A 55,827-nucleotide genomic window follows, 5' to 3' on the forward strand; every position below is an offset into this window, starting at 1 on the left:
TATCAACTTCTGGCGTTGATTTTTGGCACGCTGTTGAGTTCTCAAGGAACGGACGCTTCCTTTGTACTCGCTCTTCCGAGCTTTCCTCCGGGCTTTCGTTCTTCGTTCTTGCGTTTCCGACTCTATCAGAGTCAGTTCCGCTTGCTTTCCAGGTTCTTCGCTTTCGCGTTTTCCCTTTCCGGCGATTCCGACTCTATCAGGGCTTTTCCGTCTCCCTGACCACTCACCCGATTACCGAGAAGGCAATACGAAGAGCAGCACGGATCAAGATCGGTACTGAAGAGGAGGATTCCCGTCCATCGGCTGTTCGCGACAAGTTCACGCGGCACGTCCTGGCGGGAGTCACGACAGTACAGGGCCCGTGGTGCCCAAGCAAATCGATTCAGGCGTATGGTCTAGTCCACTACGTCGTCACGGGTCGCGTGGTGTGCCCTCCGAGGGGGGGCACATCGAGCGAACCGGGACGTGTCATGACATACCCTTCTGAAAGTACGTCGTTGCAGCACTGGTTGTGACGACGACACGTTGAAGCCCCACCCCTGGGAGGCCCCCCATGACCAGCGTGACGTCCCCACTCGCCGGGCGCGCCATCGGACTCGCGGCAGTGCCCGATCCGGTGTTCTCCGGCGCGATGGTGGGTCCGGGCACCGCTATTGACCCCGTGCGCGAGCCGTCGGAGGCGGTGGCCCCCGTCGACGGTGTGGTCGTCTCCCTGCACCCGCACGCGTACGTCGTCGTCGACGGCGAAGGGCACGGCGTCCTCACCCATCTCGGGATCGACACCGTTCAGCTCAACGGCGAGGGCTTCGAGCTCCTCGTCAACAAGGGCGACACCGTGACCCGCGGCCAGGCCGTCATCCGCTGGAACCCGCAGGCCGTCGAGGACGCCGGCAAGTCGCCGATCTGCCCTGTCGTGGCGCTTGAAGCGACCGCGGACTCCCTCTCCGGGGTCGTCGAGTCCGGAGACGTGAAGGCCGACGACGCCCTGTTCAGCTGGCAGTGACTTCGTCCGCCTGCACGGGCGAGTCGGACATCCACCGCGGCGGCTGGGCCCGCCGCTCAATCGGAGACGGGTGAAATGGAGACAACGCTGCGAGGCGTCGGCGTGAGCCACGGTGTGGCGATCGGCGAGGTGCGGCACATGGGCACGGCGGTTCTCGAACCGCCGGCCAAGCAGATCACCGCGGACGAGGCGGAGCGCGAACAGGGGCGCGCCCGCAAGGCCGTGGAGGCTGTGTCCGCCGACCTGATCGCACGCGGCCAGCTGGCAGGCGGCGAGGCCCAGCACGTGCTTGAGGCCCAGGCGATGATCGCCACGGACCCCGAGCTGATGGCGGACGTCGACCGGCGCGTCGCCGTCGGCAGCACGGCCGAGCGCGGTGTGTACGACGCGTTCGCCTCGTACCGCGACCTGCTCGCGGGAGCCGGGGAGTACATGGCCGGCCGGGTGGCCGACCTGGACGACGTACGGAACCGGATCGTGGCGCGGCTGCTGGGCGTACCGATGCCGGGCGTGCCGGACAGCGACGAGCCGTACGTGCTGATCGCGCGGGACCTCGCTCCCGCCGACACCGCGCTGCTCGACCCGGCGCTGGTCCTCGGCTTCGTCACCGAGGAAGGCGGCCCGACCAGCCACAGCGCGATCCTCGCTCGGGCACTGGGCGTGCCGGCCATCGTGGCGCTGCCGGGTGCGGGTGAGATCGCCGAGGGTACGGTCATCGCCGTCGACGGCAGCACCGGCGACCTGTTCGTCGAGCCGACCGCAGAGAAGCGCGCCGAGCTGGAGGCCGCGGCCGCCGAGCGCAAGGCCGCTCTCGCGTCCTCGTCCGGTCCCGGTGCGACCTCCGACGGTCACAAGGTGCCGCTGCTGGCGAACGTGGGCGGTCCGGCCGACGTGCCGGCGGCCGTGGAGGCCGGGGCCGAGGGTGTGGGTCTCTTCCGCACCGAATTCCTGTTCCTGGACGACAGCAAGAAGGCGCCGTCCGAGGAGAAGCAGATCGAGTCGTACCGCAAGGTGCTCGAAGCCTTCCCCGAGGGCCGCGTGGTCGTCCGTGTCCTGGACGCGGGCGCCGACAAGCCGCTGGACTTCCTGACCCCGGCCGACGAGCCGAACCCGGCGCTGGGTGTGCGGGGCTTGCGCTCCCTGCTGGACCACCCGGACGTACTGCGTACGCAGCTGACGGCGCTGGCCAAGGCGGCCGAGGGCCTGCCGGTCTACCTGGAGGTCATGGCCCCCATGGTGGCCGACCGGACGGACGCGAAGGCGTTCGCCGACGCGTGCCGCGAGGCCGGGCTGCGGGCGAAGTTCGGCGCGATGGTGGAGATCCCCTCCGCCGCGCTGCGGGCGCGCTCGATCCTCCAGGAGGTCGAGTTCCTGTCGCTGGGCACGAACGACCTGGCGCAGTACGCGTTCGCCGCGGACCGACAGGTCGGTGCGGTGTCGCGGCTCCAGGATCCGTGGCAGCCCGCGCTGCTCGACCTGATCGCCATGTCGGCCGAGGCCGCCAGGGCGGAGGGCAAGAGCTGCGGTGTCTGTGGCGAGGCCGCTTCGGATCCGCTGCTGGCCTGTGTGCTGACGGGTCTGGGTGTCACCTCTCTCTCCATGGGTGCCGCTTCGATTCCCTACGTGCGCGCGACGCTCGCCAAGTACACGCTGGCCCAGTGTGAGCGTGCCGCGGCCGCGGCACGTGCGGCGGACACCGCCGAGGAGGCCCGTGTGGCCGCCCAGGCGGTGCTGTCCGGCGAGTAGCCGAGCAGGGTGGTGTTCGAGCGAGGGGCCTTCGCCGGTGGCGGGGGCCCCTCGCTCGTGTCCGGTCGTCCGCGGTCCCGTCCTCCTTTACAGGTCGGCGGTGCTCACGGTCAGTGGTGCGGGGTCGGGTCGTCCACCTCGTAGCCGGGGCGGTAGTCGACGCCGGGCTCGGGGGCCACGGGGTCCCCGGTGTCGGCGTCCGTGCAGTAGGCGTTGAACACGGCGGCCGCGGAGAGGGGGACCAGGCGGCCGCGGTCCAGGCGCCAGCCGTGGACCCGGTCGCCCGATCCCTCGGTGGTGCTGCGCAGCACCAGTCCCCCGGGGCCGCCGAGGGCGAGTCCGGCGGCGAGGACGGTCACGAAGTCGAGCCCGTCGCGGCCCTCCATGCGGGGTGGTCCGTCCCGGTCCGCGGTGACCTCGGCGTGCAGGACGGCGACGAGCTGTTCGTCCTGGGTGGGGACGCTGCACACGAGGTGGTGGTGGCCGGGCCCGGCGCCGTCGACGAGGCGGGTGAGCGATTCGGTGGCCCGGGTGAAGGAGGCGCGGCCGATGTCCTCGCCGCAGTCGGCGCAGCTGCCGACGCCGGCGAGCAGGGTGGTGGCGTACTCCCAGGTGGCCTGGCGGACGGCCTCGTCGACGAGGAGCGGGACGAGCTCGTCGATGGGCTGGCCGGTGTACGGCAGTACGGCTCCCGCGCCGGCCAGTTCGGCCGTGAAGCGGGTGCGCGCTTCGGCGGTGTCGGGGTCGACGCCTTGTTCCGTGCAGAACTCGGCGTACTCGTCGGGGTCGAAGAGGGCGACGGTGGTGTGGAGTCCCTGGGCCGCGAGGGACCGGAGCAGGCCGTCGACGTGCCGGAGGTAGTCGCCGTAGTCGTCGCGGTGGTCGAAGGTGAAGCTGCGGTAGCCGCGCATGGCCGCGAAGTCCCCGGCGTCGGCCAGGAGGCCGACGGTGTGGGGGACTTCGCGGCGCAGCAGCCGCCTCCGGGTGCGGGCACCGGCCCGCGTGGCCCGGTCCGGCCGTTCGGCCGGACCGGCCTTACCGGTGGTCTGGCTCGGGTCGTGACGTGTCCGTGGCATGGCTCCCCCTGAGTGGCGCATTCGATTGCTCACTCAGAGTAACCATCACCACTGACAGTGACCTCAGTCGCCGGTGCGGGTGCGGGCCAGCTCCTCGTAGAAGTGCAGGAGGTCGAGGTTGTCGACCGAGCCCGGGTTGACGGCCTTCGCCATGGGCGTGCCCTGGAGGAGGCGCTTGACCGGTACCTCGATGCGCTTGCCCGTCAGGGTGTGCGGGATGCCCGGGACCTCGATGACCTCGTCGGGGACGTGGCGCGGGGAGAGCTCCTCGCGGATCGTCGCCTTGATGCGGCCGCGGAGGTCGTCGTCGAGGGTGGCGCCGGGCGCGAGGTGGACGAACAGGGGCATCCAGTAGCCCCCGTTCGCCTCCTCCAGGCCGATGACCAGGGATTCCTTGATCTCGGGGAGGCGTTCGACGGCTTCGTAGATGTCGGCGGAGCCCATCCGGACGCCCTGCCGGTTGAGGGTGGAGTCGGAGCGGCCGTGGATGACGACGGAGCCGTGGTCGGTGATCGTGATCCAGTCCCCGTGGCGCCAGGCGCCGGGGAACATCTCGAAGTAGCTGTCGCGGTAGCGGCTGCCGTCCGGGTCGTTCCAGAAGCGGATCGGCATGGAGGGCATCGGGTTGGTGACGACGAGCTCGCCCACCTCCCCGACGAGCGGCTTTCCGGACGGGTCCCAGGACTGGAGATCGGTCCCGAGGCCGGCCGCCTGGAGCTCGCCGATGTGGACGGGGAGGGTGGGGACGGCGCCGGCGAAGCAGCTGCACACGTCGGTGCCGCCGCTGACGGAGGCGATCCAGAGGTCTTCGGCCACCTCGTCGTGCAGCCAGCGGAAGCCGTCGGGAGGCAGCGGCGAGCCCGTGGTGGCCACGCACTTCACGGCGGAGAGGTCGAAGTCCCGGCCGGGGTGGACGTCCGCCTTGCGGCAGGCCATGACGTACGCGGCGGAGGTCCCGTACAGGGTGGCCTTGGTCCGCTCGGCGATCCGCCACTGGGCCCCGGTGTCGGGGTAACCCGGGCTGCCGTCGTACAGGACGACCGTCGTCCCGGTGAGCAGGCCGGAGACGAGGAAGTTCCACATCATCCAGCCGGTGGAGGTGTACCAGAAGAACCGGTCCTCGGGGCCGAGGTCGCAGTGCAGGCCGAGCTGCTTCAGGTGCTCCAGGAGGATGCCGCCCTGGGACTGCACGATCGCCTTGGGCAGGCCCGTCGTACCGGAGGAGTAGAGCACCCAGAGCGGGTGGTCGAACGGGACCGGCTCGAAGACCGGCTCGGTGGTGCCGGAGACCAGGTCCGACCAGGCCAGGGCGCCGTCGGGGGCCGCCGTGCCGAGCAGCGGGATGTGGACGACCGCGCGCAGCGAGGGGAGCTCGGCGCGCAGTTCGGCGACGGTGTCGCGGCGGTCGTGCTCCTTGCCGCCGTAGCGGTAGCCGTCGACGGTGAACAGGACCACGGGCTCGACCTGCTGGAAGCGGTCGAGGACGCTGCGGGCGCCGAAGTCGGGGGCGCAGGAGGTCCACACGGCGCCGACGGCTGCGGTGGCGAGGAGCGCGGTGACGGCCTCGGGGATGTTCGGGAGGTAGCCGCTCACCCGGTCGCCGGGGCGTACGCCGAGGGCGCGCAGCTCGGCGGCGAGTGCGCCGACCTGGCGGCGGAGCTCGCCCCAGGCCACGGGGGTGGCCTCGTGGGTCTCGTCCACGTAGAGGAGCGCGGCGTCGTCCGCGCGCGCCGGGTCCTCGGCGGCGCGCAGGGCGTGCTCGGCGTAGTTGAGGGTGGCGCCCGGGAACCAGTGCGCGCCCGGCATGGAGCGGTCCGCGAGGACGGATTCGTACGGGGTGGTGAACCGGACGTCGAACCACTCGGCGACGGCCTGCCAGAAGGTGTCGAGCTCGTCGACGGACCAGCGGTGCAGGGCGGGGTAGCCGCCGTCCGCGGGGGCTCCGAACCGGTCGGCGGCCCAGGCCTGGAAGGCGGTGATGCGGGCCGCGGCGATCCGGTCGGGGCCCGGGGACCAGAGGGGTTCCGGCGGGGTGGCTGAGGTCATGGGTCGGCTCCCGGTCAAGTCTGCGGCTCGCGCGTCGTGTGCGTGATGTGTGCGTGGCGTGCGTTCGGCGCCGTCGCGCGGTGGGTGTGCGCGGTGGCTCACAGGGACCATGCCATGTGATCCACCTCCGCACCAGGGGCCTCTTGGACGAGTGAACGGAAGTTGAACGCCGCCCGCTCGCCGGGCGGCCGGTGGCAGGGTGAGCAGCATGAACGGTCGTGATCTGGTGCGTGCGGTGAAGGAAATCGGTACGGAGCGCGGGCGGCGCGCGTGGCGCTCGGCCTGGCGCCACCGGCGCACGGACGCGCTGGGGCTCCCGCGCCGCGGCGCCGAGCGCGCCCGCGTGCCGGGTCTGCTGACCGGTACGGAGCCGCGGCCCGGCGGCGGGGTGCTCAGGTTCGCCCGCTCGGAGCTGCTCGTCCGGGTCACGGCCGGCGGCGCGGTGTTCTGGAGCTGGGACGGGGCCGGGCCGACGCCCTCGTACGCGCTCGTCGACGGCGGCCCGGAGCCCGATCCGCGGGCCGCCCTGGAGCCGGACACCGGCGGCGGCTGGCGGGTGGTCTCCGAGCGGGTGACGGTGGCGGTGTCCCGGCACGGCGCGATCGAGGTCCGTACGCCGGGCGGGACGGTGCTGCGCCGGGAGCTGCCGCCGCGCTGGTGGGAGCCGGCGGAGCCGGTCGCGGGGGCCGCGGTGGAGGCGCGGTGGCTCCAGCGGTCCGAGGTACCGGCGGACGCGCGCTTCTTCGGGCTGGGCGGGCGGGCCGGAGGCCCGCGGCTGCGCGACGGGGTGTACCGGCTGTGGAACACGGACCCCAAGGGCGGGTTCGGGCCGGGCGACGATCCGCTGTACATCACCATGCCGGTGCAGCTGGTGGTGGCGGACGCGGGAACCCACCTGGTGTTCCACGACAACTCCTGGGACGGCCGGGTGGCTTTGCGCGAGGGCGAGGAGGGCGCCGGTTCGGGGGCGGACCGGCCGGGGGCGAGCGAGCTGCGCATGGAGGGCGGCCCGCTGCGGTGCTGGGTGCTGGTGGGGACGCCGGCGCGGGTGCTGCAGGGCTGGTCGGGGCTGACCGGCGGGGCCGCCGTACCGCCCGAGTGGGCGCTCGGGTACCAGCACGCGCGGTGGGGGTTCGGGAGCGCGCAGGAGGTGCGGCGGGTGGTGTCGGGCTACACCGCGCGCGGGCTCCCCCTGTCGGCCGTCCACCTGGACATCGACCACTACGACGAGCACCGTGTCTTCACGGTGGACGCGGAGCGGTTCCCGGACCTGCCGGGGCTGGCGAGGGAGCTGGCGGGGCAGGGCGTACGGCTGGTGTCGATCGTCGACCCGGCGGTGAAGGCGGGCGACCCCGTCCACGCCGCGGGCCTGGCGGTGGGGGCGGGTGGTGCCTTCGTACGGGACGCGCTGGGGCAGGAGGTGCGGGGCGAGGTCTGGCCCGGGGAGTGCGCGTACCCGGACTTCACGGATCCGGCGGTGCGCACCTGGTGGGGCGGGCTGTACGCGGAGCGGCTGGAGCAGGGTTTCGCCGGGGTGTGGCACGACATGAACGAGCCGGTGTCCTTCGCCCCCTTCGGGGACATGACGCTGCCGCGTTCGGCGCGGCACGCGATGGACGGGGCGGGCGGGGACCACCGGGCGGCGCACAACGTGTACGCGCTCGCGATGGCGCGGGCGGGCTGGGAGGGGCTGGTGCGGCTGCGGCCGGCCGAGCGGCCGTTCCTGTTCTCCCGGTCGGGGTGGGCGGGGATGCAGAGGTACGGGGGCACGTGGTCCGGGGACGTGGAGTCGGGCTGGGAGGGGCTGCGGGCCTCGCTGGCCCTCGTGTTGGGGCTCGGGCTGTGCGGGGTGCCGTACTCGGGGCCGGACGTGGGCGGTTTCGGGGGCTCGCCGTCGCCGGAGCTGTATCTGCGGTGGCTGCAGCTGGGCTCGTACCTGCCGCTGTTCCGGACCCACTCGGCGATCTGGGCCGGGCGGCGCGAGCCCTGGGAGTTCGGCCCGGAGGCGGAGGAGCGGGCGCGGGAGGTGCTGGCGGAGCGGGAGCGGCTGCGGCCGTACTTCCTGACGCTGGCCCAGCTGGCGCGGCGGACGGGTGCTCCGTACGTGCGGCCGCTGTGGTGGGGGGCGCCGGAGGACCGGGCGCTGCGGGACTGCGAGGACGCGTTCCTGCTCGGCGACGCGCTGCTGGTGGCGCCGGTGCTGGAGTGCGGGGCGGACCGGCGGGCGGTCCGGCTGCCGCGGGGGCGCTGGTACGACACGGCGACGGGGACGGCGTACGAGGGACCCGGGCAGATCCTGCTGGACGCCCCGCAGGGGCGGATCCCGGTGCTGGCGCGGGCCGGGGCGGTACTGCCGGTGCGCTCCGCCGGGGGCGGGGTGGCGTTGGAGGCGTGGGCTCCGGCCCGGGGCCGCGCGGGCGGCGGGGTGGTGATCCGGGATCCGGGGCCGGGGTTCGAGGCGGGGGAGGTCGAGCGGTACGCGGTGCGCTGGGTGGGCGACGCGGTGGTGGTGGAGAACGAGGCCGGCGAGCCGGTGGAGGGGGTGGAGGTACGGGGTCTCGGGCCCGTGGCCGGAGCCGTCGAGGGCGTGCCGGGGCTTCTGTAGCGCCGCTCCGGCAGGCCGCGGGGAGGCTTCGGACAGGCCGCGGGGCCCCTACCGGTTTCGGGCCGCCGTCAGGGGGTGTGGCGGCCCGCGAACCAGGCTGCCGCGGCCCGGGTGTGGAGGGGGAAGGCCAGTTCCGTCGGAGTGCGCAGGACGTGCCAGCCCGTGGTCTCGTCCGTCGGGGCCGACGGCGGGAGGGAGGCCGTCGGGCGCGACGGCAGCAGGCCGAAGAGCAGCAGGTGGCCCGCCGGGGAGCTCATGGCATCGGCCAAGGCGACGTCGGAGGCCGGGGCGTGGATGCCCGTCTCCTCGCGCAGTTCGCGGACGACCGCGTCGCGCCAGTCCTCGCCGAAGTCCATGAAACCGCCGGGCAGGGCGATGCCCCCGAGGGCCGGCTCGATGGTGCGGGTGATCACCACCAGTCCCGTACCGGCCTCGTCCTCGACCGGGAGCAGCGTGACGGCCACCGGGAGCGGATTGCGGTACGTGACGGTCCCGCAGGAGGCGCACGTACGGGGCCAGGCGGTCGTGTCGAACAGCGATCCGCAGGTGGAGCAGTGTGAGTCCCTCTGCTGTGCCGGCATGGGGCGATCGTATGCCAACCTCCGGCATTCCGGTCCCTGTTGCCCTCCTGTGGCCGTGAGTACCGTGCCCGCATGACTTTCGCCTCGTACGAAGAGTTCTGGCCCTACTACGTCGCCCAGCACTCCCGCGCCGCCACCCGCTGGATCCACCTCTCCGGCACCCTGACCGGGCTCGCCCTGACCGCCTACGGGGTGGCGCGCGGCCGCAAGCGGTTCCTCGCCGCGCTCCCGCTGATCGGTTACGGCACCGCCTGGCCCGCGCATTTCCTGATCGAGGGGAACAACCCGGCCACCTTCGGCCACCCCGGCTGGTCGCTGCGCGGGGACGCGCGGATGATCCGGATGATGCTGGCCGGGCGGGACGCCGAGCTGGCCGGGATCGCGCAGAAGTGGCTTGCCGAGAACCCGTGCCAGGGCTGCCCGCCCGTGACAGACTCCCAGGGAACCTGACGCTCCGTCAGATGACTGCCCAGGGAGGGTCCCTTGGAAAGCACACGCACCCCCGTCGTCAGCGGGTGGTTCACCGAGGATGCGCCGGACGGCGGCGGCTTCCGGCTGCTCGGCACCCGGTGTTCCGCCTGCGCCGCGGTGTTCTTCCCGCGCGAGGACGCGTACTGCCGCAATCCGCACTGCCCCGGCGACGGCCACCTCGCCGAGGTGCCGCTGTCCCCGCGCGGCCGGGTGTGGTCCTACACCGACGGGCGCTACCGGCCGCCCGCGCCGTACGTGTCCGACCCGGGCGCTCCCTGGGAGCCGTACACCCTGGTCGCGGTGGAGCTGGAGGCGGAGGGGATGGTCGTGCTCGGGCAGACGGTTCCCGGGGTCACGGTCGCCGATCTGGCGGTCGGGATGGAGGTCGAGGTCGTCGGCGGCGTGCTGAACGAGGACGCGGACACCGGGACCGCGTGGACCACCTGGCGGTTCCGGCCCGCGGGAGGCTCCGCGTGAGCGCCGACATCGCCGTCCTCGGGGCCGGTATGCACCCGTGGGGCAAGTGGGGCCGCAGCTTCGTCGAGTACGGGCGGGCCGCGGCCCGCGCCGCGCTCGCCGACGCCGGGCTGGAATGGGCCGACGTCCAGTCGATCGTCGGGGCCGACACCGTGCGCTGCGGATACCCCGGCTACGTGGCCGGGGCGACCTTCGCCCGGGCGCTCGGCTGGCAGGGCGCCCGGGTCACCAGCGTGTACGCGGCCTGCGCCTCCGGTGCCCAGGCCATCGGGGCGGCGCGGGCGCAGATCCTGGCCGGGCTGGCCGACGTCGTCCTGGTGGTCGGCGCGGACGCGGCGCCCAAGGGGTTCTTCGCCCCGGCGGGCGGGGACCGGCCGGACGATCCGGACTGGCTGCGGTTTCGCGTACTGGGCGCCACGAACCCGGCGTACTTCGGCCTCTACGCGCGCCGCCGGATGGCGGTCCACGGGGACACGCTGGAGGATTTCGCACAGGTCAAGGTCAAGAACGCGGCGGCCGGCGCGCTCAATCCGCTCGCCCGCTACCGCAAGCCGGTCACGGCCGAGGAGGTCGCGAACTCGGCGGTCGTCGCCGATCCGCTGCGGCTGCTCGACATCTGCGCCACCTCGGACGGGGGCGCGGCGCTCGTCCTGAGCAGCATGGACTTCGCGCGCTCGCGCGGGGTCTGCGACCCGGTGCGGATCCGGGCGGTGTCGACGGTGACGCCGACGTATCCCCGTACGGTCCTCGACCTCCCGGACATCGCCACGGACTCGGTGACCGCCGCAGTTCCTGCGCCGGGCTCGTTCCGGGCGTCGATCGCGCGGGCCGCGTACGAGGAGGCCGGGCTCGGGCCGGAGGACCTCTCGCTCGCCGAGGTGTACGACCTCTCCACCGCCCTGGAGCTGGAGTGGTACGAGGACATCGGCCTGTGCGCCGAGGGCGAGGGGGCCAAGCTCGTACGGGAGGGCGCGACGGCGCTCGGCGGCCGGGTGCCGGTGAACACCAGCGGCGGGCTCGCCTCCTTCGGGGAGGCGGTGCCGGCGCAGGCCATCGCCCAGGTGTGCGAGCTGACCTGGCAGTTGCGCGGCACGGCCGGGGACCGGCAGGTGCCGGGGGCGCGGGCGGGGATCACCGCGAACCAGGGGCTGTTCGGGCACGGATCGGCCGTCGTCGCGGTGCGGTGAAGCGGGTCCTCGCCTGACGCCCGCGGCTTCGCGGGCGGGACGGAGCGGCCGGGGCGCGGAGCCTGAACAGGGGCTGTTGTCGGAACGCTTGACGGCCCCCGGAGGCGGGTTCACACTCGCTCCACAGCCTCCCGCCGCGTACGACTCCCGGCCGAGGCCCTCCGACCCCCCATGAGAGCCGCGGCCCGTACCCCAGTCGGCGGGGGTACGGGCCGCCTCCTGTGGGCCGGGGGCGCGGCGCCCGCAAGCCTCGGCGCCTCGCGACCAGGCGCCCTCGCGACCAGGCGCCCTCCGGACCCGGCGCCCTCAGGACCCGGCGCCCTCAGGACCCCGCGGTCAGGGTCCGGCGCCGGGCCCGCGCCAGCGACATCGCGTGTTCCACGACTCCCACCAGCACGTCCTTGACGGACTCCCGGTCCCGGGCGTCGCACAGCAGCACCGGCACCTCGGGATCGAGGTCGAGCGCCTCCCGCACGGTCACCACCGGGTGCCGTTCGGCTCCGTCGAAGCAGTTGACGGCGACCGTGAACGGGATCCCCCGCCGCTCGAAGTAGTCGACGGCGGCGAAGCAGTCGGCGAGGCGGCGGGTGTCGGCGAGGACCACGGCGCCGAGCGCACCCTGGGCCAGCTCGTCCCACAGGAACCAGAAGCGGTCCTGTCCGGGCGTGCCGAAGAGGTACAGCACCAGGTCCTCGCGCAGCGTGATGCGACCGAAGTCCATCGCCACGGTGGTGGTGCTCTTGCCCTCCACTCCCCCGGTGTCGTCGATGCCGATGCCCGGCTCCGACAGCAGTTCCTCGGTCCGCAGCGGTCTGATCTCGCTCACCGCACTGACCAGGGTGGTCTTGCCCACCCCGAAGCCGCCCGCGACCAGGATCTTCAGGGTCAGCGGCTCGACCGGCGACACGGCATGCATGGCACCGGTGCGGCTAGAGCGCCCGAAGGCCATCGATCACCTCACGCAGAATGGATTCGTCGGGCAGTTCGGCCGGGGGTACCGGCCGGTTCACATGGACCAGTTGCTCATCGGCCAGGTCGCCGATCAGGACGCGTACGACCCCGACCGCGAGGTCGAGTTCGGCCGCGAGCTCGGCGACCGACTGCGGCCGCTCCCGGCACAGTCCGAGGATGTGGGAGTGCTCCGGGGAAAGGGTCAGGTCCCAGACCGGGTCGTCGGCCGCCGGTTCGGCGACGACGAGCGCGATCAGGTCGAGCCGGTGCTGGCCGGCGTGGCTGGTCCGACCGCGGGTCATGGCGTACGGGCGCACGACGGGACCGGCCTCGTCGTCGAACCAGTGCGGGTGGGCGGGATCGTACCGGCCTGGATCGTTCTCGGCCGGATCGTTCGGGCCTGGATCGCTCATGCCGTCCGCCTCACCCTCCGGCTGGCAGCCCGGAGCGGGGAGCGGTCGCCAGGTGGTCGCCTACCCGCTTGACCATGAGGGTCATCTCGTACGCGACCTGCCCGACGTCGGAGTCGGCGTCGGAGAGCACGGCAAGGCAGCTGCCGTCGCCTGCGGCCATGACGAAGAGGAACGCCTCGTCCAGCTCGACCACGGTCTGGCGGACGCTGCCGGACTCGAAGTGGCGACCGACGCCCTTGGCCAGGCTGTGGAAGCCGGAGGCCACGGCGGCCAGGTGCTCGCTGTCCTCGCGGGTCAGGTCCTTCGAGCTGCCGGTGGGCAGGCCGTCGCCGGAGAGGACCACGGCCTTGCGGATGCTGGCGACCCGGTCCACGAGCTCGTCGAGGAGCCAGTTGAGCGGACCGGAGCCGCGGCCCCGGGTGTCGTTGCCGGTCTGCGGTGCGGTCATCGACCGTCCCCCTCGTTCTCGTATCCGGGACCTGGGGCGGCGGAAGTGCCTGCCCCGGTTCCGGACTGCTGCTGTGCCTGCTGGGTGCGGCCCGCCGTCCAGCCGCGCTGGAGTGCGGACATGCGCGTGCGTACTTCTTCCGCGTCGCGGTGGACCACCTGGTCAGTGGCGGCTTCGGCGGGAGCGGAGGCCTGGGCGTTCTTCAGCTGGGGCGCCAGGTTGGCCTGGCGGACGCGCTTGGGCAGACCGCCGGGGCCCTGGGCGGCCCGATCCGGCTCCGCCCCGGGCTTCGGGACCGCGGTGACCGGGCGGGGCTCCACGCGGCGGCCGTGGTCGGCGACCAGCGTCGGGGTGGGCCTGCGGCGCGGCAGCGGCACGGCGCCCGCGGGGCGGGGCGCGTCGGGGCGGGCGCCGCGGACCGGGTCGGCGCGGTGGCGGTCGAGGCGGACCGGGCCGGTGGGGGCCGTCGCCTCGCGGTCCTGGCCGCCCTTGCGGTCGGTGTGCGATGCCCGGTCCGCCGGGCGCAGCCCCAGCAAGGCGCTGCGCGGGGTGCCGTTCGGCGGGGTCTCGTCGTCGAGGGTGGCCATGGCGGGGCGGCCGCCGATGCCGGTGAGGCCGGCGATCCCGGTGGTGAGCTCGTCGAGGGGGGCCGGCTCGTCCAGCCCGAGGACACCGAGCGGGGCTTCCAGTTCCACCGGGCCGCGCAGTTCGGGGGCGGCGAGCGTGCGGCCGGCCGGGGCGCGCTCCACGGCGGCCGGGGCGGGCCGGGCGGGGCCCCGGCCGTTCTTGGTGCCCAGGCCGGCCCGGCCGCCCTTGCCGTCGCCGAGGCGCAGGCCGGTCCCGTTGGTCTCGGGGGCCTCGGTGAGCAGGGCCGCCGGCAGGAACACCACGGCGGTGGTGCCGCCGTAGGGGCTCGGCTGGAGGACGACCTTGACGGCGTGGCGCTGCGCGAGGCGGCTGACGACGAAGAGGCCGAGGCGGTCGGTGTCGGAGAGCTCGAACTCGGGGGTCTCCGCGAGCCGGAGGTTCGCGTCGAGGAGGGCTTCCGGATTCATGCCGAGGCCGCGGTCGTGGATTTCGAGGGTGAAGCCGTTGGCGACGCGTTCGCCGTGCACCTGGACGGCGGTGTGCGGCGGGGAGAACACGGTGGCGTTCTCCAGGAGTTCGGCGACGAGGTGGGTGACGTCGGCGACGGCGGGGCCGGCTATGCCGAGCCGGGGCAGCCTGCGCACCTCGATGCGCTCGTAGTCCTCGACCTCGGCGACGGCGGCCCGCACGACGTCCATGAGCTGGACGGGCTTGCGCCACTGGCGGGAGGGGGCCGCGCCGGAGAGGATCACCAGGCCCTCGGCGTGGCGGCGCATGCGGGTGGTCATGTGGTCGAGGCGGAAGAGGTCGGCGAGTTCCTCGGCGTCCTCGGTGCGCCGCTCCATGGTGTCGAGCAGGGTCAGCTGGCGGTGCAGCAGGACCTGGTTGCGGCGGGCCAGGTTGACGAACACCTCGGAAACGCCGCGACGGAGCTCCGCCTGCTTGACGGCGGCTTCGACGGCGGCGCGCTGGAGGGTGTTGAGGGCCTGGCCGACCTGGCCGACCTCGTCCTTCTCGTACTCCAGGCGCGGGGCCTCGGTCTCGACGTCGACGTGATCGCCGGCGGCGAGACGGCGCATGACGGCGGGCAGCCGGACGCCGGAGACCTCGTGGGCCTCCTTGCGGAGCCGGGACAGGTCGCGGACCAGGTCGCGGCCGATGCGCACCGAGAGGACGACGGAGAAGACGAGGGCGATGAAGCCGAGGACGCCGGCGATGGCCGCCTGGACGAGGACGTCCATGGCGACGGGTTCGACGCGCTTTTGGTAGCGGTCGCCCGCCGCGGTGCCCATGGTGGCGAGGTCGTCGAGGACCTTGCCCGCGGCCTCGTCCCACTGGGCGGCGGTGATGCGCGGGTTCTTGCCGGGTCCTGCGGCGACGAACCGTTCCTCCAGGTCGCGCAGCGGCTTGGAGTCGGGGCCGCCCCAGTACTGCTCGAACTGCTCGCGGTCGTCGGCCGGGAGGATCGCGAGGTTGAACTCGTAGAGCAGGGAGCGGTTCGCGGCGAAATCGGAGACGTGCCGGACGTCCGCTGCCGTGACGTTGCGGGCCGCGAGGGCGGCGGCGATGACGGCGTCCTCGCGCGAGAGCGTCTCGCGGGCGCGGGTGACGCCGACGAGGGCGCGGCCCTGCTTGTCCATCTCCACGTTCTCAAGGGCGTGGAGGTTCAGGAGGAAGTCGTAACAGGGGTCGACGAGACGGCTGTAGAGCTCCAGTGCCTGGTTCGGGTCGAGGGTGTTCTGGTCGACGGAGCGGCGCAGGGCGCCGATGCCGTGGAAGGCGTCCAGGATGGAGTCGAGGCGCTGGGCGGCCTCCGGGGCCAGCTCGTCCGAGACCTCGGGGTCCTTGGCGTTCTTGCTGATGCGGTCCACGAGCTCGTCGGTGGCGGCGCGGCGCTTGGCGAGTTCGGCGGTCGCGGTGGAGGCGCGGGGGTCGCCGAGGACGACGAGGCTCTGGCGGCGCTCCTTCTGGATGACGCGGACGACGTCCTCCACGGGGTAGCCGACCTTGTCGATGACGTAGGCGACGTCGAGGAGTTCGACGGCCTGGCGGCCCGTGAGCACGGTCGCGAAGCCCCACAGGGCGGTGAGGGAGACGAGCGGCACAAGGAGCAACGCCACGATCTTCCGGCGGATGGACTTCCCGCGAAAGCGCATGGCCTCCCCAGCCTCCCCCAGCTCAACCCCGTTGTCGGGGGTCGGTGTTCCGTCATTTAAACGGCGTGAGCCTACTACTGCCGGGGAGCGGCTTCGAAGACGTGTCCGGACGTTTTCGGCCGGGTGCCGGGGCGTAGATCACCAGTTGTCCGACACATCCGGTCAAGAGCGGTCCGTTATGTGGCAGATGACACTTGGTGGGGTGTCAGTTCCCGCAACCGAATGGATGGCTGGAATTCTTCGTTCCGCGATGGGCAGGTGCGGGGCAGAAGTCCCAGTGGATACGGGAATCTCTGAGCGGTTTCGAACGTCTAGCTGGTTGAGGGGACGGGGCAGGGGGAGCGTGGCATGGGGATGTACGAGGACGACGGTGCGACGGCGGGCGCGCGAGGCCGGTCGCTGTGGCAGGAGGAGGCGGCGCTGCGCCGCCGGATGCCGGATCCCGTGCGGGACTCGGCGGTGCGGGCGGTGCTGATCGTGGCCGTGACGCTGACCCAGGCGACGGTCACGTTCTTCCTGACGCTGACCGGCTCCTGGCTGGCCCTGCCGATGGCGCTCGGTGCGATAGCCGGGACGGTGGTGGCCACCTGGGGCGTGCTGGACGTGATGATCACCCGGCAGATGTGGAACCAGCGGTACGGGGTGGTGTCGGAGCCGAGCAGTACGGCGCGCGGCCGCCGGCGCGAGCGGCGCCGGGCCCGCGACGAGGCCCGTACGGCGGCCCGCCGGCAGCCGGGCGGAGCGGGAGCGGGCCGAATACCGAGGAGCGGCGGCGAAGCGGCCCCGGGCTCCCGGCCGGCCGTGTGGCCGCCGCCGGGTGCGGACCGGCGCTACCGGGCGAGCTCGGGCCGGGGCTGACGCCCGTACGGGCCGCCCACGGCGGGCCCGGCGGGAGTAGGGCCCCCGGGGACTGCCGGGACGGACGTGCCCGGGTCGCCGGGGACCGGGCCCGGGCCTGACCGCGGTGCTGTGCCGTGCGGAGCGGTCCGGTGCCGTGCCGTGCCGTGCCGTGCCGTGCCGTCAGGAAACGGTCGCGGAGCGGCGGAACATGCGGGTGGCCGTGATCTCGCCGTGAATGGTCTCCTCCTCCGGGGACTGCTGGGGCAGGCCCGGCCGCAGATGCTCCTCGACGCTGATGTACTTCAGGCCGGCCCGCAGGTCCGCGTCGTTGCGCAGCCTGATGACGAGCGGGAACTCGGCGAGGGCAGTGGTGTCGAACAGGCCGGTCGTGTAGAGCAACTGGACGCCGAGCGCGTCCGAGACGGCCCGCTGGAGTTCCAGCAGGTACGTGGCGTTCGCGCGCCCGATCGGGTTGTCGAGGAACAGCGTGCCCGCGTGGCGGTGCTTGTCGCGGCCGCGGTCGTTGCTGCGCAGCGCCGCCATCGTGCAGTACAGGGCGATCGCGGCGGTCAGCAGCTGGCCGCCGGAGAACACGTCGCCCATCTGACCGACCGGCACGCGCTCGGCGCGCAGAACCGCGTCCGGCTTGAGGATCTCGACCGAGATGCCCTTGGGCTCCAGGGCCGCCTGGACCCCGCGCAGCAGCAGGGACATGCCGTCGCGACGGCCCTCGCCGAACGAGGCGTTGCTGTTCTTCTTCACGGCCGCGCGGGTCGCCTCGTCGATGACCTCTCCCAACCGTTCCGTGAGCGTGGCCTGGTCCGGCTCCTCGAAACGGATGCGCAGGAACTCCTGGCCCGACCACTCCCCCAGGCCCTCGGGGAGCTGGGAGAGCCGCTGGGCGGAGCGCAGGGTGGCCAGGGCGGACTCCACGAGTCCGCGCAGCCGGTCGACGATGCTGTCGCGGTTGCGCTCCAGCTGGGCCAGTTCGTCGGTGAGGACGCGCAGCCGGGGGGCGAAGGCGGCTGCCCAGGCCGCGGCGTGCTCGGGCAGGGCGGAGGCGGGCAGTTCGCGGATCTGCTGGCGCGCGGGGGTGCGTACCTGCTCGTAGCGGTTGCCGTTGGCGTGGCGGACCAGGACGTCGCTCGCCTCGCGCACCGCCGCCTCGGCGGCCGAGAGGTCGGCGGCGCAGCCGCGCAGGGAGCGGCGGGCCTCGGCGGCGGACTGCCGGGCCTCCTCCAGGGTGCCCTGGTGGGCGGCCGGCTCCTGCTCGTCTTCCTGGTGGGTGTGGTCGCGCAGCAGGTCCCGCAGCATGGCCGCGGTCTCGTCGAAGCCTCCGGCGCCGTCCTCGGCGGTGCGGTGGGCGTGCAGCAGGTCGGCGTGGGCGGCCCGCGCGGTCTCCACGGCCGCGGTGTGCGCGGCGAGCTGGGCGGTGGCGGTGCGCAGCAGGGCCTGGGCCTGTTCCACGTCGCCCGGGATCAGCTCCTCGGGCAGGTCGGTGTGGGCCTCTCCCTCGGTGGGGGCGTGCCGTTCGGCCTCGCCGCGGAGCCGTCCGAGCTGCTCGCTGGCGACCTGCGTGCGGGTCTCCAGCATCTGTACGAGCGACTCGGCGCGGGCGGCGGCCGCCTGCCGGGAGGGCCCGTCGGCGCCGTCGGTGCCTTCGAGGAGCTGCGCGGCGCGGGTGCGGACCTTGTTGGTGAGCCGGTCGAGTTCGGCGAGGGCCGCGCTCTCGTCGCTCTCGGCGCGGGCCTGTTCGGCGCGCAGGTCGGCGCCGACGCCGACCTTCTCGTACAGCCGGGAGGCGGCCCGGTAGGCCTCGCGGAGGTCGGGCAGGGGCGCCTTGGCGGCGCCGTCTTCCTCGGGCAGGGCCTCGGGGGCGCCGGCGATCTCGGCGCGCTCGGCGCGCAGCGCGCGGGCGGTGCGGCGGGCGTCGTCGGCGGCGCGCTGGGCGGCACGGCGGTCCTCGTCGGCGGCGCGGGCCCGGTCCAGGCAGACCTCGGCGCGGGCCTCGGACTCGGCGGCGTCGTCGGCCAGTTCGCGGACCTTGGCCTGCCAGCCGGCGCGCTCGCGCAGCCGGAAGGCGAGCCCGGCGAGGGCGTCGGCGGCGCGGCGGGCCCGCTGGGCCGCGTCCTGGCGCTCGTCGCGGACGCGGGCGGCGTCGGCGGCGGCCTCGTCGGCCTCGGCTCGCACGGTACGGGCCTCCGCGAGCTCGGCGTCGGCCTCCTCGGCGAAGCAACGGGCGGCCTCGGCCTGCCGCGCCAGCTCGACCAGGCGGCCGGGCGGGCAGCCGGTACGCCAGGAGGCGAGGCGGGCGGCGAGTTCGCGGTCCCCGGCGAGGCGGGCGGCCAGGTCCCGGATCTCGGTGTCGCGGGCGGTGGCGCGGGTGCGCAGCGCCCGGCGCTCCTCGTCGGCGGCGTGCTCGTCGTGCATGGCCGGGTTCGGCGGGACGAGGAAGACCCCGCTGTCCGTGTCCTCGCCGTGGCCGGCGACCGCAGGCACCGGCGCCAGCAGGGCGGCGGCCGTGCCGACGGCGACGGTGGAGCGGGGCAGCAGGGCGGCCGCGGAGAGGACCTCACGGGCCCGCGCGTGGGTGTCGGGGTCGGTGATGACGACGCCGTCGACGAGCTCGGGGCGGGCGGCGAGGACGGCCGCGTGGTCGGCCGGGTCCACGGACTGGGCCAGGTAGCGCCAGCCGGGCAGGGCCGGAATGCCGTGTTCGCCGAGGTACTCGACGGTGGCGAGGACGTCGGGTCCGGGCGGCAGCAGTCCGCCGTCGCCGAGGGCGCCGAGGATGCGGGCGTCGTCGGCGGCGGCGGTGCGCAGCTCGAACAGCTGCCGCTCGGCCGCCCCGACTCCGCGGGTGAGCATCTCGCGCAGTTCGTCGGCGTTGCGGTCGAGGTCCCCTACGGTCAGTCCGCCGTCCGCGAAGGGCCCGGCGCCGCCGGGGGCGCCGCCCGGGTTCGCGGCGGCGGCTGAGCCGGTCGTGGCTCCGGGCCGGGCGGTCGGCGTACCGGCCCCCTCCGCGCTGCCCGTACGCGGGTGCGGGAGGAAGGTTTCGGGCGTCGCGGGGAGGCCGAGGAGCTCTGCCAGGCGGGGGGAGGCGGCCAGGGAGGCGGCGGCCCGGTGCTCGGCGCCGTGGGCGGCCTCGGCCGCGTCGGCGGCGTCCGCCGCGCGGGCGGCGGTGAGTTCGGCGCGGGACTCCGTGCCGGCGGCCCCGCGGGCGGCTTCGGCGGTGGTCCGGGCGGCCTCGCGGGACTCGTCCCAGGCGGCCACGGCGGTCTTCTCGGCATCACTGGCGGCCAGGGCGGCCCGGGCCGGGTCCGCATCGGGGGCCGAGTCGTCGAGCCAGCCGGCCCGTACCGCCTCGGCGGTCTCCTGCTGGACCTCGGCGAGCCGGGCCCGCAGGTGTTCGGCCTCGCTCCGGGCCCGCTGGGCCCCCGTGGCGGCGGCGGTGGCGTCGCGGTGCGCGGCCTCGCCCGCCTCCTGGAGCGCGGCGGACCGCTCCTCCTCCTCGTTGGCGACCCGCTCCCCGTCCTCGGCGGCCGTGTGCAGGGCCCGTACGAGCGCGGCGGCGGCCGTCGCCCGTGCGGCGAGCGCCGGGGCCGCGTCCCGCTCGGCCTCCAGGATCGCGGCGGCGACCCGGGCGGAGCGGTCGGAGGCGGCGCGGTGGCGCAGCACGATCTCGGCGGCCTGCCACGCGGAGTGCAGGGTGCGGGCTTCGAGGAGTTCGCGGCGCTGGGCGGCGGCGGCCTTGTCGGCGACGGTCAGCGCGAGCGAGGCGTGCCGGTAGGCGAGTTCGGCGGAGACGGCGGCGCTGCGGGTCCGCGCGGACTCGGCGGAGGTGACCCCGTGGGCGGCGCCGGTGACCCGCTGCGCGAGGTCGGAGGCGCGGCCGCGCTCCTCGGCGGCGCGGGCGGACAGCCGCCGGGCGAGGGTGCGGGTGCGGCGCTCGGCACCCGCGTGGACGTCGCGGAGCCGGGAGCGGGTCTCGGCGGCCTCGACGATCTTGGTGAGGAGGTCCACCGAGCCGGCGGTGAAGTCCCGTTCGGCCATCAGCTCGGCGCGGCGGCCCAGCTTGTTGCCGAAGCCGTGGACCAGGTCGGCGAGGCCGTCGGTGTCCCGGGTGTCGGTGACCGCGCGCAGGAGCAGGTCGGTGAAGTCGGAGTCCTTCTTGACCGCGAAGAGGCCGGCGGCCTCGCCCTCGTCGGCGTTCATCTCACGCTGGTAGCGGAAGAGTTCGGGATCGAGGCCGAGTTCGGTGAGGTGCTCGTTCCACCGGTCGTGGATCTCCTCGAAGTACACCTCCAGATGCGGGTACGCCTTGCCGGCCTCGGTGAGGGCGTCGCGGAAGCCCTTCATCGTGCGGCGCCGGCCCTGGGCGCCGGAGGCGCCTTCGACGGACGGGCGCACGGCGGTGGCCTCGGCGACGGGGAGGTTGTCCAGGCTCAGGCCGGGGCCGGGGCGGAAGGAGTACCAGGCCTCGGCGAACTTGCGCGGGTCGTTGGAGACCTGGCGGCCGCGCCATTCGCTGACCTTGCCGACGACCACGCACTCGCCGGTCTGGGTGTGCTGCCACTCCAGGGCCACGTGGCCGCAGTCGTCGGCAAGCAGGAACTTGCGCAGGACGCCGGAGCTGGCGCCGCCGAGGGTGTTGCGGTGGCCGGGGAGCATCACCGAGAAGATCAGCTTGAGCAGGACGGACTTGCCGCCGCCGTTCTCCAGGAAGAGGACGCCCGCGGGCGCCGGGCGGCGCGGCGGGCCGGTGGGCTCGTCCTCGAAGAACTCCGCCTGGGCGGGCGCCGGGTGGGGCACCGGCTCACCGACTCCGCGCAGGTCGAGCACGGTGTCGGCGTAGCGCGCACCGGCGGGCCCGATGGAGTAGAGGCGGATCCGGGACAGCTCGTACATGGCGGCGGACTCTCGTGAATTCTCGGTGCGGAGGGTACGGAGGGCAGGTCGGGCGGCGGGGCTCAGGCGTGGAACGGGAGGCCGGCGTCGGCGGCGAGCTCCAGGTCGTCGCCCTCGGGCGGCGGCAGGAGGCTGGCGGAGCCGTCGCTGACGGGGACCACGCCGAGTTCCAGGAGCTCGGCCATGGCCGCGCTGCCCGCCATGTCGCGGACCTGGAGCTGGTAGCGGGGGGTGGTGCGGTACGTCCCGCCGGCGTCGTCGCCGGTGCGCTGGAGGAACCCGGAGTCGGTGAGGAAGGCGGCGGCCTTGCCGACGATGCCGGTGGTGGAACCGGCCAGGCGGCGGGCGTCCTTGGTGGCGCCGGTCGCGCTGCGGCGGGCGTAGACGCGCCAGGCGGCTTCGAGGCCGGGGGCGTCGGTGGCCGGGTCGGTGTTCTCGCCGAGCTCCTCGGCGCGCTCCTCCAGGCGGCGGCAGGTCTGCCGGACGAAGGCGTCCACCCCGTTGACGGTGACGCGGCCGATGTAGCCGTCGTCGGCGAGGTCCTCGGGGCGGGGGAAGGCGAGGGCGGCGACGGCGAGGTGGGCGAGACCGTGCAGGAACCGGTCGGCCGAGTCGGCGGTGGCGCGGCGGGCGTAGTCGCCCATCCGGACGGCGAAGACGGAGTCCTCTCCGGCGGCGACGGCCATGCCGGCGCGCGGGGACACCTCCAGGACCACGAGACCGAGTCCGGTGGCGACGGCGTCGGCGAGTCGGCCGAAGGCCGGCTCCTCGCGGTAGCGGCGCAGCAGTTCGGCGTACTCGGCGTCACGGGCGGGGAGCAGTTTGGGCTGGAGCCCGAACGCGACGAGCCGGGCCGCGTCCGCGGCGTCGGCGGGGGTGACCGCCCCGCCGGCGGCGGGTGCGACGGGGGCCGGCGGCGCGTCGGCCTCGCTCCACGCGGGGTGTTCGGCGTGGTGGTCGCTCACGGGTACTGCCTCTCGTGGTGTGCGGTGGTCGCGACGGCGGTGGTCGCGGCGGCGGGCGGGTTCTCTCCCGCGCGCCGCCCCCTGCCGCTGTGCTGGTTCATGTCGTTCGGCCGAGCGGCCCGGCGGGGGTCATGCCGCCTCCGTGCGGTCCGCGGTCATCGCGGCCGCGTCCAGGAGCGCCGTGCCGACGATCAGGTCCGCGCCGCCGAACTCGGGGTCTTCGAGCTGCGTGCCGTCGTCCACGGCGAAGAGCAGCCGCTCCTCGCCCTGGCGGTAGGCCGTGCCGACGGCCGGGCTCGCCGCGTGGACGGCCAGCAGGGCCACCAGGTACGGCAGGTCCGGGTCGCTGCGCCGGGCCTCGGCGAGCAGGCCCGACAGCCGGCGCGGGGCGTCGTGCGGCAGCTCCAGGAGCTCCATCGCGGCGGCGAGCTGCTCCTCGCTGAACCGGCTGTCGTCCGGGGTCGCGATGAGGTCCGGCTCCGGCATCTCCGCGCCCAGGTGCTCGCGTTCCACCGGCGGCGTCAGCAGTATCTCGACCAGGTCGCAGACGCGCACCGAGACCGGGGTCCGCAGCCCGACGGCCGACGCGAAGAAGGCGTCGGTGACCCGGGAGGCCTGCGCGAGCGGCAGCGGCAGCACGGGCGCGACGAGCTGCCCGTACAGGTCGATCCCGGAGCGCGGCGCGGGGGCCGCGAAGGCCTGCCGGTCCTGCTCGGCGCGGAACAGCGGGCCCGCGTCCAGCAGCCTCGACTGGAGCTGGGTGTGGCGGCGGATGCAGTCCTTGACGATGTCGACGAGCTCGGCGGCGCGCCGCTTGTTGTCGGGCTCCTCCGCCTCGTCGCGCGCCCGGCGGATGTTGGTCAGGATCGCGTTCTCGTGCCGGTAGCGGTCGGCGACGTGGTCGAGGGCCTCCTCGATCATGTCGGGCACCGATTCGAGCCAGTCCACCGCCCGGACGTTGCGCCGGGTCGCGTCCAGCGTGCGGCGCAGGGTCTCCGCGTACTGGACGGTGCGGTAGCGGGCCTGCTCGGCGGCGAGCTGGGCGTCGGCCAGCCGGCCCCGGCTGATCAGGACCTCCAGCTTCACCTCGGCCGCGATCTGCGCACTGGTGACGTCCGTGTCGAGGGCGCCGACCAGCACGTTGACGGCCTCGTCGGTCGTGCGGAGGTAGACGGCCCCGCCGTAGCCGGGGACCTCTTCGATCAGCTTGAAGTCGTAGTCCCGGCGCACGTACACCCCGTCGGGGCCGAACGTGCCGTAGATCGCCCGGAATCCGCGGTCCACGCTGCCGACGTTGATCAGGTTCTCCAGGACCCAGCGGGCCACCCGCTCGTGCTCGGCCGCAGGGCGGTGCGGTGCCTGCGCGGCGGCGCGCGGCAGCAGCCTGGCCACTATCTGCTCGTGGTCGGCGCCGGTGTCGAAGTCCATGTTGAGCGTGACCAGGTCGATCGCGGCGAGCGCGACCTCCGCCATCGCGTAGATCCCGTACTCGCCGGCGAGATTGGCCTTGCGTACGTCGAGGTCGTGCAGCGGGGCGGTGCAGGCGAGCGCGCGCAGCCGCCGGGCCAGGCCCTCGTCGGCGGCCGGGCCCGGCGCCGGGGACGGAAGGGGCTTCGCCGGGGCGGGGAGAGTCACGGACAAAGACTAGGCGCTGACACGGACAACATCCCAAACGGCATGGTTCGGCCGGATCGGTCCCGGGGGCCGCCGGCCGTTCCCGCCGCACGCGCCGTGTTCCGCGTGTCCACGTTCTACGCTCACCGCATGGCTTCCATGATCACACCTCTGATCGACCTCAACGCCGATCTCGGCGAGGGCTTCGGGCGCTGGACGCTGACCGACGACGAGGCCCTGCTGTCCGTCGTCACGAGCGCGAACGTGGCGTGCGGCTTCCACGCCGGGGACCCGTCCATCATGCGCCGGGTCTGCGCGCTGGCCGCGGAGCGGGGCGTGCGGATCGGCGCGCAGGTCTCGTACCGCGATCTGGCGGGCTTCGGCCGGCGCTCGATGGACGTGCCGGCGGGCGAGCTGGCCGACGAGGTGGCCTACCAGATCGGGGCGCTGGAGGTCTTCGCCAAGGCGGCCGGCTCCCGGGTGTCGTACGTGAAGCCGCACGGCGCGCTGTACAACCGCACGGTCCACGACCCGGGCCAGGCCCGCGCGGTCGTCGCCGGGGTGCGGATGGCGGCCGGTACGGCCGGCCTGCCCGTCCTGGGCCTGCCGGGCTCGCTGCTGCTGTCCGCCGCCGAGGCGGCGGGGCTGCCGGCCGTACCGGAGGCCTTCGCCGACCGGGCGTACACACCGGCCGGGACGCTGGTGCCGCGCGGGGAGCCCGGGGCCGTGCTGCACGATCCGGACGCCGTGGTGGCCCGCGCGGTCGGGATGGCGACCGAGGGCGCGGTGACGGCCGCCGACGGCTCCCGGGTGGCGCTGCGGGCGCGCTCGCTGTGCCTGCACGGGGACACCCCGGGGGCGGCCGGGCTCGCCCTGCGGGTCCGCGAGGCGCTGGGCGCCGCGGGGGTCCGCCTGGGGGCCTTCGCGTGAGGCCGCTGGTGGTGGGCGGCGAGGCCCTGCTGATCGAGCTGGACTCGGCGCAGGAGGTGGCGGCGCTCCACGCCGAGCTGCTCCGGCGGCGGGACGCGGGCGAGCTGGGGGCCGTGCGGGACGTGGTCCCGGCGGCGCGGACGGTGCTGCTGGACGGCGTGCGCGAGCCGCGCGCGCTGGCGGAGCGCATCGCGCGCTGGGTGGTACCGCCGCTGACGGAGACCGAGGGACCGCTGGTCACGGTCCCCGTCCGGTACGACGGGCCGGACCTGGCGGAGGTGGCCCGGCTGTGGGGGGTCGCGGAGCGGGAGGTGGCCGGGGTCGTGGGGGACACCGTGTTCCGGGTGGCCTTCTGCGGGTTCGCGCCGGGCTTCGGTTACCTGACGGGGCTGCCGGAGCGCTTCCACCTGCCCCGGCGGGTCACGCCCCGTACGGCCGTGCCGGCGGGCTCGCTGGCCCTCGCGGGCGAGTACGCGGGGGTGTACCCGCGCTCCTCCCCCGGCGGCTGGCAGCTGGTCGGGACGACGGACGTGGCGCTGTGGGATGCGCGGCGGGAGCCGGCGGCGCTGTTCGCGCCGGGGGTACGGGTGCGCTTCGAGGAGGTGGCGGGGTGAGCGGCGCCGCGCTGCGGGTGCTCCGGGCCGGGGCTCTGACGACCGTCCAGGACCTGGGGCGGCCCGGATACGCGCACCTGGGCGTGCCGAGGTCGGGAGCCCTGGACGCGGGGGCTCTCGGCCTGGCCAACCGGCTGCTCGGCAACCCGCCGGGGGCCGCGGCCCTGGAGACCACCCTGGACGGGGTCGGCCTGCGGGCGCTGGCCCCGGTGACCGTGGCGGTCACGGGCGCGCCGTGCGCCGTACGGGTGTCGGGCCGCGCGGTGGCGTGGGGGGCGCCGGTGTGGCTCCGGGCCGGGGCGGAGCTGGAGGTGGGCCGGGCCGAGTCGGGGGTGCGCGGCTACGTCGCGGTGCGGGGAGGGTTCGCCGTACCGCCGGTCCTGGGCAGCCGCTCGACGGACCTGCTGTCGGGGCTGGGGCCGCCCGTGCTGTCGGCCGGGACGGTGCTGCCGGTGGGTCCGGCCGGACCGGATCCGGTCCGCGGGGCGGACGTGCCGGCCGCGCCGGGGATGCCGGCGGAGCTGGTGCTGCCGCTGCGGCCGGGGCCGCGCGCGGACTGGTTCGAGCCGGCTTCCGTCGCGGCCCTGTGGCGTGCGGGGTTCCGGGTCTCGCCGGCGTCGAACCGCATCGGCCTGCGCACCGAGGGCGGGACCCCACTGATCCGCGCCCGCGGCGGTGAGCTCCCGAGCGAGGGCATGGTCCTGGGCGCGGTCCAGGTCCCCCCGGACGGCCTCCCGGTGGTCTTCCTCGCCGACCACCCGGTGACGGGCGGCTACCCGGTGGTGGGCGTGGTCCCCCCGGGCCCGGCGCTCGACGCGGCGGCGCAGGCCCGGCCGGGGGTGCCGGTGAGGTTCGTGCGGGCCCGGTGAGACGTCCGCGGGGGCCGCGGCCGGGTACCGGGTGAGGGGGTTCCTCCTTTGTCCCCGGCGCGGGGGAACCGGCTGCACGCCCCCGCCCTGCACGCCCCCGCCCGCACCGAGACACGTCTCGGCCCGGCCCCCTCTCGTCGGGGGCCGGGCCGAAGGTGCGTCTTCCGGGGGCCTACACGGCCGACTCCGGGGCGATCCTGCTGCGTACCGCCGACTGGACGTCCTCTTCCTCGGCGGGGTCCGCCGCCAGGCGGCGCAGGCGCGGCGCCACCCGGGCGTCCGCCGTCTCCGCGTGGTGGGCGGCCACCTCGCGGGTGGTCTCCTCGCAGTCCCAGAGGCATTCGACGGCGAAGCCGGCGGCGAAGGAGGGGTCCGTGCTGGCCAGGGCGCGCGCCGCGCGCCCGCGCAGGTGGGACGAGGCCGTCTCGCGGTAGATGTGGCGCAGCACCGGAGCCGCGCAGCCGATGGACAGCCGGCCGGCGCCGTCGACCAGGGCGAACAGCCGCTGGGCGTCCGGGCCGGAGCCGCGCACCGTCGAGCGCAGGGCGCCCAGTACGAGTGCGGTGTCCTCGGCGCCGCCCCGGGCGGCCAGGAGGGCGCCCGCGGCCGCGCCCAGCGCGTCGGGGCGGTGGATCCACTGCCGGGCGCGGTCGACGGCCGCGGGGCCGCACATGCGCTCGTAGGCGGCGACGGCCGGCTCGTCGGCGGCGGCTTCGATGAGGTCCAGTACGGCCGGGTTCTCCGGCTCGGCGAGGACCAGGTGGTGCAGGGCGGTGGCCCGGGCGGCCTCGCCGCCCGCTCCGGCGGCGGCCGCGAGGATCGCGGAGCGGTCCTCGGGCGCGGCGACGGCGGCGAGGCAGCGTGCGGCGGGCACGTGCAGCGGGGTGCCGCGGCGCAAGCCGTCGGCGGCCCAGTCGAAGACGGCCTGGACCCCCCAGCCGGGCCGGGGCCCGTTCGGGGTGAGCTGGCGCTGCCAGCGGTCGAAGGAGCCCTGCTGGCGGGCCGCGCGCAGGCGGTCGCCGTACTCGGGTGACCCTTCCCACAGACACCAGGGCCGGGGCTCGTAGGCGTCGCGGACGGCGGCGGCCAGCCGCGCCTCGCCCTCGGCACCGGCCGGGAATCTGGCGAGCACGGGCGCGGCGAGGCCGCGCAGCCCCTCGTCGTCGTCGCGCAGGGCGAGCTCGTCGAGGGCCCAGGCCCAGTTGGCGCCGGAGGCGGCGTAGCGGCGCAGCAGCATGAGCGCGTCGCCGCGGCCGTACGAGGCCAGGTGGCCCAGGACGGACAGGGCGAGGCCCGTCCGGTGGTCCGAGTCGTCGACGAGGTCGTCCGCACTGAAGAGGTGGCTCTCGATGGCGCCGAGGGGGCCGTCGAGATCCACGTACAGGCGTGCGTAGTACAGCGAGCGGTTCTCGACCTGCCAGTCCTGGCGCGGGTCGCTGACCACGCACTGGTTGAGGGCCGCCAGGGCCTCCGCCCGGGGCGCCGCCAGGGCGTGCAGCGTGCCGTCGCCGCGGCCCCGCTGGAGGAGCCCGAGCAGGGTGCCGCTTGGCGCTATGACTGGTTCGAACATGGGAATGGCCTCAAATCAAGCTGGGGACGCAACCGGGAATCGGGATTCACAGGGCCGCGTAACAGCATGTGAGGACGTCCGCCGTCATGTTCCGCTCGATGTAGACCATTGCCTTCTCACTCTCGTCGGTGCTCCGCGACCACGTCGGCCGGGTTCGTGCAGGGGATGGGCCCGGACACCCTGCGTGTCCTGCCCGCTCCTGCCCGTCCGCCATGTCCGCGAATCGAATCCGTCGCCATGATGACCCAGCCGGTTTGTGCGCCGCGACCACATTTACGGCCGCCGTGACCATTCCGTGAGGTGGCGGACCGGTCAGACCCTGCCAGGTCACGGGCAAAAACGGACTACTCGGCTCCGAAGAGTTCCAGCAGGTCGGCCTTGGCGAACATGCGGGCGGTGTCCACGGCGGAGGGGGTTCCGGCGGTCGGGTCGGCCCCTCCGGCGAGCAGCGCGCGGATGACGGTCTCCTCGCCCTTGAAGACGGCGCCGGCCAGCGGGGTCTGGCCGCGGTCGTTGGCGCGGTCGGCTTCTGCGCCGCGGGCCAGCAGGGCCGTGACGGCGGCGGCGTGCCCGTGGTAGGCGGCCAGCATGACGAGGGTGTCGCCCCGGTCGTTGGTGAGGTTGGCCGGTACTCCGGCGTCCAGGTACGCGGTGAGCGTCTCGGTCTCGCCCTGCCGGGCGAGGTCGAAGATCTTGGTGGCCAGCTCGATGACGTCCTCGTCCGGAGCGCCCGGGGAGCCGCCCTGGGTGGGCTCGTGCTCGCTCATCTGTCGTACCGCCTTCCACTCGCTGTTGACGTGAGATTCCCCGGGCCGCGCGGGCAGGGGGGCGTACGGCACTGCGACCGTACGGGTGAATCGCCAGAGTAGCGCCCGGACCTGCACATACGGGGGCCCGGCCGAGGCAAGGATCCCCTTCGTGGCGGACGCGCCAGCCGGGCTGCGCCGGTCAAGTGAAAAAAGCCTGGATTCACCCGTATGCACCTTTTATCGCATTGATACTTCCTGTGAGCCTGGAACAACTGATGGTGACCGTCCCCACCCACCAGGAGAACTTCTCATGATCCTGTCCATCTCAGGCGTCGTCCTGCTCGGCATCATCGCCTTCCTCTTCTTCAAAAAGGACGGGATGAAGCTGTCCCACGCGTTCGTCTGCGCACTGTTCGGCTTCTTCCTCGCCGGCTCCGCCATCGCACCGAGCATCACGGCGAGCACGGCGAGCCTCGCGAGCCTCCTCGGCGGGATCAAGCTCTGACCCCGGCCCCACCGTTCAGCACCCCCGACTCCAGGAGACGACCGTGGCCCGGCGCCCACTCCCCCGCATCCTCGGCAACGGCACCACGTCGCTGGCACGGGGCCGCGACCTCGCTCGCACGGCCGCCGACAACGCCACGGACGTCCTCCATCCGCTCCTCGTCATCGGGCGCGGCCTGCGCGTCCTGGCCTCGGCCGGGCGGCGCAAATGGGGGCAGACGCCCAGGGACAAGCGTGGTCCCGCGCTGTTCCTGGGGGCCGCCTGCGTCCTCGTGGTCGCGCTCGTCCCCTACGGGCCCCTGCTCGCCCTCGTCAGCCTGATGGCGGCGGCGGCCTGGCACGGCCGCGACCGGACCCCGGTCAAGACCGGGCCGAGCGAGGCCGAGGGCGAACGGCTCGGCGCCCTCTACGAGGCGCTGGTGCCGTACTTCTCCATCCCCGAGGACCCGAACCCGCTCTTCGCCCACGGCGGGGAGTGGGACAAGGCCTTCAGCGGCCACGCCTTCGACGAGGCCGGCCGCGTCACCCGGCTCCGGATCCGCTATCCCGCCTACTTCACCGACGGCGAGGCCGCCTCGCGGGCCCGGATCGAGACCCTGCTCCACGCCAAGTCCGGGCGCGGCCGGGAGTACCTCTTCGAATGGGACGAGGAGGGCAACCAGCTCGACCTGACGGTGCTCGCGCCGCTGCCCACGGGAATCGCGGCGCAGCAGTTCGTCACCTCCCCCGGTGAGACGGTGCTCGGCTTCACCGATGCAACCGCGGTGCAGCGCACCCTGCCCGTCCTGGACGACGGGGGGCCGCGCGACGTGCCGCCGGTGATCTGGCGCACCGGCCCCCGTTCCACCGAACCGCACCTGCTGGCCGTCGGCCGGCCCGGCAGCGGAGCCTCCTCCCTGCTGCGCTCGATCGCCCTGCAAGCGCTGCACCACGGGGGTGAGGTACTGATCGTCGAGGGCGGCGGCAGCGGGGAGTTCGCCTGCCTGTCCGGTCGTACGGGCGTCCTGGCCGTGGAGTGCGGTCCGGCGGGGGCGCTGGCCACCCTGGAGTGGGCCGCGCGCGAGACGGAGCGGCGGCTGATCGCCGCGCACCGGGCCCGCGAGGCCGGACGGCCTGCGCCGGAGGACACCCGGCGGCCGCTGTGGATCCTGCTGGACCGGCCCAGCGTGCTCGCCCACCTCGCGACCGCCGAGGGGAGTCCGGACCCGCTGGCCCAGCTCCAGGTGCCGCTGCGGCACGGGCGCGCCGCGCACGTCACGGTGGTGGTGGCGGAGCAGTTCGATCACCTGGAGCTGCTGAACGACGCCGTCTGGCAGCACACCCGGGCCCGGATCGTGCTCGGCCCGGCCGCCGCGCAGCAGATCACCGACGTGCTGGGGCTGCCGCCGCACACCACGCCGACCGCTCAGGTGCCGCCGGGGCGCGGGTACGCGCGGCTCGGCTCGGGCCCCGTGCACCGGGTGCAGGTGCCCGCCACGCCGGACCCGTACGACGACGCCGCGCACCCGGGACACCGCCAGGCGGTGGTGGAGCTGCTGCCGGGGCGGCAGCTGCCGTCCCCGGGCGGGCCCGGCCGGGTGGCGCTCGCGAAGCCGCTGCACATCGTCCAGCCGCCGGCTCGGGCGCAGGGACCGTCGCTCGACGCCGACCTCGCCGAGCTGGAGGCGTTCGACGACGCCGAGGAGGTGCCGGCCGAGACCCCGCCGGCCCGCGGCCCCTGGCCGGTGGGCCCCTGAACCCCTGACCCCTGAACCGCCGAGTCCCCGAGCCCCCGCGCCGTTACGCCACGAACGTGCGCGGGGGCTCCGCCGTGCTGCCGGCAGCACCCGTGCCGACCAGGCGGGCGGCCGCCGCGAGGCGGACCGCCGCCTCCTCGGCCACCGGGCCGCCGACGGTGAACGGCAGCCGGACGTAGCCCTCGAAGGCCCCGTCCACGCCGAACCGCGGCCCCGACGGGACCCGTACGCCGACCCGCTCCCCCACTTCGGCCAGCCGGGAGCCCGACAGCCCGCCCGCCCGCGCCCACAGGGTCAGCCCGCCCCTCGGCACCTCGAACTCCCAGTCCGGCAGCTCCCGGCGCACCGCGGCCACCAGCGCGTCCCGGTTCTCCCGGGCCTGGTCGCGGCGGATCTGCACGGCCTCCGTCCAGCCGCCGGTCCGCATCAGCCAGTTCACCGCGAGCTGCTCCAGCACCGGCGTGCCGAGGTCGGCGTAGGCGCGGGCCGCGACCAGGCTCCGGATCACGTCGGGGGCCGCGCGGACCCAGCCGATCCGCATGCCGGCCCAGAAGGCCTTGCTGGCGGAGCCGACGGTGATCACGGACGACCCGGCCGGGTCGAAGGAGCAGACCGGGCGCGGCATCTCCAGCGCCGGGTCCAGCCGGAGCTCGGCCATGGTCTCGTCGACGACCAGGACCGTGCCGGCCGAACGGGCCGCCTCCACCATGGCGCGGCGCTGCTCGTCCGAGGCCAGCGCCCCGGTCGGGTTGTGGAAGTCGGCGACGACGTACGCAAGGCGCGGCGCGGCGTCGCGCAGCACCTGCCGCCACACCGTCATGTCCCAGCCGGCCAGCCCGTCGGCCATCGCGACGGGTACGAGCCGCACCCCGGCGGCGCGCATGAGCTGGAGGATGTTGGCGTAGGAAGGGGATTCGACGGCGATCCGCTCCCCGCGCCCGGCGAAGAGGCTGCAGATGGCGTCGATGGCGCCCATCGCACCCGTCGTGACCATGATCTGCTCGGGCATGGTGGGGATGCCGCGCTCGGTGTAGCGGTCGGCGAGCATCCGCCGCAGCGCGGGGAGCCCGGCGGGGTAGTCCCCGTGGGTGTGCGCGTAGGGCGGGAGTTCCTCCAGCGCGCCCTGTACGGCCTTGGTGAGCCAGGGCTCGGGCGCGGGGAGCGCGGCGCAGCCGAGGTCGATCATCGACCCGAGGGACTCGGGCGGCAGCGGTTCCAGGCCCCGGGCGGGCAGCGGGTTCCCGGCCGGTACGGAGGTCCAGCTGCCGGCGCCGCGGCGGGACTCCAGGAAGCCCTCCCCGCGCAGGGCCTCGTAGGCGGCGGCGACGGTGGTGCGGGAGAGGGAGAGCGAGGCGGCCAGCTCGCGCTCGGCGGGCAGCCGGGCGGCCACGGGGACGCGGCCTTCGAGGACGAGCAGCCGGATGCCGTCGGCGAGGGTGCGGTACGCCGGGAGCTTGCGCGCCCCGGGCAGACTCGGCCGCTCCTGCTGCGAGGTGATGAGACGGGCGAGCTGTGCGGCACCCACCGCCGAGGTCCACTCTGCCATGTTGTCCGGTCCACCTTTGTCGAATTGGCCCTGCCCGACCCCGGACGGGGCCGGTATTGGCTCGCTTCCGCACCCTCAGACTGTCATGCCGGGATCCACCCGGGCCAGGGGTGCCGCCGCGTTCACCGTGTGGCCACCGTGCGGTCCTCAGGCCGCCGCCTTCCCGCGGGGCACACGGTGCATACTGCGACGGGTGACGCACGTACGCCTTCGCCATCCGTATCTGGACCACCCGGCTCCGATCCCCTTCGCACACCGGGGAGGGGCCGCGGACGGCCTTGAGAACACCGCCGCCGCCTTCCGGCGGGCCGCCGACGCGGGCTACCGGTACTTCGAGACCGATGTGCACGCGACCGCGGACGGGAAGCTGGTCGCCTTCCACGACTCCACCCTCGACCGGGTCACCGACGGGCGGGGCCGGATCGCGGAGCTGACCTGGAGCCGGGTCCGCGAGGCGCGGGTGGCGGGCACCGAGCCGCTGCCGCTGTTCGAGGAGCTCCTGGAGGAGTTCCCCGAGGCCCGCTGGAACATCGACGTCAAGTCCGAGTCGGCCCTGCATCCGCTGGTCAACCTGATCGCGCGGGCGGGCGTCTGGGACCGGGTGTGCGTGGGCTCGTTCTCGGAGAGCCGGGTGGCCCGGGCCCAGAAGATCGCCGGGCCGCGGCTGGCGACCTCGTACGGGGTCCGCGGGGTGGTCGGCCTGCGGTTGCGCTCGTACGCGATCCCGGCGGCGCTGCGGGTCGGGGCGGTGGCGGCGCAGGTTCCGGAGACCCAGGCGGGGATCCGCGTGGTCGACGGCCGGTTCGTACGCACCGCGCACGAGCGCGGACTCCAGGTACACGTGTGGACCGTGAACGAACCGCAACGCATGGAGGCGCTGCTCGACCTGGGAGTCGATGGCATCATGACCGACCGGATCGACATCTTGCGCACGGTGCTGGACCGGCGCGGGGCCTGGGCCTGAGCGGCCGTAGGGCCGCCGCGCCCGGTGGGGCGGCCGCGGCGGTACGGGGACCAGCGAGGGGGCACTCATGAGTGCGCAGACCACGGACGAGGCGGAACCGGGCGCGGAGGACGGCAGAGCCGTCGCCGCCGCGGCCCGCAAGCGCGAGCAGCACGGCTGGTACTTCTACGACTTCGCCTGCTCGGTCTACTCGTCGACCGTCCTGACGGTGTTCATCGGCCCGTACCTCACGGCGATGGCCGAGGCCGCCCAGGACGCGCAGGGGTACGTCCACCCGCTGGGGATCCCGGTCCGGTCCGGCTCGTTCTTCGCGTACGCCGTCTCGATGTCGGTGATCGTCGCGGTGCTGGCGATGCCGCTGGTGGGAGCCGCCGCGGACCGTACGGGCCGCAAGAAGCCGCTGCTCGCGGCGGCGGCCTACACCGGCGCCGCGGCGACCACCGCGATGTTCTTCCTGGGCGGCGAGCGCTACCTGCTGGGCGGCGTCCTGCTGATCGTGGCGAACGCCTCGATGTCCGTGTCGATGGTGCTCTACAACTCCTACCTGCCGCAGATCGCGGAGCCGCAGGAGCGGGACGCCGTCTCCTCGCGCGGCTGGGCGTTCGGCTACACGGCGGGTGCGTTCGTCCTGATCCTGAACCTGGTCCTGTTCCAGTCGCACGAGTCCTTCGGGATCTCCAAGGACGCGGCGGTGCGCATCTGCCTGGCCTCGGCGGGCCTGTGGTGGGGCGCGTTCACGATCATCCCGCTGCGCAGGCTGCGGGACCGGGCGGTGCTCCGGTCGGGCGTCGGCCACGCGGCCGCCGGGTCGGGGTGGAAGCAGCTCGTCGCGACGCTGAAGGACATGCGGCGCCACCCGCTGACGCTGTCGTTCCTGTTGGCGTACCTGGTCTACAACGACGGGATCCAGACCGTGATCTCGCAGGCCTCCGTGTACGGCAAGCAGGAGCTGGAGCTGGAGGACTCGACGCTGATCACGGCGGTACTGCTGGTGCAGATCCTCGCGGTCGCGGGCGCGATGGGGATGGGCCGGCTGGCCGTGTCGTACGGCGCGAAGAAGACCATCCTCGGATCACTGGTGGCCTGGACCGTGACGCTGGCCGCCGGGTACTTCCTGCCGGCCGGCGCGCCCGTGTGGTTCTTCACCCTCGCGTCGATGATCGGGCTGGTGCTGGGCGGCAGCCAGGCACTGTCGCGGTCGCTCTTCTCGCACCTGGTACCGGTGGGCAAGGAGGCCGAGTACTTTTCGGCGTACGAGATGAGCGACCGCGGGGTGAGCTGGGTCGGACCGCTGGTGTTCGGCCTGACGTACCAGGTCACGGGCAGCTACCGGGACGCGATCATCTCGTTGGTGGTCTTCTTCGCACTGGGTTTCGTGCTGCTGGCGCGAGTGCCGGTGCGGCGCGCGGTGGAGGCGGCGGGGAATCCTGTTCCCGAGCGGATCTGAGTGGATCCGAGTGGATCCGGTGGGCTCACCGGCCGAGGTCCGGAGGCGGACACGACCCGGATCTTCATACGAATTCCGAACGGATTTCGACGTTGAAGCGAAGGGCCGGTAGTGTACGCCTTTGGCCTGCCAGCCGGACCGTTACTGCGCGCTAAAGAACTGAAGACGTTGGGTGACATCTGCTGCCAGATGTGACAAAACGGGCACTGGTGGGTACAACAAGGGGCGGCACGACGGGCGACGCATCACCCGGAGCGGGAATCTATACCGCCGACCGGACGTTGACCGGATGACGACGACAGCGACACCTGTCCTGTGGGCGACAAGCCCGGGAGGCACGATTCATGAGTGAGCGAGCTCTCCGCGGTACGCGGCTCGTGGTTACCAGCTACGAGACGGACCGCGGCATCGATCTGGCCCCGCGCCAGGCGGTGGAGTACGCATGCCAGAACGGACATCGATTTGAGATGCCGTTCTCGGTTGAGGCAGAGATTCCGCCGGAGTGGGAGTGCAAGGCGTGCGGCGCCATGGCACTCCTGGTTGACGGGGACGGGCCCGAAGAGAAGAAGGGCAAGCCTGCGCGAACGCACTGGGACATGCTCATGGAGCGGCGCACCCGCGAGGAACTGGAGGAAGTGCTGGCCGAGAGGCTGGCGGTCCTGCGTTCCGGCGCCATGAACATTGCCGTGCATCCGCGGGACAGCCGCAAGTCCGCCTGACAGCCGGACGAGCAGAACAAGAAGCCGAGGGCCCCCGCCACGAACTGTGGCGGGGGCCCTCGGTCTGTTTCCGTCCGCAGGCGGGACTCAGGACTCAGGACTCGGGAATCAGGGCGCCAGCGGCGGCCGGTACCCGGTGTCGGAACCCGGCTCCTGCGGCCGCCGCCGCTGCGGCCCGTCCTCACGGATGACCTCGCCCTGGACGACCTTGCCGTCGGGCTGGTGGATGCGGGCCTGCTGGAAGGCGTCACCGAGGGTGCCCGCCGGGGCCGCGGCCATCTGGCGCTCCAGGGTGCCGCTCAGGCGGCGGCCGGTCCACGCCCGGACGGGCGGGACCAGCAGGAGCAGGCCGGCCACGTCGGAGAGCAGGCCCGGCAGGATCAGGAGCAGGCCGGCCAGCATCGTGAGGCCGTTGCCGCTGCCCGGCTGCGCTTTCGCCGCCTGGGGCGGGGGCTGCTGCCCTTGCTGGGCTTGCTGGGCCTGCTGGAAGGTGTTCGTCAGGTTCTTGAAGGCCCGCCGCCCGGCCCGCTTGATGACCACGACGCCGAGCACGATCCCGCCCGCGAGGAGCGCCGCGACGGTCAGACCGCCGGCCGCGCCGGCGACCAGGCTGAGCAGCCAGATCTCCAGGATCAGCCAGGCGGCGACCGCCAGCGGAAGGAAGGTGCGGGCGCGCGAGCGCCGCCGGGGGGCCGTCGAAAGGGGAACGCCGGTCGTCATACCACCCAGTGTGCCTGGGGTGGCGTAAAAGCGGCCTCAGCCGGAGGTACCGGACATCCCCTAGGGGGTTTCGCGGGTCTTGGCCGGGCCGCCGTCCGCGTTCTTGGGCTTGTCCTGGCCGGTCAGCTTCGCCGCGTGGGCCTTGAGCCCCCACTGGGTGACCCGCCAGAGGGCTTCCACGACGATGTCCTTGCTCATCTTGCTGTCGCCGAACTCACGCTCGACGAAGGTGATGGGCACCTCGACGACGCGGAACCCCTGGCGCACCGCCCGGCGGGCCAGGTCGACCTGGAAGCAGTAGCCCGCGGAGGCGACCTCCTCCAGGCCCAGCCCCTCCAGGGTCTCGCGCCGGAAGGCCCGGTAGCCGCCCGTCACGTCACGGATCGGGACGTCCAGCATCAGCCGGGAGTACACCGAGCCGCCCCGCGAGAGGAACTCGCGGCTCTTGGGCCAGTTGACCACCCGGCCGCCCGGCACCCAGCGCGAACCCAGGACGAGGTCGGCGCCGGCCAGCGCGGTCAGCAGCCTCGGCAGTTCCTCCGGCTGGTGGGAGCCGTCGGCGTCCATCTCGACGAGCACGCCGTAGTCGCGCTCCAGGCCCCAGGCGAAGCCCGCGAGGTAGGCGGCGCCGAGCCCCTCCTTGCCCTTGCGGTGCAGGACGTGCACGTGGTCGTCGGCGGCCGCCAGCTCGTCGGCCAGCTTGCCGGTGCCGTCGGGGCTGTTGTCGTCGGCGACGAGGACGTGCGCCCCGGGCACCGCCGCGCGCACTCGGCCGACGATCGGGCCGATGTTCTCCGCCTCGTTGAAGGTCGGAATGATCACCAAGGCCGTGCCGAGCGGTCCCTGCCCTCGCTGTCCGCCGTCGCTCACTGGGTCCGCCTTCGTGTTCTTGTACGTCCTGTCTCAGAGGATGACTTTAGAACAGTGGCCGGGGCCCGCGGTCCTTCGGGCCGGTCCGGCTCCCGCTGGCTGCGGGTCGCCGTGACCGTTGTCTACTGGACCGCGGGCCCCGGCCGGGGCCACCCTCCCCCGAGTTCCTGCGGAGCAGGGGGGACCACCGTCCCGGCGAAACCTTCCCTCGCCCCCGAGGCGCGGGCGCGCTGAGCAGACGGATCCGCCCGGTTCGGACGTCCGGTGGTGGACCCGGCCGAACCTATCCGGGTCGAAGCGCCGGTACCGAACCGAGGCCGACCGGATCACCCCTGTGGCCGTACGAATACCTCCCGCCCGCCGACGACGGTCGCGAGGCACACGGGCAGATCGCGGCCGGGGGTCAGGTCGGGCAGCCCGGGGGTCCCCGAACGGGGGTCCGTGGACCAGCGGGCGACCCGGTCGTCGGGGGCCTGGACCACCAGTTCGGCGGTCTCCCACAGCGCGTAGTCGGCCGGGGCGCCGGGCACGAGCACGCCCGCGCCGTCGCGGCCCAGTGCCCGCCAGCCGCCCCGGGTGTGGGCCGTGAAGGCGGCCCGTACGGAGATCCGGTGCTCGGGGGTGCGGTGGAAGGCGGCCGCCCGGACGGTGCCCCAGGGGTCGAAGGGGGTCACGGGGGCGTCGGAGCCGAAGGCGAGCGGCACCCCGGCCCTGAGCAGGGCGGCGAATGGGTTGAGCGTACGGGCGCGCTCCGCGCCCAGCCGGTCGGCGTACATGCCCTCCTCGCCGCCCCAGGCCGCGTCGAAGGCGGGCTGGACGGAGGCGGTGAGGCCGAGGTCCGCGAAGGCGGCGATGGTGGCCGGGGTCATCATCTCGGCGTGCTCGACGCGGTGCCGGGCGGCGCGCACGCGGGCGAGGCCGACCTTCTCCGCGGCGGCGCGCACGCCCTCGACGACGGCGGTGAGGGCGGCGTCGCCGATGGCGTGGAATCCGGCCTGGAGGCCCGCCTCGGTGCAGGCGGCCACGTGCTCGGCCACCTCGGCCGCGCCGAGGTAGCCGGTGCCGGTGTGGCCGGCGTCGGCGTACGGGGCGTGCAGGCAGGCGGTGTGGGAGCCGAGGGCGCCGTCCACGAAGAGGTCGCCGGCGGCGCCGATGGCGCCGAGCGCCTTGGCCTGTTCCAGGTCCGTGTCCGCCCAGTAGCCGAAGACGCGGGGGCCCGGCCGCTCGCGGGCGAGGTTCAGGAGGTCCGCGAAGTCCTCGGCGCAGGAGATGTCGGGGCCGCCGCACTCGTGGACGGAGCCGATGCCGAGGGAGGCGGCCCGGTCGAGGGCGGCGCGCTGGGCCTCGGCGCGCTGGGCGGGGGTGACCGCGGCGAGGGCGGCCCTGCGGACGGCGTGGTGGTCCTCGCGGGTCAGCGGCTCGTCGCCGCGGACGGTGACGGCCGGGACGAGGTCCAGCAGGGCGGTGGTGACGACGGCGGAGTGCACGTCGATGCGGCTGAGGTAGAGCGGGCGGCCCGCGGCGGCCTCGTCGAGCTCCTCGCGCCGGGGTGCGCGGCGCTCGGGCCAGCGGGAGGCGTCCCAGCCGTGGCCGAGGAGCACCCGGTCGGCGGGGCGGCGGGCGGCGTACGCGCGCACGAGCCCGAGGGCCTCGGCGAGGGAGGCGGCGCCGGTGAGGTCGAGCCCGGTGAGGGCGAGGCCGGCGGAGGTGGTGTGGACGTGCGCGTCGGTGAAGGCGGGGGTGACGAGCGCGCCGCCGAGGTCGACGACCTCGTCGACGCCCTGCGCGAAGGCGTCGGCGGCGCCTTCGGAGCCGACCCAGGCGACGTGTCCCCGCTCGACGACCATCGCGGTGGCGAAGGGGTCGGCGGGGCTGTGTACCTCGCCCCCGCGCAGGAGGACGGTCCGTTCGGATGCGGGGGCTCCGGCGGCATCGGCGGAGCTGGCGGTGCGGTCTGTCATGCCCTCAGTTTCGCGGGTCCGCCGCCCCGCCTCGACCGCACCCCCGGGGGCGCGGCGGAAAACGCCTCACACGCGGGGCGGGCGGGCCTCGTACGGGGTGGAGAGGACCACCGTGGTGCGGGTCGACACGTGGGCCAGGGCGCGCAGGCGGCCCAGGAGGTCCTCCAGCTCCAGCGGGGTCGCGACGCGCACCTTCAGGATGTAGTTCTCGTCGCCGGCGACGCTGTGGCAGGCCTCGATCTCCGGCACGCCGGCCAGCCGGTCGGCGATGTCGTCCGGCGCGCTCGGGTCGAAGGGCTTCACCGAGATGAAGGCCGTCAGGGGCAGCCCGACGGCTTCGGGGTCGACGACGGCCGCGTACCCGCGGATCACTCCGCGCTGTTCCAGACGGCGTACTCGCTGGTGGACCGCCGACGTGGACAGTCCCGTGGCCTTGCCCAGATCCGTGTAGCTCATCCGCCCGTCCCGCACGAGCAGATCCACGATCTGGCGGTCCAGCTCCTCCATTGCGCTCATAGCCGCTCAACCTAAGGCCCAAGCGTGCTCCAGGCACAGTGCTGTCCGCCCACAAGTGGCACCTGCGGCGGGCATGTGACCAAGGCCACAGGGGTATGTAGGCGTACGCCGGGATGTTGTGGTTACTCGTGCCGCGCGGCGGGAAGTGCTTGCTGTGGCCGAGGCCGTGGAAACTGCCCGCCCGGCCCACTCAAGGGGGAGTACATCCATGCTGAACAGCAAGCGCGCCGGTCGCACCGAACCGGAGCCCCTGGATTTCGTCGATGCCGAGGACGGTGAGTACCTCGAAGACGCCGACGGGTTCGACGGCTTCGAGATCCACCACGCGATCTGCCCGGACTGCGGCCAGTCGATCGCCCTCGTCGCCGACGAGGAGTACCTGCCGGAGCACGCGTTCTGCCTGACCCCGTGGAACCCCTTCGGACTCACGGTGTGCGCGGGTACGGGCCGCCCGTCCTGCGACGCGCTGCCGACGGTGGGCACGGGCCAGGCCGAGCCCCAGGAGCTGGAGGTCGTGCTGCTGGACCTGCCGCAGGGCCTGGACTGGCGGACGCAGCCCTTCTCGCACGTCGGCGGTCCCGGTTCGCGTCCCGTGCGGATGCCGGCGCCGACCCTGCTGCCGCAGATGCGGCAGCACGCGCAGGCCGCCTGACCGACGGCCTTCCGGCCGCCGTCCGCGCCGGATGCCCACCGGGCGGGATCGCTGTCGGGCCGGATCGCTGCCGGGCCGGATCGCTGCCGGGCCGGATCCCCGCCCGTACGGATCCCTACCAGTACGTTCCCTGCACCATCGCCCGGAGGCTGGCGTGGTGCAGGATCAGGCCGTCCGGGTCCGCGGGGATCTCGACCTCCCCGAAGTAGGCCTGCCGGTAGGCGATGCGCAGCATCACGATCCCGTGCCGCAGGGCGGCGTACAGGGTGTGGAACTCCATGTCCCGCGGGATGTGCCCGGTGAGTTCGGCGTACCGGCGCTCCAAGTCGGCGCGGCGCAGGAAGTCGGGCAGGCCGCTCTGGCCGAAACCGACGGTCAGGTCCTGGAAGAAGCGGTGGAGGTAGACGGTCCAGCCGAGGTCGACCTCGCGCGGGGCGTACCCGGCCATCTCCCAGTCCAGGACGGCCACGGGCTCGAATCCGCCGGCCCGGTAGACGACGTTGCCGATGCGGGCGTCGCCCCAGTTGAGGACGGCGGGGCCCTCGTCCTCGGGCCACAGCTCCTCCAGTCGCTCGAAGGCCCGCTCCAGCAGCGGGGAGGGCGCGAGTCCCTCGACCACCCAGGCGTAGTAGGCGCGTTGGGCGTCGACGTGGCGGCGCAGCGGGCTGCCGGAGCCCGCGGGGAGCAGGAACTCGGCCTCCTCGGCGGGGAACTGGTCGTGCAGCCGGGCCAGCAGGGAGATGCTCGCCTCCTGGAGCTCGGCGCGTTCGGAGTCGCTCGCGGAGTGCAGCCAGTTGCCCTCGTACGTGTAGGGCATGACGTCGGGCGGGACCCGGCCTTCGGCGCGGGCCATGACGAAGAAGGGAGCGCCGAGCGGCCCGGGGTCCTGTTCCAGCCAGAGCACGCGCGGGACGGGCAGGTCGGTGTGGGCGCCGACCAGGCTCATCACGCGGTGCTGGCGGGGCATGTCGTACGTGGGGAACACCGTGTAGGCGGCCGGGTCCGCGGCGAGCCGCAGGGCGCAGGCGCGGACGGGGGTGTCGGGATGCTCGATGTCGAAGAGCAGGGTCTCGCTGGACATGCCGTTGGACGCGGGGACGGAGATGCCCGTGACCTTGGCGCCGGGGAGCTCGGTGTCGAGCCAGGCGGCGAGGCGCCGGCCGAGTTCCTCGGGTTCGCGGGTGGAGGTGCGCGGGCGTGGTGCCGGTGCTGCCATGACTTCCCCTTCCTTCTCTTGGCTCGTGCTGTCGCGGGGCGCCGCGGGGGCCGTTACGGGGGCCGTTACGGCGCGACCGAGCCGTAGTCGGTGAAGCCGCTGGGGTCGTGGCGGCCGAAGCTGCCGTGCTCGAAGATGCCGAAGCCGGTGCGCCCGTCGAGGGTGAAGCGGGCGGAGTGGTCGGTGACGCCGAAGGCGGCCATGGGGTGGGCGGCGGGGTCGGAGAGGTCGTAGACGCGGCGGTCGGTCCAGCCGCGGCCCTGCCAGCTGCCGTGCTGCCAGTCGGAGGCGGGCGGGTAGCCGGCGCCGACGGCGAGCGGGGAGGAGTTCAGGATCTCGACACCGAGTTCGAGGGGTTTGCGGGCGGGGTCGGCGAGGTGGACGACGGCGCTCTCGGGGTGGCGGGTGCCGGGGCGGTAGCGGATCTCCGTCTGGGGCCAGCCGAGCTGCACGTCGTGGCGGCCGCTGTCCTCGGGGAAGACCTGGACGGCCTCGCTGAGGGTGCGGTGGCCGTCCGCGTCCTCCTGCGCGATGACCATGAGGAAGCGGTCCTCGAAGCGGACGGGTATCCAGAGCCAGTGGAAGCCCTCGGGCCGGTGTTCCTCGGCGGCGCGGCCGCCGTCCTCTCCGGGGATGGGGCGCACGCCCCAGCTGCGGTCGCGGGTGCCGGTCCACTCCCCGGGAGTGAGGGCGTACTCCTCCCCCTTGGCGCGGATGGTGCCGGTGACGTGGCCGGCCTGGACGAAGCGGCGGCCTTCGAGCATGAGCCGGTCGCCGCGCCGCTGGACGTGGTGCGGCTCCCAGACGGCGGGGAACTCGGCGGTCCAGGAGATGTCGTACGAGAGTCCGTCGGGGTCGTCGGGGTCGGGATCGCACCGCAGGGTGATCCGCTTCAGGGGTTCGTCGACGGTGATCCGCAGCGGGCCGACGGAGAGGTTCATGCGGTCGTCGGCGAGGGCGTCGGAGGCGCGGACGGCGAGGAGTTCGTCGCCGGTGCGCAGGGTGGCGTAGGCGTCGATGACCCCTGCGTTGGGGTAGACGCCGAGGCCGAGGATGAGGACGGCGCGGCCTGCGTGGTCGAAGACGTGGAAGATGCAGCGGTCGTAGGCGTTGCGGTCGCCTGTGACCAGGTGCTTCATCGACAAAGGGGCCTGGTGGACGGGGTATTCGTCGAGGGGCACGGGTCGGTCCGCGGGCATGGCAAACCTCCTGGGGCAGCGAGCTCGGGCTGATATGACGGTACGTCAGATACCGTGTTCGGGGCCAGGGTTCTGGCACTCCCTGACATCTCGGCACGTCTGGCCACCTGGACGCCGGCGCCTTCCCGCGGCAGCGGCCCGCCGGCCGACCGACGCGACGACCCCCTCCCGTGCGCCCCGGGCGCGCGGTGGCGGGGACGTCTCGAACGGATACCCGGAGGGCGGCGGCGGTTACCCGCGCGTCGGGTGGCGCGTTGGCCCGGTATGACCACGCTCGAAACCCCTGGGACAAGAACGGGAAGGCGGCGGCGTCCCGCGCCCCCCGGCTACGAAGAATCGGTTCCGCGCCCGGAAGAATCGGTTCCGCACCGGCAGCCGGACCCACCGATCTACCATGCGCTGCTGACCCGTTGGGCCGCCGACGGACGCACCCTGCCGGGCCGCCGCGATCCGGAGTGGTCCCGGGTCGCCACCTCCCCGATCTGGCCCACGGGGCCGCTCTACGGCGGTGGCCAGTAGGAGCCGGTCCGGAGGGCGGGGCGAGGGGGAAGTGGCTCGTGGGGACCGGCCGGACATGAACCGGCGCACTCCCTGTGCGCTCCCCGTGATGCCTCGCCGGGGCCCGCGCCGGGCTGCACCCTGGGCGCATGACGGACCCGAAGCGGCTCCTGGCCCAATTCCGGCGCGACGGCTTTGCCGTCGTACCCCCGATGACCCCGCCCGAGATCTGGGGACCCCTGACCGAGGAACTGCCCGCCGTACTCGCCGAGGAGGGACCGCAGCGGTTCTTCGAGGAGGACGGCACGACCGTGCGCGCCGTCTACGGCCTTCACCGCAGAGGCGGTCCCTGGCAGGCGCTGGCCGAGGCGTCACCGCTGACCGCGCTGGCCCGTCTGTTCCTGGGTGAGGACATGTACGTGTACCAGTGGAAGGTCAATCCGAAGGCGGCCCGGCGCGGCGACCGCTGGCAGTGGCACCGGGACTTCGACTTCTGGCGGGCCGCCGACGGGATGCGGCGCCCGGCGGCGCTCACCGCCGCCGTGTTCCTCGACGAGGTCACCGAGGAGAACGGGCCGCTGCGCCTGATCCCGGGCACGCACACCGACCGGCCGGCCGCGGCGGCGTCCGCGGGGAACGACGGGAGCGACGGGAGCGACGGGAACACCGGCGGCGGGGCGGGCGGGGGCGGCTGGGCCTGGATCACGTCGAGCCGGAACGCCTACGCGCTCCCGGACCCCTCGACCGAGGAGCTCGCCCGCACCCGGGGGGTCCACGAGGCCACCGGCCCGGCCGGCACCGTCGTGTTCTTCCACGGCAACCTGGTGCACAGCTCGGGCCCGAACCACTCCCCGCACACCCGCACCCTCGCCCTGATCAGCTACAACGCGGTGTCCAACGCCCCGCCGGCCGACCACCCGGCCGCCCGCCAGGACCTCTTCCTCAACCACGACGCGAAGCCGCTGCCCGTCGGGGACGCGTAGGGCGGGAGCCCGCACCGGGCCCGGCCGGACGGGCCCGTGCCGGTGCGGCCCTGTGCGGCCCTGTGCGGCCCTGTGCTGTCGTCAGTGCGACTCGGGACCCGCCAGGTGACGGGCGATGACCATGCGCTGGATCTGGTTGGTGCCCTCGACGATCTGGAGCACCTTCGCCTCGCGCATCAGGCGCTCCACCGGGAAGTCCGCGGTGTAGCCGTAGCCGCCGAGGACCTGGACGGCGTCGGTGGTGACGGCCATCGCCGCGTCCGTGCAGAACAGCTTCGCCATCGCCGCCTGGCGGGAGAACGGCTTGCCCGCGTCGCGCAGCCGCGCCGCCGCAAGGTACAGGGCCCGGCCCGCCTCGATCTTGGTCGCCATGTCGGCGAGCATGAAGCGCAGGCCCTGGAAGTCGGCGATGGGGTGCCCGAACTGCTTGCGGTCCAGGGCGTACGTGAGGGCCTCGTCCAGCGCGGCCTGCGCGACGCCGATGGCGCACGCGGCGATGCCCAGGCGGCCCGCGTCCAGGGCGGCCAGCGCGATCGTGAAGCCCTGGCCCTCCTCGCCGATGCGGCGGGTGTCCGGCACGCGGACGCCGTCGAAGTGCAGCTGGGCGGTGGGCGAGCCCTTCATGCCCATCTTCTTCTCGGGGACGGCGGCCGTCAGGCCCTCCGCGTCCCCGGGCACCAGGAAGGCGGTGATGCCCTTGGGGCCCTCGCCGCCGGTGCGGGCGAGGACGGTGTAGAAGTCCGCGACCCCGCCGTGCGTGATCCAGGCCTTGGTGCCGGTGATGACCCAGTGGTCGCCGTCGCGCACGGCCTTGGTGGTCAGCGAGGCGGCGTCGGAGCCGGAGGCGGGCTCGGAGAGGCAGTAGGCGCCGAGCAGGCCGCCGCCGAGCATGGCGGGCAGATGGGCCTTCTGCTGCTCCTCGGTGCCGTATCCGGCCAGGCCGTGACAGGCGAGGGAGTGCACGCTGACGCCGAGCCCCACCGTCAGGCGGGCCGCGGCGAGCTCCTCCAGGACCTGGAGGTAGACCTCGTACGGCTGCTCGCCGCCGCCGTGCTCACCGGCGTACGGAAGACCGAGCAGGCCGGCTTCGGACAGCAGGGTGAAGATCGCGCGCGGGAACTTCCCGGCGTCCTCCTCGTCGGCGGCCATGGGGCGGATCTCCCGCTGGGCGATCTCTCGTACGAGTGCGAGCAGATCCCGGGACTCCTCGGTGGGCAGCTGACGGTCCACCGGCTGCGGGGCGCGGTCGTTCATGGCGGCGCTCTCCTCCCTCATCGGGCACGGCGGCGGCACGTGAGGTGTGGGACGGGCCGCCGGGTCTCGGTGCTTCACACAGCCGATACTGCCCTCCCGGATCACGGAAGCGGCAGATCAGTGGCTGCGGGCGGCTTGAGTATGCCCGATCAGGGTCGTCCCGTCACCGGGGCAAGATCACCTGTTGTCTCGAACGCCTCTTCGGGAAGGGGCGGCGGCGGACACTCCGGGACGAACTCCCCGATCACCGTCAGGGTCGCGCGCAGCTGGCGGACGAGAAGGGCCCCGAGCCGGCCCCGGTCGGGCTGGCGCGCGCCGCATTCCGCATCACCCTCCGTCCCCGGGTCCACCTGGGCATCCGCGGCCAGGGCGCCGATCCACTCCAGCGTGATCCCCTCGACCCCGGACAGCCAGCCCACCAGCGCGAGCCGGGCGAGCGGCGGGACGACCCGGCTCCCGTACGCACCCTCGGCGATGGTGGCCACCAGCTCCGCGCGCACCGCGTCACGGATCGCGAGGACCTCGGCGTCTGAGCCCACTCCCCCGGTGGCGATCGTGCGGTAGGCGGCCCGGTGGTGCTCGGCGTAGTGGAGGTAGCCGTCGATGGTGCGGCGCACCCGCTCGACCTTGGGCAGGTCCGGCTCCCCGGCGGCGCGGGCGACGAGCTCGGCCACCGAGTCCTCGACGATGGCGAGGTAGTAGCCGCGCTTGCTCTTGAAGTAGTAGTAGATCAGCCCCTTGGCGACGCCGGCCTGTTTGGCGATGTCGTCCATGGAGAGCGCGTCGTACGAGGTATCGGCGAACAACTTGCGCCCGATCGCTATGAGTTCGGCCCTGCGGACCTGCGAACGCTCGCTCGCACCCCGCTGTTGACTAATATTCAAATTCGGCCCTAGCCTCGAACTGCCACAGGATGCCCGCAGTATGGCAGACCTGTCTCATGCACTTCCCCTGCGCACGGACGACGTACGGGAGGCACTTCCATGAGCAAGATCAGAGGCACGGACAGGGGTGGCGGAACGCCCCCGGATCCGGCTCGCGGGCGCGAAGGCCGGGTGCGCCTGCGGAAGTCGGCCGCCGTCGCGGTCCCCGCGTTCCTCGCCGTCGGGGCGATGGCCGTGGTCATGGCGCAGGGCGCGCTCGCCGCGTCGTTCGCCGTCTCCGGGACCTCTTTCCAGGTCTCCTCCTCGAAGCTGAGCAGCAAGGGCCTGGCCTCGTACGTGCAGACGGACCGCTCCGTCGACGGCAAGGGGCATCCGGTCGCGCTGCTCGGCATCGGCGAGGCCACGCTCACCGACATCTGCCAGGCCGCCGAGGTTCAGACCCCGCTGGGCACGGTGGTCTTCAAGCTGACGGCGGGCGGTCCGGCCGGGGAGGTCACGGCCACCAACCTGGTCATCGACGGCGAGGACCTCGACGGGGACGCGACCTTCGGCACGGCGCAGATCGGCCGGGACGCCTCGACCCTGGACCGGGTGGACGGGGTCAAGGGGGAGCCGGGGAAGTTCGGGCTCCAGGCCGGGGACATCGAGGTCGTCGGGGTCAGGTCGCACGCCTGGTCCGCGACCGGCGGGAACTTCCGCCTCAAGGGCATGCGGGTGAGCGTGGACCTGGACGGCGAGAAGTGCTTCTGAGCCGCCCCCGGCCGCCGTCGCCCTTCTCGCACCGGCGGCAGCGGCTGCGCGCCTGGCGCCGGACCCGGCCGTTCTGGGGCGGGCTGCTGGTGGTCCTGGGCGGGGCCGAGCTGCTCCTGGTCCCGCTCTCCCCGCTGACCGTACTGGTGAGCCTGGGGCTCGGCGGGATCGCGGCGATGGGGATCGGCGCCGCCCTGGTCGTGGCGGGCCTGTTCCTGTGGTTCCTGCCGCAGGCTCGGGCGTACGTCTCCGTCCACGCCCTGCTGCTGTCGGTGCTGTCGTTCCCGGCCACCAACCTGGGCGGGCTCCTGGTCGGCATGCTGCTCGGGATCACCGGGAGCGCACTGGCCTTCGGGTGGACGCCGCTCCCGGACGCGGCCACCGGCGAGGAGGGCCCGTACGGGCACCGGGCGGGCGGGACCGGCCCGCGGACGCTCGCCGCCGCACTGCCGGTGCTGCTGGCGGCCGTACTGGCGACGGGGGCCCCGCCGGCCCGGGCTGCGGCCGCGCCGCAGGGGCCGCCGGCGGCACCCCGGACTCCCCCGACGATCACCACCTCGCTCTTCGCGCCGCAGGGCTTCGCCTTCGCGGGGGTCGCCGCGGTCGCGACGGCCGACGGGCCGCTGAGGGTGCTGGTGCTGAAGATGCGGGCGGCCTCGCTGACCGACTACCGGCTGCGCACCCGCGACGGCCGCGAGGAGTACGGGCTCGCCGCCGGCTCCCTGGAGCTGCGGGGCAACGTGACCTTGTACCTGACGAAGTTCAGCGGCTGCATCGAAGGGCTGCTGTGCGTCACCTTCAGCCCGGACGGCCTGCCCGCTCCCCCGGTGATCCCGCCGTTCGTGTTCATGACCCGGGTCAGCGCGGAGCAGGCGCTGGTCACCTCGGACGTGATCGTCACGGACGGCCTGCGGCTGGAGGCCTCGTAGCCACCAACCGCCCACGGGCCCGGCAGGCACTGCAGGCACCGCATGCGCGCGGGTCCGCGGGTCCGCGGGTCAGAGCCAGCCGACCTGCGTGACGAACATGGCGACGACGACCACCAGCGTCCAGCCGAGCACGTGCTCAAGCCACTTGGAGTGGTCCTTGGGGCCGCCGGTCCGGACGAGGTTCCGGGCGCGGGCGGTGAGGGAGGCGCTGTATGCGGTCATGTCGTCCAATGTGACAGCGTTCGCGGCTTTCGCGGTAGAGACGATCGTCACTCGTGGCACGCGTCACGGACCCCCGGCATGCCACCGGGCCCCGGCCGGCTCGCGGTCGGGGCCCGGGGCGTCCGGGGCGGGGCCTACGGGGGTCAGGTCGTTCGGTTGCGGCCCGCCATGCCGGCCATGGCGAGTGCGAGCAGCAGCGCGACGCCGCCGGTGATGACGTTGCTGACCACGCTGCGGGTCGTGCTGACGTCACCGGCGATGACCCACGGAGCCACGATCGTCCAGGCTCCGATGGCGACCGCCGTCCAGGCCATCGCGTGGGTGCGCTCGTAAGCGGAGCCGAGTCCGCTCATGCACAGGCAGTACGCCACACCGGCGATCAGGTTGTTGACCGCCAGTGAGCCGAGTCCGCTGAATCCGGCGATCCAGGGCGAGGCCGCCAGGTACAGGCCCGTGATGAGGGCCAGTGCCTCCACGGCCTGCGCGGCGGGGGTGCTGGTGACCCGCTCGAACCGGGAGCGCATCTCGGCGAGGTCGGGGTGGTGTTCGATGCTGTGGGTGGTCATGGCGGGCCGCCTCCTGTAGAAGCCTTTATGTGCCCTTTACGACTTTATGTTCCGCTTATCTGCGCCTGCGGTCAACGGGAATTTCCGGCGGTCCGTTTCCGGGGCTCCGGTCACAGCACCCCCACGGTGCGCAGGGCCGCGAGCTGGACCGCGCTCGGGCGGGCCGGGGCGTACAGATAGCAGACGCCTCCGGAGCCGGACGTCACCTTTCCGGCCGAATTGTTGCGCTTCGTCCGCAACCAGGCATTTTCCCACTCCCGGCGCTTGTACACGCGGCGGACGGCCGTGTTGTCGGGCGAGTTCGGGTCGTTGGCGACCACCTCCCCGGCAGCGGTGAAGCCGATGACGGTCATCAGGTGGCCGGCGGTGCCGTAGCCGGCTCCGGTGAGCTCCTCGGTGCGGAAGGACAGCGAGGTGATCACCGGAATGCCGGAGCGGACCAGGACCTCCAGGTCCGCGAGGGAGCGGAGCCGGGTCACGACCCCGCCGAGATCGGTGTACGTGGCGGCGTACGCGGCGTTGAAGGGCCAGTTGCCGCAGCCCTTGTACGCGCTGTCGTAGGTGGACCGGGCGGCGTGGCAGACCTGCGGATCGGGGTAGCGGGAATCCACCCAGGCCAGGTCCCCGGAGGCCGGCTTGCGGCCCCAGTACTCGATGGTCATCTGGGAGGAGGTGGGGCTGCACCAGGCCTCGCCGCCGTTGTCGTACTGGGGGTAACGGCCCTTGTGGACCTCCTGCGAGTAGCGGGGGACCTTCAGTTCGTGGGCCTTGCCCGAGGGGGCGGATGCGGGGACGGTGAACCGGTCCGGGACGTCGGAGACCATGGCCCCGGCCAGCCACACCGTCGGGCTCTGGGCGGCGCCGGGCTTGCGGTGGAGGGTCAGGCGCAGCTGCCACCCGGCGATCCGCACACCGTTCGCCTTCGCGGGGGCGTCGACGGCGAGCGTGTCGGTCCACACGGTGGTGCTGCCGTCGGTCTGGCCGTCCACGGAGGTGCGGCGGATGTCCCCGTCGCCGGAGGCCCAGCGGCCCATCACGTACCAGGGGCCGACGGCCCCGCCGGCGTACGTGGCGCGCAGTTCGATCTGGATCCAGGTGCCCGCCGGGGTGTGGGCGTTCCAGGAGGCGATGGCCTCGGTGGCGGGCACGCCGCAGCGGTGCACCGGGGAGGTCCAGACCGCGTACTCCCAGGACCCCTTCTTCGCCGTGTGCGGGTCGGTGTACTCGGTGCGGCCGGCCGGGGTGTCGATCACCAGGCCGGGGCGGGGACCGGCGAGGGCGGTGGTGCCGTGGTGCGCACCGGCCCGCCAGTGCGCGTACGAGTACCAGAACCGGTTGTCGACCGTCCTGGCGGCGGCTTCGCCCGGCGCGCCCCCGGCGGGTTCCGCTTCACCCCGCGGGCCGCCTTCCCCGCGGGCACCGGCCGCCGAGGCCCGGCCACCGGGGACGGCGGCGGTGGCCGCGGCGAGGGCGAGGGCCAGCAGGGCCCGGCGTGGCGTGGGTGCGGTCATCGGCGTGGCCCCCAAGGGTCGGTGCGGCGGGTCGGTCCCCCACCCTTCCAGTTCCCGTCCGCCGGGCGGCGAAGCCACGGCCCCGCGTCGGGGTGACGCGGAACCGTCGCAGGCCAGGGCCCTACTCTGGCCGGGTGGAGCCTCTGCAATCACCGCCGTCACCTCAGTCGCTCGGGTCGCTCGCGCGCGAGCTCTCGGCCCTGCCGCCCTCGCTGGGTACGGTCCGGCTGATCGCCGTCGACGGGCACGCCGGGTCGGGCAAGAGCACGTTCGCCGGGCTGCTCGCCGAGGCGCTGGGCGGGGCTCCGGTGCTGCACCTGGACGACGTCGCCACCCACGAGGAGCTCTTCGAGTGGCCGCAACGGCTGCGCGCGCAGGTGCTGGAGCCGCTCGCCGCCGGCCGCTCGGCCCACTGGGCCCCGTACGACTGGGTGGAGCGCCGCTTCGGACCCGAGCGGGTGCTGGAGCCGGTTCCGCTTCTGCTGATCGAAGGAGTGGGGGCCGGGCGGCGGGCGCTGCGCCCGCATCTGGCGCGACTGCTGTGGATGGAGACCCCGCGCGCGCAGTCCTGGGGGCGCGGGCGAAATCGGGACGGGCGTGAACTTTCCGACTTCTGGGACGGATGGGAGCGCGCGGAGCTCGCGCACTTCGCGGATGATCCTTCACGCCCCTTCGCCGACACTTTGGTACGCCAGTGCGGTACGGGATACGAGTGGACTTCCGGGACGGATGCGACCGCCGGAAGAGCCTCGTCGCTTACGGAAGGTGACGGATTCCCCCAGGCCTGAGCCGCTCGGGAAATCCGCTCGCGCGGGCCTGCACCGACGTGCTTGACCTGGGCCCCGCACCGGCCTTACGTTCTGAATGCGCGGTCTTTCCAGGCCGCAGCGGACGCGAAGCCCCCGATTGTTCCCCCGTGATCGGGGGCTTCGTTCTGCCCCGGGCCGGTTTCCCACCGGCGCCGCGCGGGCCGGGTCTCCCCGAAATCTTCACCCTGAGTCACCTTGTGCGTCCCTGGTGCCCCTGCGACCGGTGCCCGCCGCACCCTACGTATGGTGCTTGGCCGCAGGTACGATGCACCCCTGATTTCATCGGCGCAGTGGACAACTCGCGGGCGCGACGCGGGGGTTGCTGTGCACCTCGGGGGCAGGCTTGTGGGGGATGTGATGGATTTCGGCACGCCGGGCACGCACGCCCCGGCCGAACTCGCCTGGCTGCGCGGGGTGGACGCCTGCACCATGGGCGCCTATCCGCAGGCCGAGGAGGAGTTCCGGGCGGCCGTACGACTGGATCCCTCGATGGCCGACGCATGGCTGGGCCTGCACGCGCTCCGGGTGGACACCACGAACGCGTTATTGCGCATGTACGCCCATCGCGACCGCTTCGGCGAGCAGCGGGCCCGCCACCGGCGGACGCTGAACTCCTGGTACTGGCTCGGCTGGTGGGTACAGCCGGTGCTGGAGAGCCGCCGGGACCTGCTGCTGGCCCACGCCTCGCACTGGCTGGACGGCCGGCACGTCCCCGAGCTGGACCAGGCGCTGGCCGCCCTGCCTCCGGTGGACGCCGATGCGCAGGTGCGGTTCCTGCACGCCTGCCGGGCCTACCTGGTCAAGGACTGGGAGCAGCTGGTGCGGCACACCGAGCCGCTGGTGGAGGATCCGGTGCTCGGGATCGAGGCGGGCCTGTTCGGCGGGATGGCCAGGGTCCGCCTGGAGATGTACGGGCAGGCCGAGCCGATGCTCTCGGCGGCGCTGATGCGCTGCCGCAGCGAGCAGCCGCAGCGGAAGGAGCTGCGGTACTGGCTGGCGCGTGCGCACGAGGGCACCGGGCGCAGCGCGGCGGCCCTGCCGCTGTACCGGGCGGTGCACCGGGTGGACCCGGCGTTCATGGACACGGCCGCCCGGCTGACGGCGATCGAGGACGGCGACTACGTCGACGGGGCCGAGGGATACGCCGGATACGCCGCGTCCGGCTACGAGGGCTACGCGGGCCACGATCTTTCCCCCGTCGGCGGGGACTTCGCGGCGGTGGCCCTCGGCGGCGGCCCCGTCCAGGACATCGCGGCGGACGGGCAGGCGGAGCCGGACCCGCTGATGGCACCGGATCCGGATCCGCGGTTCGGGGCCCCGGGCACGGGCCGGGTGGAGGGCGTACGCCGCAAGGTGGCGGTCCCGCCGCAGACGGCCCCCGGCGGACTGCCGGCCGGGCCGGCCGATCCGGCGCTGCTCGCCGAGGCGCTCGCGGAGCTGGAGCGGATGGTGGGCCTGGAGCCGGTGAAACGGCAGGTGAAGGCGCTCTCCGCGCAACTGCACATGGCCCGGCTCCGGGCCGGGCAGGGGCTGCCGGTACAGCCTCCGAAGCGACATTTCGTCTTCTCCGGGCCGTCGGGCACGGGCAAGACCACGGTGGCGCGGATCCTGGGCCGGGTCTTCTACGCGCTCGGGCTGCTGGGCGGGGACCACCTGGTGGAGGCCCAGCGGGCGGATCTGGTGGGGGAGTTCCTCGGGCAGACGGCCGTGAAGGCGAACGAGCTGATCGATTCCGCGATCGGCGGGGTCCTCTTCGTGGACGAGGCGTACAGCCTCTCCAACACCGGCTACAGCAAGGGCGACGCGTACGGGGACGAGGCCCTCCAGGTGCTGCTGAAGCGCGCGGAGGACAACCGGGACCACCTGGTGGTCATCCTGGCCGGCTATCCGGCCGGGATGGACCGGCTGCTGGCCGCCAATCCGGGGCTGTCCTCGCGGTTCACGACCCGGGTCGACTTCCCCAGCTACCGGCCGCTGGAACTGACCGCCATCGGCGGGGTGCTGGCGGACTCGAACGGGGACTGCTGGGACGAGGAGTCCCTGGACGAGCTGCGCAGCATCAGCGGGCACGTGGTGGAACAGGGCTGGATCGACGAGCTGGGCAACGGCCGCTTCCTGCGCACCCTGTACGAGAAGAGCTGCGCCTACCGGGACCTGCGGCTGGCGGGCTTCCCGGGCGAACCCTCCCGCGACGACCTGGCGACGCTGCGGCTGCCGGACCTGATGCAGGCCTACGGGGAGGTCCTGTCGGGCCGGGGCCCGCAGGACCGCGACCGGCCGGAGCCGCCCCCGATGTAGCGGAGCCGCCCCCTGTGGAGCAGAGCCGCCCCCGCCGACGCGGCGCCGCCGCCCCGCGGGTTCCGCGGGGCGGCGGCGGCTCACACTCCGGCGCGGCTGGTCTGCCGGGGCCCCGGGCGGCGGGCCGGGACGCGGTGCGCGGGATCGCGCACCTCGCCGACCAGCATCTCCAGGACGTCCTCCAGGGCGACCAGGCCCAGCACCCGCCCGGCCGGGTCGGCGACCTGGGCCAGGTGGGTGGCGTCCCGGCGCATGACGCTGAGCGCGTCGTCCAGCGGGAGGGTGGCGGACAGGGTGGTCATCCGCCGCCAGACCCGCTGGGGCACGGCCCGCTCCCGGTCCTCCAGGTCCAGTACGTCCTTCACGTGCACGTAGCCCATGAAGGCGCCGTTCTCGGAGCGGACCGGGAAGCGGGAGTAGCCGGTGCGGACCGTCAGCTGCTCGATCTGGCGCGGGGTCGCCGAGGGGCCGACCGTGACGAGCCGGTCCCGGGCGAGCAGGACGTCGGTGACCGGGCGGCTGCCCAGCTCCAGGGCGTCCTCCAGGCGCTCCTGCTCTCCCGGCTCCAGGAGCCCGGCCTGCCGGGAGTCCTCGACGAGCCGGCCGAGCTGGGCGCTGGTGTAGACGGCCTCGACCTCGTCCTTGGGCTCCACCTTGAACAGGCGGAGCACCAGGTGCGCGCAGGAGCCCAGCGCGCTGGTGACCGGCCCGCACAGCCGGGCGAAGGCCACGAGGCCCGGGCTGAACCAGAGGGCGGTCCTCTCGGGCGCGGCCATGGCCAGGTTCTTCGGCACCATCTCGCCGATGACCAGGTGCAGGAAGACGACGGCGGCGAGCGCCACCGCGTAGCCCAGCGGGTGGATCATGCCCTGCGGGACGTGCGCCGCGTGGAAGAGCGGCTCCAGCAGGCGGGCCACCGTCGGCTCGGCGACCGCGCCGAGGGTCAGGGAGCAGATGGTGATGCCGAACTGGGCCGCCGCCATCATCCGCGGCAGGTTCTCCAGCCCGTACAGCACCTGGCGGGCCCGCTTGGACTCCTTGGCGAGCGGCTCGATCTGGCTGCGCCGTACGGAGACGAGCGCGAACTCGGCGCCGACGAAGAAACCATTGGCCAGGACCAGGAGCAGGGCGAAGAGCAGTTGGAGGGCGTTCATCGGCCGGCGCCTTCCAGCTGGGCCGACGGGGCCGGCTGCGGCGCCCTCGCGTCCGCGGAGGCCTGCCGTCCGGGCCCGGCCGCGCAGCTGCCCGCGTCGATCCGGACGGTCGCGCGGGTGGCCTCGGGGCCGGTCCCGTGAGCGGCGGCGGGGACGGTGCCCAGCCGGACCAGCCGGACGCGTTCGGCACGGTTGCGGCCGACCTGGCGGACGGACAGCTTCCAGCCGGGCAGTTCGGCCCGGTCCCCGGGTGCGGGGATCCGGCCGAGCAGGTCCGCGACGAGGCCGGCGACGGTCTCGTACGGGCCTTCGGGCACCTCCAGGCCTATCCGGCGCAGGGTGTGCACCCGGCAGCTGCCGTCGGCCTCCCAGGAGGGGCGGCCGTCCTCGGCGGGCACGGCGGCCAGTTCGGGGCTCTCGTCCTCGGCGAGGTCGTGCTCGTCGCGGACCTCGCCGACGAGCTCCTCCACGATGTCCTCCAGGGTGACGACCCCGGCGGTGCCGCCGTACTCGTCGACGACGACGGCCATCGGCTGCTCGCTGCGCAGCCGCTCCAGCAGCGGCTGCACCGGCAGGGAGCCGGGCACCAGCAGCGGGGCGACGCAGATGCGGCTCACGGTGGTGCGGGCCCGCTCGGACTCGGGCACGGCGAGGGCGTCCTTGAGGTGGACGACCCCGGTGACCTCGTCGATGCGCTCCCGGTAGACCGGGAAGCGGGACAGCCCGGTGGCGCGGGTCAGGTTCAGCACGTCGGCCGCGGTGGCCGTGTGCTGGAGGGCGCTGACCTTCACCCGGGGGGTCATGACGTGCTGGGCCGTGAGCTCGCCCAGCGAGAGGGTCCGTACGAAGAGGTCGGCGGTGTCCTGTTCGAGGGCGCCGGCCTGGGCCGAATGGCGGACCAGGGAAACCAGTTCGCCGGGGGTGCGGGCGGAGGCCATCTCCTCGGCCGGCTCCACTCCGAGCATCCGTACGAGCCGGTTGGCGACGGCGTTGAGGGCCGCGATGACCGGCCGGAAGGCTCGGGAGAAGACCTGCTGCGGGCCGGCCACGAACCGGGCCACCTGCAGCGGCCGGGAGACGGCCCAGTTCTTCGGGACGAGCTCGCCGACGAC

The 55,827-nt window shown here is 73.9% G+C and carries 48 protein-coding genes (1 of these 48 only partly in view); 22 read left to right on the top strand and 26 right to left on the bottom strand.

Annotated features, from left to right (window positions below):
- The 3 genes from AB0M92_RS27905 to ptsP form a co-directional block, all read left to right on the top strand.
- The coding region (locus AB0M92_RS27905; protein WP_366105066.1) for a hypothetical protein at positions 1-219 on the top strand (219 nt) is incomplete at its 5' end.
- A 334-nt stretch (positions 220-553) separates the two neighbouring features.
- Positions 554-1,003, top strand: a complete 450-nt coding sequence (locus AB0M92_RS27910; protein WP_134074564.1) for a PTS glucose transporter subunit IIA — start codon at positions 554-556, stop codon at positions 1,001-1,003.
- A gap of 75 nt (positions 1,004-1,078) precedes the next feature.
- Positions 1,079-2,749, top strand: a complete 1,671-nt coding sequence (gene ptsP, locus AB0M92_RS27915) for a phosphoenolpyruvate--protein phosphotransferase (RefSeq protein ID WP_366105067.1) — start codon at positions 1,079-1,081, stop codon at positions 2,747-2,749.
- Between the two features lie 110 nt (positions 2,750-2,859).
- Here the strand turns inward: ptsP and AB0M92_RS27920 are convergent, their stop codons facing one another.
- A complete protein-coding gene (locus tag AB0M92_RS27920) occupies positions 2,860-3,825 on the bottom strand; it encodes a hypothetical protein (RefSeq protein WP_366105068.1) in 966 nt (321 codons plus the stop codon).
- 63 nt (positions 3,826-3,888) lie between these two features.
- Complete coding sequence (locus tag AB0M92_RS27925; RefSeq protein WP_366105069.1) at positions 3,889-5,871, bottom strand: acetoacetate--CoA ligase; 1,983 nt, start codon at positions 5,869-5,871, stop codon at positions 3,889-3,891.
- Positions 5,872-6,079: 208 nt separating this feature from the next.
- On the opposite strand from AB0M92_RS27925, the gene AB0M92_RS27930 reads away from it, so the two are divergent.
- A complete protein-coding gene (locus AB0M92_RS27930) occupies positions 6,080-8,476 on the top strand; it encodes a glycoside hydrolase family 31 protein (protein WP_366105070.1) in 2,397 nt (798 codons plus the stop codon).
- A gap of 68 nt (positions 8,477-8,544) precedes the next feature.
- Here the strand turns inward: AB0M92_RS27930 and AB0M92_RS27935 are convergent, their stop codons facing one another.
- Positions 8,545-9,057, bottom strand: a complete 513-nt coding sequence (locus AB0M92_RS27935) for an NUDIX domain-containing protein (RefSeq protein ID WP_366105071.1) — start codon at positions 9,055-9,057, stop codon at positions 8,545-8,547.
- 72 nt (positions 9,058-9,129) lie between these two features.
- On the opposite strand from AB0M92_RS27935, the gene AB0M92_RS27940 reads away from it, so the two are divergent.
- Genes AB0M92_RS27940 through AB0M92_RS27950 form a run of 3 tightly spaced genes read left to right on the top strand, consistent with a single transcriptional unit; the run spans position 9,130 to position 11,192 of the window.
- Positions 9,130-9,507, top strand: coding sequence for a DUF962 domain-containing protein (locus AB0M92_RS27940; RefSeq protein ID WP_366105072.1), 378 nt, complete (start codon positions 9,130-9,132; stop codon positions 9,505-9,507).
- Between the two features lie 33 nt (positions 9,508-9,540).
- On the top strand, positions 9,541-10,005 hold the full coding sequence (locus AB0M92_RS27945; RefSeq protein WP_366105073.1) for a zinc ribbon domain-containing protein: 465 nt from the start codon (positions 9,541-9,543) through the stop codon (positions 10,003-10,005).
- Positions 10,002-11,192, top strand: a complete 1,191-nt coding sequence (locus AB0M92_RS27950) for a lipid-transfer protein (RefSeq protein WP_366105074.1) — start codon at positions 10,002-10,004, stop codon at positions 11,190-11,192. The genes AB0M92_RS27945 and AB0M92_RS27950 overlap by 4 nt, the downstream gene beginning before the upstream one ends.
- Before the next feature lie 322 nt (positions 11,193-11,514).
- Here the strand turns inward: AB0M92_RS27950 and AB0M92_RS27955 are convergent, their stop codons facing one another.
- Genes AB0M92_RS27955 through AB0M92_RS27970 form a run of 4 tightly spaced genes read right to left on the bottom strand, consistent with a single transcriptional unit; the run spans position 11,515 to position 15,748 of the window.
- The gene (locus tag AB0M92_RS27955; protein ID WP_366105075.1) at positions 11,515-12,141 is read right to left on the bottom strand and encodes an ATP/GTP-binding protein; all 627 of its coding nucleotides are present in this window, start codon (positions 12,139-12,141) and stop codon (positions 11,515-11,517) included.
- Positions 12,122-12,556 (bottom strand): DUF742 domain-containing protein, encoded by a 435-nt coding sequence (locus AB0M92_RS27960; RefSeq protein ID WP_366105076.1) that lies wholly within the window; start codon positions 12,554-12,556, stop codon positions 12,122-12,124. Before AB0M92_RS27960 ends, AB0M92_RS27955 begins: the two co-directional genes overlap by 20 nt.
- 10 nt (positions 12,557-12,566) lie before the next feature.
- Positions 12,567-13,004, bottom strand: coding sequence for a roadblock/LC7 domain-containing protein (locus tag AB0M92_RS27965; protein ID WP_030871925.1), 438 nt, complete (start codon positions 13,002-13,004; stop codon positions 12,567-12,569).
- Entirely contained in the window at positions 13,001-15,748 is a 2,748-nt protein-coding gene (locus tag AB0M92_RS27970; protein WP_366105077.1) for a nitrate- and nitrite sensing domain-containing protein, read from the bottom strand. The genes AB0M92_RS27965 and AB0M92_RS27970 overlap by 4 nt, the downstream gene beginning before the upstream one ends.
- Positions 15,749-16,096: 348 nt before the next feature.
- On the opposite strand from AB0M92_RS27970, the gene AB0M92_RS27975 reads away from it, so the two are divergent.
- Entirely contained in the window at positions 16,097-16,606 is a 510-nt protein-coding gene (locus tag AB0M92_RS27975) for a hypothetical protein (protein WP_366105078.1), read from the top strand.
- 162 nt (positions 16,607-16,768) lie between these two features.
- Here AB0M92_RS27975 and AB0M92_RS27980 read toward each other — a convergent pair whose 3' ends face one another.
- The 3 genes from AB0M92_RS27980 to AB0M92_RS27990 all read right to left on the bottom strand — a co-directional run bounded on the left by AB0M92_RS27980 (position 16,769) and on the right by AB0M92_RS27990 (position 24,096).
- Positions 16,769-21,496 (bottom strand): hypothetical protein, encoded by a 4,728-nt coding sequence (locus tag AB0M92_RS27980; RefSeq protein ID WP_366105079.1) that lies wholly within the window; start codon positions 21,494-21,496, stop codon positions 16,769-16,771.
- 62 nt (positions 21,497-21,558) lie between these two features.
- Entirely contained in the window at positions 21,559-22,461 is a 903-nt protein-coding gene (locus tag AB0M92_RS27985; protein ID WP_366105080.1) for a hypothetical protein, read from the bottom strand.
- A 129-nt stretch (positions 22,462-22,590) separates the two neighbouring features.
- Complete coding sequence (locus AB0M92_RS27990) at positions 22,591-24,096, bottom strand: hypothetical protein (protein WP_366105081.1); 1,506 nt, start codon at positions 24,094-24,096, stop codon at positions 22,591-22,593.
- Positions 24,097-24,246: 150 nt separating this feature from the next.
- Here AB0M92_RS27990 and AB0M92_RS27995 point away from each other — a divergent pair, with 150 nt between their 5' ends.
- Genes AB0M92_RS27995 through AB0M92_RS28005 form a run of 3 tightly spaced genes read left to right on the top strand, consistent with a single transcriptional unit; the run spans position 24,247 to position 26,488 of the window.
- On the top strand, positions 24,247-25,005 hold the full coding sequence (locus AB0M92_RS27995; protein ID WP_366105175.1) for a 5-oxoprolinase subunit PxpA: 759 nt from the start codon (positions 24,247-24,249) through the stop codon (positions 25,003-25,005).
- Positions 25,002-25,619, top strand: a complete 618-nt coding sequence (locus tag AB0M92_RS28000; protein ID WP_366105082.1) for an allophanate hydrolase subunit 1 — start codon at positions 25,002-25,004, stop codon at positions 25,617-25,619. The genes AB0M92_RS27995 and AB0M92_RS28000 overlap by 4 nt, the downstream gene beginning before the upstream one ends.
- Positions 25,616-26,488 (top strand): biotin-dependent carboxyltransferase family protein, encoded by an 873-nt coding sequence (locus AB0M92_RS28005; protein ID WP_366105083.1) that lies wholly within the window; start codon positions 25,616-25,618, stop codon positions 26,486-26,488. The genes AB0M92_RS28000 and AB0M92_RS28005 overlap by 4 nt, the downstream gene beginning before the upstream one ends.
- A 172-nt stretch (positions 26,489-26,660) precedes the next feature.
- On the opposite strand, the gene AB0M92_RS28010 is transcribed toward AB0M92_RS28005, so the two are convergent.
- Positions 26,661-28,058, bottom strand: a complete 1,398-nt coding sequence (locus AB0M92_RS28010) for a HEAT repeat domain-containing protein (protein ID WP_366105084.1) — start codon at positions 28,056-28,058, stop codon at positions 26,661-26,663.
- Between the two features lie 344 nt (positions 28,059-28,402).
- Positions 28,403-28,825, bottom strand: a complete 423-nt coding sequence (locus AB0M92_RS28015; RefSeq protein ID WP_366105085.1) for an ankyrin repeat domain-containing protein — start codon at positions 28,823-28,825, stop codon at positions 28,403-28,405.
- A gap of 292 nt (positions 28,826-29,117) precedes the next feature.
- Between AB0M92_RS28015 and AB0M92_RS28020 the strand changes: the two genes are divergently transcribed.
- Complete coding sequence (locus AB0M92_RS28020; RefSeq protein WP_030162614.1) at positions 29,118-29,312, top strand: hypothetical protein; 195 nt, start codon at positions 29,118-29,120, stop codon at positions 29,310-29,312.
- Positions 29,313-29,355: 43 nt separating this feature from the next.
- On the top strand, positions 29,356-31,047 hold the full coding sequence (locus tag AB0M92_RS28025) for a hypothetical protein (protein ID WP_366105086.1): 1,692 nt from the start codon (positions 29,356-29,358) through the stop codon (positions 31,045-31,047).
- Positions 31,048-31,090: 43 nt separating this feature from the next.
- Here AB0M92_RS28025 and AB0M92_RS28030 read toward each other — a convergent pair whose 3' ends face one another.
- Positions 31,091-32,593 carry a PLP-dependent aminotransferase family protein gene (locus AB0M92_RS28030; protein WP_366105087.1) on the bottom strand — a complete coding sequence of 501 codons (1,503 nt, stop codon included), beginning with the start codon at positions 32,591-32,593 and terminating at the stop codon, positions 31,091-31,093.
- 193 nt (positions 32,594-32,786) lie between these two features.
- On the opposite strand from AB0M92_RS28030, the gene AB0M92_RS28035 reads away from it, so the two are divergent.
- The 3 genes from AB0M92_RS28035 to AB0M92_RS28045 all read left to right on the top strand — a co-directional run bounded on the left by AB0M92_RS28035 (position 32,787) and on the right by AB0M92_RS28045 (position 35,723).
- Positions 32,787-33,557, top strand: a complete 771-nt coding sequence (locus tag AB0M92_RS28035) for a glycerophosphodiester phosphodiesterase family protein (protein WP_366105088.1) — start codon at positions 32,787-32,789, stop codon at positions 33,555-33,557.
- A gap of 67 nt (positions 33,558-33,624) precedes the next feature.
- A complete protein-coding gene (locus AB0M92_RS28040) occupies positions 33,625-35,004 on the top strand; it encodes an MFS transporter (protein ID WP_366105089.1) in 1,380 nt (459 codons plus the stop codon).
- Positions 35,005-35,348: 344 nt separating this feature from the next.
- Complete coding sequence (locus tag AB0M92_RS28045) at positions 35,349-35,723, top strand: RNA polymerase-binding protein RbpA (RefSeq protein ID WP_007262928.1); 375 nt, start codon at positions 35,349-35,351, stop codon at positions 35,721-35,723.
- A gap of 108 nt (positions 35,724-35,831) precedes the next feature.
- On the opposite strand, the gene fxsA is transcribed toward AB0M92_RS28045, so the two are convergent.
- The 4 genes from fxsA to AB0M92_RS28065 form a co-directional block, all read right to left on the bottom strand.
- Entirely contained in the window at positions 35,832-36,443 is a 612-nt protein-coding gene (gene fxsA / locus AB0M92_RS28050) for an FxsA family membrane protein (RefSeq protein ID WP_366105090.1), read from the bottom strand.
- Between the two features lie 60 nt (positions 36,444-36,503).
- The gene (locus AB0M92_RS28055; protein WP_366105091.1) at positions 36,504-37,313 is read right to left on the bottom strand and encodes a polyprenol monophosphomannose synthase; all 810 of its coding nucleotides are present in this window, start codon (positions 37,311-37,313) and stop codon (positions 36,504-36,506) included.
- 326 nt (positions 37,314-37,639) lie between these two features.
- Complete coding sequence (locus tag AB0M92_RS28060) at positions 37,640-39,274, bottom strand: amidohydrolase (protein ID WP_366105092.1); 1,635 nt, start codon at positions 39,272-39,274, stop codon at positions 37,640-37,642.
- Positions 39,275-39,340: 66 nt separating this feature from the next.
- Positions 39,341-39,781 (bottom strand): Lrp/AsnC family transcriptional regulator, encoded by a 441-nt coding sequence (locus AB0M92_RS28065; RefSeq protein ID WP_030011705.1) that lies wholly within the window; start codon positions 39,779-39,781, stop codon positions 39,341-39,343.
- A 217-nt stretch (positions 39,782-39,998) separates the two neighbouring features.
- On the opposite strand from AB0M92_RS28065, the gene AB0M92_RS28070 reads away from it, so the two are divergent.
- Positions 39,999-40,442 (top strand): hypothetical protein, encoded by a 444-nt coding sequence (locus AB0M92_RS28070; protein ID WP_366105093.1) that lies wholly within the window; start codon positions 39,999-40,001, stop codon positions 40,440-40,442.
- A gap of 115 nt (positions 40,443-40,557) precedes the next feature.
- Here the strand turns inward: AB0M92_RS28070 and AB0M92_RS28075 are convergent, their stop codons facing one another.
- Positions 40,558-41,658 carry a phosphotransferase family protein gene (locus AB0M92_RS28075; protein ID WP_366105094.1) on the bottom strand — a complete coding sequence of 367 codons (1,101 nt, stop codon included), beginning with the start codon at positions 41,656-41,658 and terminating at the stop codon, positions 40,558-40,560.
- Between the two features lie 65 nt (positions 41,659-41,723).
- Entirely contained in the window at positions 41,724-42,857 is a 1,134-nt protein-coding gene (locus AB0M92_RS28080) for a hypothetical protein (RefSeq protein ID WP_366105096.1), read from the bottom strand.
- A gap of 647 nt (positions 42,858-43,504) precedes the next feature.
- Here AB0M92_RS28080 and AB0M92_RS28085 point away from each other — a divergent pair.
- Positions 43,505-44,338: a phytanoyl-CoA dioxygenase family protein gene (locus tag AB0M92_RS28085; protein ID WP_366105098.1), complete on the top strand. Its 834-nt coding sequence runs from the start codon at positions 43,505-43,507 to the stop codon at positions 44,336-44,338.
- A gap of 81 nt (positions 44,339-44,419) precedes the next feature.
- On the opposite strand, the gene AB0M92_RS28090 is transcribed toward AB0M92_RS28085, so the two are convergent.
- Both AB0M92_RS28090 and AB0M92_RS28095 read right to left on the bottom strand, forming a co-directional pair.
- Complete coding sequence (locus AB0M92_RS28090; protein ID WP_366105099.1) at positions 44,420-45,592, bottom strand: acyl-CoA dehydrogenase family protein; 1,173 nt, start codon at positions 45,590-45,592, stop codon at positions 44,420-44,422.
- A 149-nt stretch (positions 45,593-45,741) separates the two neighbouring features.
- Positions 45,742-46,476 carry a TetR/AcrR family transcriptional regulator gene (locus tag AB0M92_RS28095; protein WP_366105100.1) on the bottom strand — a complete coding sequence of 245 codons (735 nt, stop codon included), beginning with the start codon at positions 46,474-46,476 and terminating at the stop codon, positions 45,742-45,744.
- A 99-nt stretch (positions 46,477-46,575) separates the two neighbouring features.
- On the opposite strand from AB0M92_RS28095, the gene AB0M92_RS28100 reads away from it, so the two are divergent.
- Together AB0M92_RS28100 and AB0M92_RS28105 are read left to right on the top strand one after the other, a co-directional pair.
- Positions 46,576-47,226: a DUF6230 family protein gene (locus tag AB0M92_RS28100; RefSeq protein ID WP_366105101.1), complete on the top strand. Its 651-nt coding sequence runs from the start codon at positions 46,576-46,578 to the stop codon at positions 47,224-47,226.
- A complete protein-coding gene (locus AB0M92_RS28105) occupies positions 47,217-48,155 on the top strand; it encodes a DUF6114 domain-containing protein (protein WP_366105102.1) in 939 nt (312 codons plus the stop codon). Before AB0M92_RS28100 ends, AB0M92_RS28105 begins: the two co-directional genes overlap by 10 nt.
- Positions 48,156-48,224: 69 nt before the next feature.
- On the opposite strand, the gene AB0M92_RS28110 is transcribed toward AB0M92_RS28105, so the two are convergent.
- The 3 genes from AB0M92_RS28110 to AB0M92_RS28120 form a co-directional block, all read right to left on the bottom strand.
- Positions 48,225-48,377, bottom strand: a complete 153-nt coding sequence (locus AB0M92_RS28110; RefSeq protein WP_106977289.1) for an SCO1431 family membrane protein — start codon at positions 48,375-48,377, stop codon at positions 48,225-48,227.
- A 143-nt stretch (positions 48,378-48,520) separates the two neighbouring features.
- Positions 48,521-48,943: an SPW repeat protein gene (locus AB0M92_RS28115; protein WP_366105103.1), complete on the bottom strand. Its 423-nt coding sequence runs from the start codon at positions 48,941-48,943 to the stop codon at positions 48,521-48,523.
- A gap of 110 nt (positions 48,944-49,053) precedes the next feature.
- Positions 49,054-50,454, bottom strand: coding sequence for a peptidase C39 family protein (locus AB0M92_RS28120; protein ID WP_366105105.1), 1,401 nt, complete (start codon positions 50,452-50,454; stop codon positions 49,054-49,056).
- Positions 50,455-50,597: 143 nt separating this feature from the next.
- On the opposite strand from AB0M92_RS28120, the gene AB0M92_RS28125 reads away from it, so the two are divergent.
- Positions 50,598-51,242, top strand: coding sequence for a hypothetical protein (locus AB0M92_RS28125; protein ID WP_366105176.1), 645 nt, complete (start codon positions 50,598-50,600; stop codon positions 51,240-51,242).
- 378 nt (positions 51,243-51,620) lie between these two features.
- On the top strand, positions 51,621-53,561 hold the full coding sequence (locus AB0M92_RS28130; protein ID WP_366105106.1) for an AAA family ATPase: 1,941 nt from the start codon (positions 51,621-51,623) through the stop codon (positions 53,559-53,561).
- 80 nt (positions 53,562-53,641) lie between these two features.
- On the opposite strand, the gene AB0M92_RS28135 is transcribed toward AB0M92_RS28130, so the two are convergent.
- Together AB0M92_RS28135 and AB0M92_RS28140 are read right to left on the bottom strand one after the other, a co-directional pair.
- The gene (locus AB0M92_RS28135; protein ID WP_366105107.1) at positions 53,642-54,715 is read right to left on the bottom strand and encodes a hemolysin family protein; all 1,074 of its coding nucleotides are present in this window, start codon (positions 54,713-54,715) and stop codon (positions 53,642-53,644) included.
- On the bottom strand, positions 54,712-55,827 hold the 3' portion of the coding sequence (locus tag AB0M92_RS28140) for a hemolysin family protein (protein WP_366105108.1). Its footprint extends 354 nt past the window's final position; the window shows 1,116 of its 1,470 coding nt (coding positions 355-1,470); its start codon lies off the right edge, out of view; it ends in the stop codon at positions 54,712-54,714. The genes AB0M92_RS28135 and AB0M92_RS28140 overlap by 4 nt, the downstream gene beginning before the upstream one ends.

The sequence above is a fragment of the Streptomyces sp. NPDC051582 genome (genome assembly GCF_040681715.1).
GTDB lineage: Bacteria > Actinomycetota > Actinomycetes > Streptomycetales > Streptomycetaceae > Streptomyces.

Coding starts and splice junctions, on each gene's coding strand:
- AB0M92_RS27910 (WP_134074564.1), top strand. CDS start 554: ATGACCAGCGTGACGTCCCCACTCGCCGGGCGCGCCATCGGACTCGCG.
- ptsP (WP_366105067.1), top strand. CDS start 1,079: ATGGAGACAACGCTGCGAGGCGTCGGCGTGAGCCACGGTGTGGCGATC.
- AB0M92_RS27920 (WP_366105068.1), bottom strand. CDS start 3,825: ATGCCACGGACACGTCACGACCCGAGCCAGACCACCGGTAAGGCCGGT.
- AB0M92_RS27925 (WP_366105069.1), bottom strand. CDS start 5,871: ATGACCTCAGCCACCCCGCCGGAACCCCTCTGGTCCCCGGGCCCCGAC.
- AB0M92_RS27930 (WP_366105070.1), top strand. CDS start 6,080: ATGAACGGTCGTGATCTGGTGCGTGCGGTGAAGGAAATCGGTACGGAG.
- AB0M92_RS27935 (WP_366105071.1), bottom strand. CDS start 9,057: ATGCCGGCACAGCAGAGGGACTCACACTGCTCCACCTGCGGATCGCTG.
- AB0M92_RS27940 (WP_366105072.1), top strand. CDS start 9,130: ATGACTTTCGCCTCGTACGAAGAGTTCTGGCCCTACTACGTCGCCCAG.
- AB0M92_RS27955 (WP_366105075.1), bottom strand. CDS start 12,141: ATGGCCTTCGGGCGCTCTAGCCGCACCGGTGCCATGCATGCCGTGTCG.
- AB0M92_RS27960 (WP_366105076.1), bottom strand. CDS start 12,556: ATGAGCGATCCAGGCCCGAACGATCCGGCCGAGAACGATCCAGGCCGG.
- AB0M92_RS27965 (WP_030871925.1), bottom strand. CDS start 13,004: ATGACCGCACCGCAGACCGGCAACGACACCCGGGGCCGCGGCTCCGGT.
- AB0M92_RS27970 (WP_366105077.1), bottom strand. CDS start 15,748: ATGCGCTTTCGCGGGAAGTCCATCCGCCGGAAGATCGTGGCGTTGCTC.
- AB0M92_RS27975 (WP_366105078.1), top strand. CDS start 16,097: ATGGGGATGTACGAGGACGACGGTGCGACGGCGGGCGCGCGAGGCCGG.
- AB0M92_RS27980 (WP_366105079.1), bottom strand. CDS start 21,496: ATGTACGAGCTGTCCCGGATCCGCCTCTACTCCATCGGGCCCGCCGGT.
- AB0M92_RS28010 (WP_366105084.1), bottom strand. CDS start 28,058: ATGTTCGAACCAGTCATAGCGCCAAGCGGCACCCTGCTCGGGCTCCTC.
- AB0M92_RS28015 (WP_366105085.1), bottom strand. CDS start 28,825: ATGAGCGAGCACGAGCCCACCCAGGGCGGCTCCCCGGGCGCTCCGGAC.
- AB0M92_RS28020 (WP_030162614.1), top strand. CDS start 29,118: ATGATCCTGTCCATCTCAGGCGTCGTCCTGCTCGGCATCATCGCCTTC.
- AB0M92_RS28030 (WP_366105087.1), bottom strand. CDS start 32,593: ATGGCAGAGTGGACCTCGGCGGTGGGTGCCGCACAGCTCGCCCGTCTC.
- AB0M92_RS28040 (WP_366105089.1), top strand. CDS start 33,625: ATGAGTGCGCAGACCACGGACGAGGCGGAACCGGGCGCGGAGGACGGC.
- AB0M92_RS28045 (WP_007262928.1), top strand. CDS start 35,349: ATGAGTGAGCGAGCTCTCCGCGGTACGCGGCTCGTGGTTACCAGCTAC.
- fxsA (WP_366105090.1), bottom strand. CDS start 36,443: ATGACGACCGGCGTTCCCCTTTCGACGGCCCCCCGGCGGCGCTCGCGC.
- AB0M92_RS28060 (WP_366105092.1), bottom strand. CDS start 39,274: ATGACAGACCGCACCGCCAGCTCCGCCGATGCCGCCGGAGCCCCCGCA.
- AB0M92_RS28065 (WP_030011705.1), bottom strand. CDS start 39,781: ATGGAGGAGCTGGACCGCCAGATCGTGGATCTGCTCGTGCGGGACGGG.
- AB0M92_RS28070 (WP_366105093.1), top strand. CDS start 39,999: ATGCTGAACAGCAAGCGCGCCGGTCGCACCGAACCGGAGCCCCTGGAT.
- AB0M92_RS28075 (WP_366105094.1), bottom strand. CDS start 41,658: ATGGCAGCACCGGCACCACGCCCGCGCACCTCCACCCGCGAACCCGAG.
- AB0M92_RS28080 (WP_366105096.1), bottom strand. CDS start 42,857: ATGCCCGCGGACCGACCCGTGCCCCTCGACGAATACCCCGTCCACCAG.
- AB0M92_RS28085 (WP_366105098.1), top strand. CDS start 43,505: ATGACGGACCCGAAGCGGCTCCTGGCCCAATTCCGGCGCGACGGCTTT.
- AB0M92_RS28090 (WP_366105099.1), bottom strand. CDS start 45,592: ATGAACGACCGCGCCCCGCAGCCGGTGGACCGTCAGCTGCCCACCGAG.
- AB0M92_RS28100 (WP_366105101.1), top strand. CDS start 46,576: ATGAGCAAGATCAGAGGCACGGACAGGGGTGGCGGAACGCCCCCGGAT.
- AB0M92_RS28110 (WP_106977289.1), bottom strand. CDS start 48,377: ATGACCGCATACAGCGCCTCCCTCACCGCCCGCGCCCGGAACCTCGTC.
- AB0M92_RS28115 (WP_366105103.1), bottom strand. CDS start 48,943: ATGACCACCCACAGCATCGAACACCACCCCGACCTCGCCGAGATGCGC.
- AB0M92_RS28120 (WP_366105105.1), bottom strand. CDS start 50,454: ATGACCGCACCCACGCCACGCCGGGCCCTGCTGGCCCTCGCCCTCGCC.
- AB0M92_RS28130 (WP_366105106.1), top strand. CDS start 51,621: ATGGATTTCGGCACGCCGGGCACGCACGCCCCGGCCGAACTCGCCTGG.
- AB0M92_RS28135 (WP_366105107.1), bottom strand. CDS start 54,715: ATGAACGCCCTCCAACTGCTCTTCGCCCTGCTCCTGGTCCTGGCCAAT.